Raw genomic sequence first — 57,671 nt, forward strand, 5'->3', positions numbered from 1 at the left:
TCTCGATGGCGGAAAGCGCCTTGCCGCCCTTCGCGTTCGAAACGACGGCTCCCCTGACGATGCGGGCTTTGCCGGTGTAGCTGAGATTACCCTGCTCACGGCTGTCGATAATGGTGGACAGAGTAACGCCCTGCGCCTCCAGATCGCGGGCGAGCGCGTAACCGCTGTCATTGGTGGTGAATATCGCCGTCGCCTTGCCGGGGCTTATGGCGTAGCGGTTGAGATAGCTGCGCATGGCGCTCGCCATCATCACACCGGGAATATCGTTGCCGCCGAAGACCAGCGGCCGCTCTTCCGCGCCCGTGGCAAGCAGCGCCCGCTTGGCAACGATGCGCCACAGACGCTCCACCGGTACATGGGCTTTCGGGTGGGCCAAGTGTTTCTGCACCCGTTCCACCGCGCCAAAGACATTGCCGTCATACCAGCCGAACGCCGTGGTGCGCGTCAGCACTGTCACATTCGGCAGGGCTTCAAGTTCGGCGATGCATTGCGCGGCGAAATCCGGAGCACTCTTGCCGTCGATGGTTGCGGTTTCGGACAAAAGCCCACCACCCGCGACGGAATGTTCATCGAGAATGATGACGCGCGCGCCGCCACGTCCTGCGGCAAGTGCTGCGGCGAGGCCTGCCGCTCCGGAACCGATCACCAGCAGATCGCAATGCGCCCAGCATTTGTCGTAGGCGTCCGGGTCTGCCTCGTAGCTTGCCTTGCCAAGGCCGGCCGCCTTGCGGATGAAGGGTTCGTAGATCTTTTCCCAGAAGGCGGCGGGCCACATGAAGGTCTTGTAGTAAAACCCTGCGCCAAGGAAGGGCGAGAGGAGACCTGTCAACGAGCCGATATCGAAATCGAGGGAGGGCCAGCGGTTCTGGCTTTTCGCTTCCAGCCCGGCATAAAGCTCCTGCATGGTGGCGCGCGTGTTCGGCTCCGTACGCCCGCCGCTGCCGATCGTCATCAGCGCGTTCGGCTCGGCGGCGCCCGCCGTCAATATGCCGCGCGGGCGGTGATACTTGAAACTGCGGCCGACGAGTTGCTGGCCGTTGGCGAGCAGGGCGGAGGCAAGGCTGTCGCCTTCGAAACCCTGCATCCCTTTGCCGTCGAAGGTGAAGGAAAGCGGTTGGGAGCGGTCGATCAGACCGCCGGTCTTCAGGCGGTGAGAGGTCATGCGCTTGTCACTTTCTTCTCGTCGGCGGCATCGCGGCAGACGGATATATCATGGGTGACGGTATCGCGTGTCACCACCAGCCAGCGCCGGCAGCCAGAGGTGTGGTGCCAATATTCATGGTAGGCTCCACGGGGATTGTCGCGCAGATAGACATAGTCGAACCATTCCTCAGCGCCGGCATCCGCCGCCGGCCGGGCAAGGGCAGCACCTTTGATGGTGAATTCTTCCTTGGGTCTTGGCCCGCAATGCGGGCAGGGCACGAGACTTGCCATTTCAGATGTCCTTGATCCACCAGATAGCGGGATGGCGAAAAGTGTGAGCGGTTTTCGCCTGAAATCCCGCTACAAATTTTAATGAAGGTTGGGCTGGGCGCCCTGGCCTTTTTCATCGATGAGGTAACCGCGCTGGAAGCGATCCAGCCGGAAGGCCGTTGCCGTTTCCTGCGGTGCGCCGCGCGCCAGAAGATGGGCGAAGCAGAAACCGGAAGCGGGCGTCGCCTTGAAGCCGCCGTAACACCAGCCGGCATTCAGGTAGAGATTGTCGATCGGCGTGCGGTCGATGATCGGTGAGCCGTCCATCGACATATCCATGATGCCGCCCCAAGAGCGCAGAACCCGGACGCGGGAGAGCGCCGGTATCATCGCCTTGCCGGCTTCGGCGACATGTTCGACCGTCGCCAGATTGCCGCGCTGGGCATAGGAATTGTAACCATCGATATCGCCGCCGAAGACGAGGCCGCCCTTGTCCGATTGCGAAACGTAAAAATGCCCCGCCCCGAAGGTGACGACGCCATCGATGAAGGGTTTCAACCCTTCTGACACAAAAGCCTGCAATACGTGGCTTTCGATCGGCAGTTTCAGCCCGGCCATGCCGGCCACCTGCGAGGAGTTACCCGCCGCCGCCAGTGCCAGCTTGCCGCAACCGATAAAGCCCTTGCTGGTCTCGACGCCCACGACCCTGCCGTTTTCCCGACGAATGCCGGTTACCTCGCAGCCCTGTATAATGTCGACGCCTCGGCTGTCCGCGCCGCGCGCATAACCCCAGGCCACTGCATCATGCCGCACGGTGCCGCCGCGCTTTTGCAGCAGGCCGCCGTGAATGGGAAAGCGGGCATTGTCGAAATCGAGAAACGGCAACATCGCCTTCACTGACGCCTTATCCAGCAATTCGGCATCGACGCCGTGCAGCCGCATGGCATTGCCGCGCCGCGTATAAGAGTCACGCTGCGCATCCGAATGGAAGAGGTTCAGCACGCCACGCTGCGAGACCATGGCGTTAAAGTTGAAATCCTGCTCCAACCCTTCCCACAGCTTCATAGAAAGCTCGTAGAAGGGGTTGTTGCCGGGCAGCAAATAGTTGGAGCGGATGATGGTGGTGTTGCGTCCGACATTGCCGGAGCCGACATAGTTCTTTTCCAGCACCGCGACATTGGTGATGCCGAATTCCTTGGCGAGATAATAGGCCGTCGCCAACCCGTGCCCGCCGCCGCCAACGATGATGACATCATAATGCGGTTTGGGCGCAACATCACGCCATGCGGGCTTCCACGCTTTGTTGCCGAGAAGGCCGTTCATGAAAATGGAAAAAGCGGAATAGCGCATCTGGCGTACCTCGAACGATATTTCACGAGTGTAGCCGGTGGGTCGAAAAGAGAATTGCAGATAAAGGACATTATAATCTAGAATAAAGACATGACGACAATTGAACAGAAGAACCTCCAGCGGATCGGTTTTGTCCTCGTTTCGAATTTCGCGCTGATGTCTTACGCGTCGGCGGCGGAGCCGCTGCGGGCCGCCAATCTGATTGCCGGAACCGATCTCTATGAGATCGTGCCTCTCTCCTTCGATGGTGAGGCTGTCAGAAGCTCGTCCGGCATCAATATCGATTGCGAAGCGCTCGCCGCCGCTGGCGAGCGATGCCACACCATTTTCGTCTGTGCTGGCGGCGGGCCGCAGGACTGGGCAATTGCGGAAAATTCGTTTGGCACATTGCGGCGGCTGGCGCGTCAGGGTGTCCGGATAGGCGGCATTTCCAGCGGTGCTTATGTGCTGGCAGCGGCGGGGCTGCTGGATAATCGCGATTTCACCATCCATTGGGAACATGCGCCGGTGCTGCGGGAGGCTTTCGGCCACCTCTCGCCCCGACAGGCGCGGTTTGTTTTCGATGGTGACCGCATCACCTGCGCGGGTGGTGTTGCGCCACTTGATATGATGCATGCGATGATTTCGCAGAGAATGGGTGCGCATTTCGCACGGCGTGTCAGCGACTGGTATCTGCACACGGCTGTGGCCGAACCCGGCGCGCCGCAACGCGGCTCCTCGGCGGAGCGCTACGGCACCAACCACCCGGCCTTGCTGACCGTGCTGGAAAAAATGGAAACGGCCATCGAAAGCCCGCTTGACCGGCGGAACATGGCGAAACTGGCGGGAACGAGCGCGCGGCACCTGGACCGGCTTTTCGCGACCCATCTTAAGACGAGTTTTCTCGATACCTATCGGGCGATCCGCCTTGATCATGCCCGGCGGCTTCTGGAACAAAGCCCGCTCTCCATCGCGGAAGTTGCCTTCGCCACCGGCTTCTCCAGTGCGGGTCATTTTTCGGGAAGCTTCAAGGCCCATTTTGGCCACACTCCGAATGCGCTAAGGACAAAGATTTCCTCCGAATTAAAATAGTTTTCCTGTAAAGAAGGAAAAACACGATATTGCCGGAGGATCCCATGGCAAAGGAAACCACCAAGGTCGAGCAAGCGCAGGTTCTGTCGCAAGACCCGCATGCCGTTCGCGAGCCGAGGGTCAACAATCTGGAAATGGCGATTGGCCACGAGGTACGGACCTATCGCAAGAAGCTCGGCATCACCGTCACTGATCTTGCATCGGCCACGGGCGTATCGGTGGGCATGCTTTCCAAGATCGAAAACGGCAATATTTCCCCGTCGCTCACCACGCTGCAGACGCTGTCAAAGGCGCTGGGTGTGCCGATCACGGCTTTTTTTCGTGGTTTCGAGGAGCCGCGCAGCGCCACCTTCGTCAAGGCTGGTCAAGGAGTGAATATCGATCGCCGAGGCACCCGCGCCGGCCATCAATACAGCCTGCTTGGCCATATCGACAACAATACCAGCGGTGTCACCGTCGAACCCTATCTCATCACGCTGACGACTGATTCTGATGTGTTTCCGACCTTCCAGCACGAGGGCATGGAGTTTTTGTACATGCTGGAAGGCGAGGTGGTTTACCGCCACGGCGAGCAGCTTTTCACCATGGAGACGGGGGACAGCCTGTTTTTCGACGCCGATGCGCCGCATGGGCCAGAGGAACTGATGAAGCTTCCCGCCCGCTATTTGTCGATCATTTCCTATCCGCAAAGGCGGGTGGCCAATGATTGAAAAGTTGCCTTAGAAGAAAAAAATATTCCTGGTAGTTGACTTGGTGGAATTCCATATGTTAGCCCTTCATTCAGAAACGAATGGAGGCGCCTGTCGATGTGCGGCATTGTTGGACTATTCCTGAAGGACAAAAGCCTTGAACCGCAGCTGGGTGAGCTGCTTTCGGACATGCTCATCACCATGACCGATCGCGGGCCGGATTCGGCCGGCATCGCGATCTACGGAAGTACTGCGGCAGGCCGTGCAAAAGTCACGATCCAGTCGCCTAATCCTGCCGCTGATTTTTCCGGCCTTGCCGAGGCGCTGAACGAAAACGGTGTCGAAGCCTTGGTCACGGTGAAAAGCACCCATGCGGTGCTGGATATCCCTGCCGATAAGCTCGATGGCATTCGTGCGGCTCTTGCCGCCATCCGCCCGGATGTCCGGGTCATGGGTTCCGGCGACAGCGTGGAAATCTACAAGGAAACCGGCCTGCCGAAGGATGTCGTCGCCCGTTTTAACGTGCGCTCCATGGCCGGCAGTCACGGCATCGGCCACACCCGCATGGCGACGGAATCAGCTGTGACGACGCTTGGCGCGCATCCATTCTCCACCGGTGCCGATCAGTGCCTGGTGCATAATGGTTCGCTCTCCAACCACAATAATCTGCGCCGCGAGCTGGTGCGCGAAGGCATGAGCTTCGAAACCCAGAACGACTCGGAAGTGGCCGCCGCCTATCTCACGGCGGAAATGGCCAAAGGCAAGGATCTCGGCGAGGCGTTGACCGGTGCACTTGACGACCTAGACGGCTTCTTCACCTTCGTCGTCGGCACCAAATCCGGTTTCGGCGTGGTGCGCGATCCCATCGCCTGCAAGCCGGCTGTGATGGCCGAGACCGATCAATATGTCGCTTTCGGCTCCGAATATCGCGCGCTGGTCAATCTGCCCGGCATCGAAAATGCCCGTGTCTGGGAGCCGGAACCGGCGACCGTCTATTTCTGGGACCATGAAAAGGCCGCCTGAGACCTGTCCATTGGCGCATATTGCGAAAGTCATAATCCATGCCAGTTTTCGATCTCTCCCACACACCGTTGCGTGAACTGAATAGCGCCCTCCACGGCCTTTCCTCCGGCGTCAACGATACCGAATTCGAAGTGGTCAATCCGCGCGGCCACCATGCCGTCGCCGTCGGCATCGACAGCCCCGTGACCGTCGATGTGCGCGGCTCGGTCGGTTATTATTGCGCCGGCATGAATGATGGCGGCACCGTCACCGTGCACGGTTCGGCCGGGCCGGGCGTTGCGGAAAACATGATGTCCGGCACTGTCGTTATAGAGGGCGACGCCTCGCAATATGCCGGGGCCACCGGTCGCGGCGGGCTGCTGATCATCAAAGGCAATGCCGCCTCCCGCTGCGGCATTTCCATGAAAGGCATCGATATCGTCGTGAAGGGCAATATCGGCCACATGTCCGCCTTCATGGGCCAGTCCGGCCACCTCGTCGTCTGCGGCGATGCGGGCGATGCGCTGGGCGATTCCCTTTATGAAGCGAAGCTTTTCGTGCGCGGTTCGGTCAAGAGCCTCGGTGCCGATTGCATCGAGAAGGAAATGCGGCCCGAACATCTGGAGAAGCTTGCCGAACTTCTCGACAAAGCGGGTGTCACCGATGTCAGCCCAAGCGAGTTCAAGCGCTACGGTTCGGCCCGCACGCTCTACAATTTCAACATCGACAACGCCGACGCGTATTGAGGCTAGGGATATTTAGATGAGCTATCACAACCCCTTCACCCCGCCGCGCAAATCCGCGACATTCGACGATCACACGCTGGCGGAAATCCGCCGGGCGGCTGCGACCGGTATTTACGACATTCGCGGCGCGGGCACCAAGCGCAAGGTTCCGCATTTCGATGACCTGTTGTTTCTCGGTGCGTCCATCTCGCGTTATCCGCTCGAGGGTTACCGCGAGAAATGCGATACGACAGTTACGCTCGGCACGCGTTTTGCCAAAAAGCCGATCACGTTGAAAACGCCTATCACCATTGCCGGCATGAGCTTCGGCGCTCTCTCCGGCAACGCCAAGGAAGCGCTCGGCCGTGGCGCGACGATTGCCGGCACCTCCACCACGACGGGTGATGGCGGCATGACGGATGAGGAGCGCGGCCACAGCCAGACGCTGGTTTATCAGTATCTGCCGTCGCGTTACGGCATGAACCCCAAAGATTTGCGCCGCGCGGATGCCATCGAGATCGTTGTCGGCCAGGGCGCGAAGCCGGGCGGCGGGGGCATGTTGCTCGGCCAGAAGATTTCCGATCGCGTCGCCAATATGCGCAATCTTCCCAAGGGCATCGACCAGCGTTCCGCCTGCCGTCATCCTGACTGGACCGGCCCTGACGATCTGGAAATCAAGATCCTCGAATTGCGCGAAATCACCGACTGGGAAAAACCGATCTACATCAAGGTCGGCGGCGCACGCCCCTATTACGACACGGCTTTGGCGGTGAAAGCCGGTGCCGATGTGGTGGTGCTTGACGGTATGCAGGGCGGCACGGCGGCAACGCAGGATGTCTTCATCGAGAATGTTGGCATGCCCACGCTTGCCTGCATTCGCCCCGCCGTGCAGGCGCTTCAGGATCTCGGCATGCATCGCAAGGTGCAACTAATCGTGTCTGGCGGCATTCGCTCAGGTGCCGACGTTGCCAAGGCGCTGGCGCTCGGTGCGGATGCGGTCGCCATCGGCACGGCTGCATTGGTGGCGCTGGGGGACAATGATCCGCACTGGGAAGAGGAATATCAGAAACTCGGCACCACCGCCGGCGCTTATGATGACTGGCACGAAGGCAAAGACCCGGCCGGCATCACCACGCAGGACCCGGAGCTTGCCGCACGCCTCGATCCGATCGCGGCCGGCCGTCGCCTTGCCAATTATCTGAAGGTCATGACGCTCGAAGCGCAGACCATCGCGCGCGCCTGCGGCAAGAACCATCTCCACAATCTGGAGCCGGAAGATCTGGTGGCGCTGACCATGGAGGCCGCCGCCATGGCGCAGGTTCCTCTGGCGGGAACCAACTGGTTTCCGGGGAAAGGCAGTTTTTAAACAACATAATGGACGGACGCATTTGGGAGGATGCGTCCGTCTTTTGTCAATGAAGTGTCTGATACCAAAAAAAGGGGAATGACGTGACACTGGACCTCTCCACATTTGCTGCCGAAAAGGGCATCAAATATTTCATGATCAGCTATACCGATCTCTTCGGCGGCCAGCGCGCCAAGCTGGTTCCCGCCGAAGCCATCGCCGATATGCAGAAGGGTGGCGCGGGTTTTGCCGGTTTCGCCACATGGTTCGATCTGACGCCGGCCCATCCCGATCTTTTCGCCGTGCCTGACGCTTCGTCGGTCATCCAGCTTCCGTGGAAAAAGGATGTCGCCTGGGTTGCGGCCGATTGTGTGATGGAAGACCAGCCGGTGGAACAGGCGCCGCGTGTGGTGTTGAAAAAACTCATCGCCGAAGCCGCCGAAAAAGGCTTGCGGGTCAAAACCGGCGTGGAGCCGGAGTTTTTTCTGATCTCGCCGGATGGCGCGAAAATTTCCGACGAATACGACACGGCGGAAAAGCCGTGTTACGACCAGCAGGCGGTGATGCGCCGTTACGATGTGATCGCTGAGATTTGCGATTACATGCTGGAGCTTGGCTGGAAGCCTTACCAGAACGACCATGAAGATGCGAACGGCCAGTTCGAGATGAACTGGGAATATGACGATGCGCTCCAGACCGCCGATAAACATTCCTTCTTCAAATTCATGGTCAAGTCCGTTGCCGAAAAGCATGGGTTGCGCGCCACCTTCATGCCGAAACCCTTTAAGGGGCTGACCGGTAACGGTTGCCATGCCCATATTTCGGTCTGGGACCTCGACGGCAAGGTCAACGCCTTCGCCGACAAGGCAATGCCTTTTGGGCTTTCCGCCCAGGGCAAGACCTTTCTCGGCGGCATCATGAAACATGCCTCCGCTCTTGCCGCTGTCACCAATCCGACGGTCAATTCCTACAAACGCATCAACGCGCCGCGCACTATTTCGGGCGCGACCTGGGCGCCGAACACCGTGACCTGGACCGGCAACAACCGCACCCATATGGTGCGTGTGCCGGGGCCGGGGCGGTTTGAACTGCGCCTGCCGGATGGTGCCGTGAACCCCTATCTGCTGCAGGCCATCATCATCGCCGCCGGTCTCTCCGGTGTCCGTTCAAAGGCCGATCCCGGTCCGCACTACGATATCGACATGTATCGTGAGGGCCACACGGTTACGGATGCGCCGAAGCTGCCGCTCAATCTTCTCGATGCGTTGCGCGAATACGAGAAGGATGCGGAGTTGCAGCAGGCGTTGGGGATCGAATTCTCAAAGGCATATCTGAAGCTCAAGCAGGGCGAGTGGAACAGCTATTGCGCGCAGTTCACCGCCTGGGAGCATCAGACCACGCTCGACGTTTGACCTCGGTTTTCCCCGCCGCCCTTGCGGCTTTTCCCGCGCGCATCAAACCGCGCGGTTTTTTCCCATATCGATGACAGAAAGAGCGCCAGATGACGAACTTCGTCCTGACCGTCACATGCAAATCCACCCGCGGCATCGTCGCCGCCCTTTCTGGCTTCCTGGCTGATAAGGGCTGCAACATCGTCGATAGTTCGCAGTTCGACGATCTTGGTACGGGCCGCTTCTTCATGCGGGTGGGGTTCATTTCCGAGGAGGGCACCAGGCGAGAGGACCTTGTGGCCGGGCTTGCGCCGATCTCGGAAAAGTTCGGCATGGAGGTGGCTTTGCATGACCAGTCCGAAAGGATGAAGGTCATGCTGATGGTCTCGCGTTTCGGCCATTGCCTGAACGACTTGCTGTACCGATGGCGCATCGGCGCCCTGCCGATCGATATCGTCGGCGTCGTCTCCAATCACTTCGACTACCAGAAGGTCGTCGTCAATCACGATATTCCCTTCCACCACATTCCGGTGACGAAGGAAAACAAGCCGCAGGCCGAAGCCCGGATCATGGATATCGCTCAAAGCACCGGAACGGAGCTGATCGTGCTGGCCCGCTACATGCAGGTGCTTTCCGACAGAATGTGCGAGACGATGTCGGGTAAGATCATCAACATCCACCATTCCTTCCTGCCGTCGTTCAAAGGCGCCAACCCTTACAAGCAGGCCTATCAGCGCGGCGTGAAGCTGATCGGCGCGACGGCGCATTATGTGACAGCCGATCTGGATGAAGGCCCGATCATCGAGCAGGATATCGTGCGTATCACCCATGCACAGAGCGCTGAGGATTATGTGTCGCTCGGCCGCGATGTGGAGGCGCAGGTACTGGCCCGCGCCATCCACGCTCACATCCACCACCGCACCTTCATCAACGGTAACCGCACAGTTGTCTTCCCACCCGGTCCCGGCTCCTACGCCTCGGAAAGAATGGGATAAGGTTTCCGTCTGCTGTGACCATCCGTCCTGCCGCAGCTCTGCTGTTGCCATAAAGATGATGCGCGGCTAAATAAGTTGGTACGCCATAATATCAAGAGCCAGAACCCGATTCTGCTTGCGGCGAGCCGAAGCGGGATGTGCCAAACGAGGTGATACCATGACCGGTGCTTTGCAGGGAACTGCCATTCGCGTTGAGCGTCCAACGAAGACGTTGAGGGAACTTGCGCTCGACAAGGTGCGGGATGCCATCGTGAACGGTTACTTCCGCCCCGGCGACCGTCTGGTCGAGCGCGATCTCTGCGCCCAGCTCGGCGTGTCCCGCACCATCGTGCGCGAGGTTTTGCGGCATCTGGAATCCGAAGGGCTGGTCGCGAATTTGCCGAACAAGGGTCCGATGGTTGCGCTGCTCGATCTCAATGAAGCCAAGCAGATTTACGAAATTCGCGGTGCACTGGAGGGAATGGCGGCCCGGCTCTGTGCCGAACGCCGCGATCCCGCCATCGTCGAGGCGCTTGAGGTTTCGCTGAAACATATTCGAGAGAGCTATGTTGCCAAGGATATGCCGGGCGTGTTGGCGCATACCTCGTCCTTTTACCATACGCTGTTCAGCAAGATCGACCGGCAGGTCGCCTGGGGTGTCGTCAATCTGTTGACGGTGCGGATCAACCATCTGCGCTCCATGACGATCAAGACAAAAAGCCGCGATACCGAAGGCCCGGCGCAGATGGAAAAGATTGTCGAGGCGATCCGCCAGGGAGATGGTGACGCCGCCTACAAAGCCGCACTCGACCATGTGACGAGCGCTTGCGCCATCGCTGAAGCCGTCCTCACGGCGCAAAAAACCGCCGACTGAAAGTCTTCGGCGCTCTCGTTGCCCCGCCCTTGCGGCTTCCCTGCCGGGAGCCGCAAGGTTGCGTTATTTTTATTTTACCATTGTTTTTCAATAATTTAGAAAAATACTTGTCCGCTTCTTGACAGGGTAAACTGTTTGGTGTGATGGTATGCCATAATCAATAATATAAAGAGCGGAGCTAAATATGAACTGGAATCCGATTTCCCGGAAACGCACAGCCGTGCGCGCCAAAACCTTTCTGGCGGGCGTTGCCATCACTCTTTTTGCCGGTGCCGCCGTTGCACAGGACTGCACGCCGAAAATATCCGACAATCATCTCATCAAGCCCGGCCATCTGGTCATGGCCACCAGCCCGACCCTGCCGCCCATGGCCTATGCCGATCAGCAAGGTGTCCTGAAAGGCCTGCGCATCGAGCTGGGTTATGAGATCGCCAAGCGTCTCTGCCTGAAGCCTGAATATATCAGCACCGAATATGCGACGATGGTGCCGGGCCTGCAGGGCGGCCGCTGGGACCTGATCAATGCCGGTCTGTTCGTGACGGCAGAGCGTCGCAAGATCCTGTTCATGATCCCCTATGAAAACCTTGCCATCAGCATTTCCACGGCGGTCGGCGCGTCCGATCCCATTACCAAGGTTGATGATCTGGCCGGCAAGGCCGTCAGCACCGATATTGGCGGTTATGCAGAGCGCAAGATCAAGGAACTGAACGAGGACTTCAAGAAACGCGGTCTCGCGCCAATGACCATCAACCTGTTCGACAATTATGCGACGGTCTATCAGGCATTGCGCGCAGGCCAGGTGCAGGCGGCTGTATCCATCGATCCGGTTGCCAAGCAGTATCAGGACCGTGGCGAATTCACCCATGCGCTTTCCGGCATGTATCCCACCCCCGGCTCGCTGTCCTTCGGCAACAAGGACGTCGCTGATGCCGTCTCCCTCGCTCTGAAGGAGATGAAAGCCGATGGCTCGCTTGAGAAGCTGATGAGTGGTTATGGCGTCAGCATTGCCCCCGGCGATCTCGCCGTTCTCGGCCCGGAAGGTTGAATTCCAGCCATCTGAACTGTCATCGCGGCGGGAAAGCTCTCGCCGCGACTGTTCCCGCATGAATTGGAGCCCGCATGAACTGGAGAGAGACGTGAAGGGTTGGAACTGGGAAGGTTTCTTCGAATACCTGACGAATTATTATCTGTTCGAGGGCGCGCTGGTGACGCTCGGCCTCACGGTTTTCGCCATGACGGCGGGTCTGGCGCTCGGCTTCGTCATTGCTGTGATGCGCATGTCGAAATACCGGTTCCTGTCCGGGCCGGCCTATTTCTACACCTGGATCTTTCGCGGCACGCCGCTTCTGGTGCAGCTCATCATCATTTACACCGGCCTGCCGCAGATGGGCATCAAACTGACGGTTCTGCAATCCACCCTGATCGGCCTGTCGCTCTGCGAAGCGGCCTATCTGTCGGAAATCGTCCGGGCCGGCATCGCCGCCGTTCCGAAGGGCCAGATCAACGCGGCGCGGGCCATCGGCATGACGGAGGCGCAGGTGATGCGTTACATCGTTGCACCGCAGGCCTTCCGCATCATCATTCCGCCACTTGGCAACTCAGTCAATGGCGTTCTGAAGACGACGTCGATTGCCTCGATCATCTCCATGGAGGAGCTTCTGCGCCGCACGCAGGTGCTCATCCAGGAAAAGTTCCTCGTGCTGGAGCTTTTCACGGTTGCGGCCCTTTATTACCTCGCCATGACGACCGCCTGGGAACTCATCCAGCGCCGGATCGAGAAACGCTTCGGCAAGGCCTATGGGCCCATGTCGACTGACATACATTGAGGAGCGGTCCGATGTCGCAAACAACCAGCATGATCGAACTCCAATCCATCAATAAATGGTACGGTCCGCATTTTCAGGTTCTGACCAATTGCAGCCTGAATGTCGCCAAGGGCGAAGTCGTCGTCATCTGCGGCCCATCCGGCTCCGGCAAATCGACGCTGATCAAATGTGTGAACGCGCTTGAGACGATCGGCAACGGCGTCATCACCGTCAACGGGGTGGAAGTGACCAACCCGAAGACCGACATGCCGAAGCTGCGCTCCAAAGTGGGCATGGTGTTCCAGCATTTTGAGCTTTTTCCGCATATGACGATCCTCGAAAACCTCAGCATCGGGCAGGAGAAGGTTCTCGGCCGCTCACCGGCGGAAGCGCTTGCCAAGGCCAACGCCCTGCTTGAGCGGGTGGGGCTAACGGCGCATGCGAAGAAATATCCCGGCCAATTGTCGGGCGGCCAGCAGCAACGTGTCGCCATTGCCCGCGCGCTGGCGATGGACCCGGTTGCCATGCTTTTCGACGAGCCGACATCGGCGCTCGATCCGGAAATGATCAACGAGGTCCTCGATGTCATGGTCTCGCTGGCGCAGGAGGGCATGACGATGATGGTGGTAACCCATGAGATGGGTTTTGCCCGCAAGGTGGCGGACCGCATCGTCTTCATGGATGGCGGCGAAATCGTTGAGATCGGCGAGGGCGACAGCTTCTTCACCCATCCGAAGACGGAGCGCGCCCGCTCGTTCCTCTCGAAAATCCTGGCGCATTAGGCTCATCTCGGCCTGAGCGGGATAACGATATTCCGCTTCAGGTCATAGGGCCTTTAGCCGTTCCGAACAACGCAGAATGAGAGTGGCGGAGAACCGCAATGATAAACCGTGTCCTGATGCCCCGTGAAATGCTGATCGGCGGCGGCAGCCGTTTCCAATTGCCGGCTGTGCTGAAATCACTGGGGGTTTCTCGCCCCTTGCTGGTCTGCGACCCGGTCATGCAAAAGCTCGGCCATGCCGATACACTTTTGCAGGCGCTTGGCGGCGAAGGCATCGAAGCCGCCATTTTCGCCGATGTCGTGGAAGACCCGACGGACATTTCGATCGCCGCTTTGGTGAAACGCATTTCCGATGGCGGCCATGATGGTCTCGTGGCACTCGGCGGCGGCAGCGCCATCGATACCGCAAAAGCGGCTGCCATCGTCGCGACCAGCGGCGAAGAGCTGCGTGCCCTGAAGGTGCCACGGATCGTGGATTTCGCCGTCATGCCGGTGATTGCCATCCCCACGACCGCCGGAACCGGATCGGAAGTGACCCGCGCCGCCGTTGTGACGGATACGGTGGCAAGCGAAAAAATGCTGATCCTTGGCACCGCCGCTTTGCCTGTCGCCGCCATCATCGATTACGAGCTGACGCTGACCTGCCCTTACCGCGTCACCGTCGATACGGGTATCGATGCGCTGACCCACGCGCTGGAAGCGCTCGTCAACCGCAACGGCAACGCCCATTCCGAGGCACTGGCGCTTTCCGCGCTAAAACTGATCGGGGCAAATCTCGAAAAAGTGGCTGATAACCCTGATGACCGGGATGCGCGCGAAGCGATGATGCTGGGCGCAACCCATGCCGGTCTTGCGGTCTCGAATACATCGACAGCGCTGATCCATGGCCTTAGCCGGCCGGTCGGGGCTTTTTTCCACGTGCCGCACGGCATGTCGAATGCGATGGTGTTGCCGCTGGTCACGCAGTTTTCGCTGAATTCCGCTTTGCCGCAGTATGCCGCCGCCGCCCGTGCGCTGGGCTGTGCTGCCTCCACGGACAGCGACCGGGTCGCCGGCACCAAGCTGGTGGAGGCCTTCATCGGCCTGAACAAACGGCTGAAGGTGCCGACCCCGCAGGAGTTCGGCATCGATAAGAGCCGTTATCTCGAACTTGTACCGGAAATGGTGCGTCAGGGTCTTGCTTCCGGCACGCCCGCCAACAACCCGCGCGTCCCAACGCCACCCGAAATGACACGTCTCTATGAACTGGCCTATGACGGCAGCATCGACGATTTCTAAAGCGTAAGCCACTGTAAAAGCTGCCTAATGTGCCATTTTCTAATGGCGCGTATCCGGTACTTGACAGTTATGTATTATGGCATACCATAAGATATCATATTTACGGAGAAAGCACCCATGTCCATCCAGATCCGCAAGACCCTGCTACAGGTCGAAACGACGTTGATTGAGGGAGGCAAGGCTGCCGCGACGCCTTTGAAGTTGTTCACCGCCATTGCGGTCGTGAAAAATCCATGGGCAGGCAAAGGCTTCGTGGAAAATCTGAAGCCGGAAATCCATGCGGGCGCGCCGGTGCTGGGTGAATTGCTGACAAAGATGATCCTCGATGCCGTCGGTTCCGGAGAGGCGGTGGAGGCCTATGGCAAGGCGGCGGTTGTCGGGCTGGATGGTGAGATCGAACACGCTTCCGCGCTCATCCACACGCTGCGTTTCGGCAATCATTATCGTCACGCGGTTGGCGCCAAGTCCTATCTCGCCTTCTGCAACACCCGTGGTCCGGGCAACGCGCCGATCATGATCCCGTTGATGGACAAGAACGATGAAGGCCGTCGTTCGCATTATCTGACCATCCAGACCTCCGTTCCGGACGCTCCGGCTGCGGACGAGATCGTGGTTGCACTCGGCGCTTCCGTCGGCGGCCGGCCCCACCACCGCATCGGCGACCGGTATCAGGATCTGAAGGATCTTGGTCAGGATGTCACCAATCCGGCCGGCGTTTGAGGGCTATGCAAATGCAGGAGGGGGCAACCACATCATCGGTCAATGTTGCAAAGGCAGGTGCTGCCGCGCTCCCCCGCAAGACGACCGAGCGCGGGGCGGCCTATTTCGAGGCCGGTGCCGGTGAGGATCTGATCCTCATCCACGGTGTGGGAATGCGGCTCGAAGCGTGGGAACCGCAGATCGAGGTGTTTTCCAGAACGCACCGCGTCATCGCCGTCGATATGCCGGGGCATGGCGGAAGCGAGCGTCTGCCCGCCGGTAGCACGCTTACGGATTTCGTCGGCTGGTTCGGCCGGTTTCTTGACGATATGCGGATTACGCGTGCCAATGTTGCCGGGCATTCCATGGGTGCGCTGATTTCCGGCGGGGCCGCTGCGACCTTCGGCGATCGCATTGCACGCGTCGGTTATCTGAACGGTGTTTATCGCCGTGATCCGGTGGCGAAGGCTGCGGTTCTTGCACGCGCGGCATCGATCCGCACCACCGGCGTGGATAAGGAAGGCCCGTTGCTGCGCTGGTTCGGCGACGATCCCAAAAGCCTGCACGCGCGGGAATTGACGCGGGGCTGGCTGGATATGGTCGATCCGGAAGGTTATGCGGTCGCCTATACGGCCTTTGCGGGTGGGGACGAAACCTATGCGGATCGCTGGCCGTCTGTGACCTGCCCGGCGCTTTTTCTGACCGGCTCGGATGACCCTAACTCGACGCCTTTGATGGCTGAGCAGATGGCGGCGATCACGCCGCGCGGATACGCTCGCATCGTCGATGCCCACCGGCATATGGTCAATCTGACCGCACCTGAAACTGTCAATGCACTGATGGCCGAATGGCTGGCTGAAGAGGAGGAGCCGCAATGACTGTTGCAACACTTGACCCGCGCTCTTTGCGCGACGCGTTCGGCGCTTTCGTGACGGGCGTCACGATCGTGACCACGCGGGATGATGCGGGAAAGCCCGTCGGCTTCACCGCCAATTCCTTCACCTCCGTGTCGCTCGACCCGCCGCTGCTGTTGATCTGCCTTGCCCGTACCTCGCGCAATTTCGCGACGATGACCGGCGCGAAAAACTTTGCCGTCAATATTTTGTCCGAAAGCCAGAAAGACCTGTCCAACACCTTCGCCCGGCCGGTGGAAGACCGCTTTGCCGCCGCTGTGTGGTCGGATGCGCCGCAGGGTTCGCCGGTCTTTGCCGATGTCGCGGCCTGGTTTGAATGCACGATGCAGGAGGTTATCCAGGCGGGTGACCATGTCATCCTGCTCGGCCGTATCGGCGCCTTCGAGAATAGCGGCCTGAACGGCCTCGGTTATGCGCGGGGCGGTTATTTCACACAGATGCTGGCCGCCAAGGCGGTGTCGGCAGCGGCTGAGGGTGAAATCGCTGTTGGCGCGGTTCTTGAAAGGCGCGGTGAAATCTACCTCGTTGGGGATGATGTGCTGTCGCTGCCCGGCTGCCTCGTTGCAGGCGGCGATCCGGTCGCAGCGCTGACATCGCGGCTGGAAGAATTGACCGGGCTCTCCGTCAAAACGGGCTTTCTCTATTCGGTTTATGAAAACAAGGCGGATGGACGTCAGCACATTGTCTATCACGCGCTGGCCGATGGTGATGATGCGCCGCGTCAGGGGCGGTTCCTGTCGCCCGGTGCGCTCGGCTCCGCAAAATTCGATTCCGCCGCCACGGCGGATATCGTCAATCGTTTCGTGCTGGAAAGTTCGATCGGCAATTTCGGCGTTTATGTCGGCAACGAGACCGTCGGCAAGGTCCATCCCATCTCCATGAAGGCGGCAAACCCATGAAATTTTCCCTCTTCGTTCATATGGAACGGTTGGACGCCTCGCAGGACCACAAGACGCTCTACGAGGAGTTCGTGACGCTCTGCGAAATCGCTGACCGTGGCGGCATGCATGCCATCTGGACCGGTGAACATCACGGCATGGATTTCACCATTGCTCCCAATCCCTTTGTGACCATCGCCGATCTGGCGCGACGCACGAAAACGGCGCGTCTTGGTACCGGTACGGTGATCGCGCCTTTCTGGCATCCGATCAAACTTGCCGGCGAAGCGGCGATGACGGACCTCATTTGCGATGGCCGTCTCGATATCGGCATCGCACGCGGCGCTTATTCATTCGAGTACGAGCGGCTGCTTCCCGGCCTCGATGCCTGGGGTGCGGGCCAGCGGATGCGTGAATTGATCCCTGCCGTCAAAGGTGTCTGGGCGGGCGACTATGCCCATGATGGCGAGTTCTTCAAATTTCCGGCCACGACCTCCGCCCCTAAACCGTTGCAGCAGCCCTTCCCGCCGATCTGGGTGGCGGCGCGTGATCCGAATTCGCACGAATTCGCGGTCGCCAATGATTGCAATGTGCAGGTGACGCCGCTCTGGCAGGGCGACGACGAGGTGGAAACCCTGATGGGTCGCTTCAATGATGCCTGCGCCAAAAACCCGGAAAAACAGCGGCCGAAAATCATGCTGCTGCGCCACACCTATGTCGGTTCCGATGAAGCCGATATCGCTCAGGCGGCCCATGAGATGAGCGTCTATTACAATTATTTCTTCGCGTGGTTCAAAAACGAAAAGCCGGTTCATCAGGGTCTGATCGAGCGCATTGCACCGGAGGATATTGCCGGGAACGCCATGCTGTCCGGTAATGTCATGCGCAAGAACAATGTCGTCGGTGGTGCCGATGAGGTCATTACCCGGCTCAAAGCCTATGAGGCCATGGGTTATGACGAATATTCTTTCTGGATCGATACCGGCATGAGCTTCGAGCGGAAGAAGGCCTCGCTGGAGCGCTTTCTTTCCGATGTCATGCCGGCTTTCAAGGAGTAAACGATGCGCCGTTTTCAATGCTATATCGACGGACGTTTCGAGAATGGTGAGGCGAGCTTTTCCAGCCTCGACCCGGCAACCGGCGCGCCCTGGGCCGAAATGCCTGAAAGCCGCGAGGCGGATGTCAGCTGCGCGGTCGAGGCCGCGCATCGGGCGCTCTACGAGGATGCCGCCTGGTCGAAACTGACGGCGACCCAGCGCGGCAAGCTGCTTTACCGGCTGGCTGATCTGGTTGCCGAAAATGCCAAGACGCTTGCCGAACTTGAAACCCGCGATACCGGCAAGATCATTCGCGAGACGTCGGCACAGATCGCCTATGTCGCGGACTACTACCGTTATTATGCCGGGCTGGCAGACAAGATCGAGGGCGCTTATCTGCCCATCGACAAGCCGGATATGGATGTCTGGCTGCGGCGTGAACCCGTTGGCGTGGTGGCGGCCATCGTGCCGTGGAACAGTCAGTTGTTTCTCGCCGCCGTCAAGATCGGCCCGGCGCTGGCCGCCGGCTGCACCCTCGTCGTCAAGGCTTCGGAAGATGGGCCGGCACCGCTGCTGGAATTTGCGCGTCTTGTGCACGAGGCCGGTTTTCCTGCCGGCGTCGTCAATATCGTCACCGGTTTTGGCGCGTCCTGCGGTAATGCGCTCACCACCCATCCGAAGGTGGCCCATATCGCCTTTACCGGCGGCCCGGAAACGGCGCGTCACATCGTTCGCAATTCGGCTGAAAACCTTGCCTCCACCTCGCTGGAACTCGGCGGCAAGTCGCCGATCCTCGTTTTCGCCGATGCTGATCTCGAAAGCGCCGCCAATGCGCAGGTGGCGGGCATTTTTGCCGCGACCGGCCAGAGCTGCGTTGCCGGATCGCGCCTGATTATCGAAAAAAGCGTCAAGGACCGTTTCCTCGAGATTTTGGCGGCGAAGGCTGAGGCAATCCGCATTGGCTCGCCGCTGGATATGGCGACGGAAGTGGGGCCGTTGGCGACGGAGCGCCAGCGCCAGCACATCGTCTCGCTGGTTTCCGCCTCCGTGGATGCCGGTGCGAAAGTGGTGACGGGCGGCGCGTCTGTCGATGGCGACGGCTATTTCTATCGGCCGACCATTCTCGATTGCGACGGCATCCGTTCACCCTCCATGGAAAAGGAATTTTTCGGTCCCGTTCTTTCGGTTGTTTCGTTTGAAACCGAGGCGGAAGCCATCGCGCTCGCCAATGACACGGTTTATGGCCTCGCCTCCGGCGTCTTCACGCAGAACCTGACGCGTGCCCACCGGCTGATGAAGGCGATCCGCGCCGGCATCGTCTGGGTAAACACCTATCGCGCCGTCTCGCCGATCGCGCCTTTCGGCGGCTTTGGCCTCTCAGGTGATGGACGCGAAGGCGGGATTGCGGCGGCGCTCGATTATACGCGTACCAAGACCATATGGCTGCGCACCTCCGACGACCCGATCCCCGATCCTTTCGTGATGCGGTGAGCCGATGTTTTACGAGATACGCACCTACAGGCTGAAGAACGGCGCCATCCCGGCCTATCTCAAGGTCGTGGAAGAAGAGGGTATCGAAATCCAGAAAAGCCATCTCGGCGAATTGGTGGGTTACTTCTTTTCCGAGATCGGCCCGATCAACGAAATTGTTCATATCTGGGCTTTTGCGAGCCTTGATGACCGCGAGGAGCGACGCGCGAAGCTGATGGCTGATCCGCGCTGGTTGTCGTTTCTGCCGAAAATCCGCGACCTCATCGAAGTCGCCGAAAACAAGATCATGAAGCCGGCGCGTTTTTCACCGCTCAACTGAAAGCCGCCGGTCGCGACGTGCATGCCAACGACAAGCTCTAAAACGGAGTAAGGGAACATGAGATCGAAACTGGTATTGACGACATGCGCAGCACTTTTCGCCCTCGGTGCAGCTGCACAGGCGAATGATCTGGTTTTTTCCAGCTGGGGAGGAACCACGCAGGACGCCCAGAAGGCGGCCTGGGCCGAAAAATTCATGGTGTCGAGCGGCATCAACGTGCTTCAGGACGGCCCGACCGACTATGGCAAGCTGAAGGCCATGGTCGAGGCAAACGGCGTGACATGGGATGTGGTCGATGTCGAAGGCGACTATGCCGCGCAGGCCGGGCCGACGGGCCTGCTGGAGAAGCTCGATTTCGCCGTCATCGACAAGACGAAGCTCGATCCGCGTTTCGTGACGGATTATTCCGTCGGCAGCTTCTATTATTCCTTCGTCATCGGCTGCAATGTCGACGCCGTGGCCGCCTGCCCGAAAAGCTGGGCTGATCTGTTCGATACGGCTAAATTTCCCGGCAAGCGCACCTTCTACAAGTGGTCCGCACCGGGCGTGATAGAAGCTGCGCTTCTGGCCGACGGTGTGGCCGCCGAAAAGCTTTATCCGCTTGATCTCGACCGCGCTTTCAAGAAGCTGGATACCATCAAATTCGATATCATCTGGTGGTCTGGTGGGGCGCAGTCGCAGCAGCTGATCGCATCGGCGGAAGCGCCCTTCGGCAGCGTCTGGAACGGCCGCATGACGGCGCTCGAGAAGAGCGGCGTGAAGGTGGAGACCTCCTGGGAACAGAACATCACCGCAGCGGATTCCCTCGTCGTGCCCAAGGGAACGAAGAACAAGGATGCGGCGATGAAGTTCATCGCACTCGCCACCTCCGCGCAGGCGCAGGCGGATATGGCGACCGCGACGGGCTACGCTCCTGTTAACATCGAATCCGCCAAGCTGATGGATCCGGAAACGGCGAAAACCCTGCCGGACCAGCAGACCGCAAGCCAGGTCGATGCCGATATGGGCTACTGGGCGCAGCACCGCGATGAAATCGGCGAGCGTTGGTACGCCTGGCAGGCGAAATAAGATAACGGCGCGGGCAGCGAAACGCCCGCGCGATTTTCCACGTCCGGGGAGGTTTGGACATGGTCTCGCTAACCGATGAAACAGTCAGCACGAAGGCGACGGCGCGAATGCCCGTCCGGCCCGGCAATTTTGCCGCCACCCTGCCGGCGCTGGTTCTGCTTGTCCTGTTCTTTGTCGTTCCGGTTCTGATCCTGCTGTCGCGCAGCGTCACCGAACCCGTCTTCGGCTTTGGCAACTATGCGGCACTGCTGGGCAGCTCCACCTATCTGAAGATTTTCTTCAACACTTTCGCTGTATCGGCGCTGGTAACAGTGGTGTCGCTGGTGATCGGCTTTCCCGTCGCCTGGGCGCTTGCCATCATGCCGGCGCGGCTTGCCTCCATTGTTTTCGCTATTCTGTTGCTGTCGATGTGGACCAACCTGCTGGCGCGCACCTATGCCTGGATGGTGCTGTTGCAGCGTACCGGCGTGGTCAACAAGACACTGATGGGCCTCGGCATCATCGATCAGCCGCTGGCGCTGGTCAACAATCTCACCGGGGTTACCATCGGCATGACCTATATCATGCTGCCCTTCATCATCATTCCGCTCTACGGCGTCATCCGCAAGATCGACCCGGCCATTCTGCAGGCGGCGTCGCTCTGCGGGGCGACGCGCTTTCAGGCGCTGACCCGGGTTCTCATCCCGCTTGCCGCACCTGGTATGATCTCCGGCGCGCTGATGGTCTTCGTCATGTCGCTCGGTTATTTCGTCACCCCGGCGCTGCTCGGCGGCACGGCGAACATGATGCTGGCCGAACTCATTGCGCAATTCGTGCAGTCGCTCGTCAACTGGGGCATGGGCGGGGCAGCGGCGCTGGTGCTGCTGGTGGTGACACTTACTCTCTACGCCGTGCAGCTGAAATTCTTCGGCGCGGCCGGGGCAGGGGGGCGCTGACATGCTTTTGAACTATAACAGCCTCGGCCTCTGGAAATGGCTGCTCCTGCTCATCACCGTGCTGACCTCGGCATTTCTGATCCTCCCGATCGTCTTCATCGCTGCGCTGTCCTTCGGCTCGTCGCAATGGCTGATTTTTCCACCGCCCGGCTGGACACTGAAATGGTACGCCGATTTCTTCGCTGACCCGAGATGGTTGGATGCCGCCTGGACGAGCCTGCGCATCGCTCTCATGGTCACGGTGCTATCGGTGCTGATCGGTCTCGTCGCTTCCTTCGGGCTGGTGCGTGGTCGTTTCATCGGGCGCGGCACGCTGCGAGCGCTGTTCATGACACCGATGATCCTACCGGTCGTCGTGCTTGCCGTGGCGCTCTACGCCTTTTTCCTGAAACTCGGCCTTGCGGGCACCACCACCGGCTTCGTCATCGCCCATCTCGTCGTGGCGCTGCCCTTTTCCATTCTGGCGCTGACCGGTGCGCTCGAAGGTTTCGACAAGTCGATAGAGGATGCGGCAGTGCTGTGCGGTGCAAGCCCGTTACAGGCGAAAATCCGCATCACGTTGCCCGCCATCAGCCACGGCCTGTTTTCGGCGGCGATCTTCTCCTTCCTCACCTCCTGGGATGAGGTGGTGCTGGCGATCTTCATGGCAAGCCCGACATTGCAGACGCTGCCGGTGAAAATCTGGGCGACGCTGCGTCAGGATCTGACGCCTGTCATCGCTGCCGCCTCAACGCTTCTCATCGCGGTGACCATCATTCTCATGCTGCTTGTCGCGGCTGTGCGAAAAGGACTGAAAACATGACCAAACCGCTCCTGCAAATTCGCGGTATCGCTAAGCAATACGGACCGGTCGTCGCCGTTCAGGACGTCAATCTCGACGTGCAGCCGGGCGAGTTCATGACGTTTCTCGGGCCGTCCGGCTCGGGAAAGAGCACGACGCTTTATATTCTGGCCGGCTTCGAGCAGCCGACGGCGGGCGATATATTGCTGAACGGCGAGAGCCTGCTCTCCACGCCGTCGCACAAGCGCAATATCGGCATGGTCTTCCAGCGTTACACCCTGTTTCCGCATCTTTCGGTCGGCGAGAACATCGCCTTTCCGCTGAAGGTCCGCCGCAAGAGCAAGGCGGAGATCGATGCCAAGGTGAAGGAGATGCTGCGGCTCGTTCGTCTCGAAGGTTTCGAGGACCGGAAGCCCGCGCAGATGTCCGGTGGTCAGCAGCAGCGCGTGGCGCTGGCGCGCGCCCTTGCCTATGATCCGCCGGTTCTTCTGATGGATGAGCCGCTCTCGGCGCTCGACAAGAAGCTGCGCGAGGAAATCCAGTTCGAAATCCGCCGCATCCACCAGCAGACGGAGGTGACGATCCTTTACGTCACCCACGATCAGGAAGAGGCGTTGCGCCTTTCCGACCGGATCGCCGTGTTTTCGAAAGGTGTGATCGACCAGATCGGTACGGGGCCGGAGCTTTATGCCCACCCCACCACCCGTTTCGTGGCCGAATTCATCGGCGACAGCGATTTTATCGCCTGCGATCTGCTCTCGGCATCGGGTGGAAAGGCGACGGTTTCGCTCGGCCGGGATATCGTCTTCGATCATATTCCGGTGCATGGCGAAGCCGCGCTCGGAACGAAGGCGGCGCTGATGCTGCGTCCGGAACGTCTGCAGCTCAGCCGGAGCAAGCTGGCTTCCGCCGCCGGTTTTCAGGCCACGGTCAGCGACATCACCTTCCTTGGCAACAACGTCCATGTTGTTGCCTATACCGGTTCAGGTGAACCACTTGCCGTGCGGCTGCCCTTCGGCCACGACGCGATTTCCGGACTGAGCCGTGGCGATCTCGTGCATCTTGCCTTCGACCCGGCGTCGGCGCAGGTTTTCTGTTGAGGGATTTGCCCATGCATCTGAGTGATCCAACACTCCTCAATGAAAAAGTCCCCGTGGCAGGCCGATGGATCGGCTGCGATGGTCGTGAAACGGCGAGGATCCGCAACCCCGCAACAGGGGAGAGCGTCGGACAGGTTCCCGAACTCGGCGCAGCGGAAACGCAGGAAGCAATCGCTGCCGCCGTGATTGCTCAGAAGGCATGGGCGCGCCGCACTGCCGGTGAGCGTGCGGCTATCCTGAAGGCGTGGCACCGGCTCGTCATGGAAAACCGCGACGATCTCGGTATGATCCTGACGCTGGAACAGGGAAAGCCGCTCGCGGAAGCAAAGGGTGAGATCGCCTATGGTGCAAGCTTCATCGAGTGGTTTGCCGAAGAGGCGCGCCGTATCAACGGCGAGACGGTGCCCGGCCACCAGGCTGACAAGCGCATTCTGATTCTTCGCCAACCGGTCGGCGTCGTTGCGGCCATCACGCCGTGGAATTTCCCCAATGCCATGATCACCCGCAAAGTCGGTCCAGCGCTTGCGGCGGGTTGCGCCGTGGTGCTGAAACCCGCGCCGCAGACGCCATTTTCGGCCATAGCACTTGCCATTCTCGCCGAGCGCGCGGGCCTGCCGCTTGAACTTTTCAGCATCATCACTGGCCCTGCCGCAGAAATCGGCGGCGTGCTGACGGCGAGCCCCGATATCCGTCTTCTGACCTTCACCGGCTCGACCCGCACGGGCGAACATCTCTATCGGCAATGTGCGCCGACCATCAAGAAACTGGGGCTGGAGCTTGGCGGCAATGCTCCCTTCATCGTTTTCGACGATGCCGATCTCGATGCCGCCGTGGAAGGGGCGCTGATCGCCAAGTTCCGCAACAATGGCCAGACCTGCGTCTGCGCCAACCGTCTTTATGTGCAGAGCAGCGTCTATGACGCCTTCGCTGAAAAATTCGCACTCGCCGTCTCACAGTTGAAAGTCGGAAACGGGCTGGAGGAGGCAAGTATTCTCGGTCCTCTCATCGATGGTAACGCCGTCGCCAAGGTGGAAGCGCATATATCCGATGCGCTTTCGAAAGGCGCCGAGATTGCCACAGGCGGCAGAAGACACGCCCTTGGCGGTAATTTTTTCGAGCCGACGATCCTTCGCAATGTCGATGCCGGCATGCAGGTGGTGCGCGAGGAAACCTTCGGGCCGCTCGCCCCGCTTTTCCGTTTCGAGGATGAAGCGGATGTGATCGCGCAGGCCAACAATACCGATTTCGGCCTTGCATCCTATTTTTATGCCCGTGATCTTTCCCGCGTGTTCCGGGTTGCCGAGGCGCTTGAATATGGCATGGTCGGCGTCAATACGGGGGCGATTTCCACTGCTGAAGCGCCGTTCGGCGGGGTCAAGATGTCGGGCCTCGGGCGGGAGGGGTCACGCCATGGGATCGAGGAATATACTGAACTCAAATATGTCTGCATTGGCGGCGTCGGTTGAGAGAGGGGCTTTGAAAATGCTCATGGAGTCAGCAATCCGCGCATGATGAGGTCGAGATGGACCTTCAGCACGGCCTGCTTGTCCAGGATGCGTCTGTCGTCGAAAATCAGCCGGAAAACCAATGTCCCGACCATGGGTGACATCACCACCTTGGCAAGTTCGGGAGGATTGGCCCTGAACCTTTTTTTCGCCACGCCCTCCTCGAGGATCGCATCGATGCGTGCGAAGACGGGGACCATCATCGTGTCATGGTGCTGGTCGATGAGTTCGGGGAATTTTGCGCCTTCGGCGACGATCAGACGAAACAGTTCCCGCATTTTTCGGTTGTCGACGAGTGCGTCGAACAGGAATTCGAGCAGCAGGCGAAGCTCCTCGACGGGATCGTCCGACTTGTGCGTATAGGCGCCGAACGTCTCCCGGAACGGCATGGAGGCATGCTTCACCATAGCCTCGAAAAGCGCCTCCTTGGTTTCGAAATAGACATAGACCGTCCCTTTCGTCACCCCCACCCGGTCGGCAATGTCTTCGACCCGCGTTGCCGTAAATCCCCTTTTGGTGAATTCCTCAAATGCGGCATCGAGAATTTGCAACGGACGTTGTATCTTCTGTTCTGCACGTGTCAGTTTTGTTTTCGTCATGACCCCGGCTCCTCAGGTATTTTCGGCGCGTGCCCTTCTATCCGTCGTGAGCGGCGGACGTCATTGATGGCCTGCCTATCGCACCGGCACAAAAACCGGAATCGATTTTTGCAGGTGGTGCGTGGTTCATTCTTCAGCCTATTCCCGGTGTCTCCCAAGAACGCCCGGCGGCACATCTTCGATAATCATCCGGGAGCTCGGCGTTAAGCCCGAACGGTTCCCGGATCGGCGGCATAAGAATTTCATTGACTATTCAGTCAGTCAAATATTATAGGATGGGGCGAAGATCAAGAGGTCACCATGAAAACCATTCTTATCGCGCTGGCGGTCGGCGGTGTTTTTGCCCTGTCGTCCTGCAGCAATGAAGGGCCGCCGGCCGAAAAGCCGCTGCGGACCGTCGATGTGGTCACGGCGGTGAAAAAGCCGGTCGATCGCGGCAGCGTCATCACCGGCGAAGTGAGGGCAAGGGTTCAGACGGACCTGTCCTTCCGGGTCAGTGGCAAGATTACCGAGCGGCTGGTGGATGTGGGTGCGCGGGTGACGAAGGGGCAACTGCTCGCCCGCATCGATCCCGAAGAGCAGAAGGCCGACATCGATGTCGCGCTCGCCAACCTGCAATCGGCCGAAGCGCAGCAAACGCAGGCGCAACTGACGTTCGACCGCCAGCAGAGCCTGTTCAAGACACAGGTGACCTCGCGCTCGGCGCTCGACAAGGCCCAGGAAACCCTGCTCACCACGCAGGGCGCGGTGAGATCGGCGCAGGCGCAGCTCGATACGGCCCGCGATGCGCTTTCCTATACCGAACTCAGGGCCGATGCGGATGGTGTGATCACGGCGCGTAATGTCGAGGTCGGCCAGGTGGCGCAGGCTGCGCAGCTTGTTTTCACGCTGGCGCATGACGGGCCGCGCGATGCGGTTTTCGATGTCTACGAATCGCTGTTCCTCGAGCGTGATATCGACAATCTCGTCAATGTCAGCCTCCTGTCGGATCCGTCCCGTACGGTTGCGGCGCCGGTGCGGGAGATTTCCCCGACGATCGATCCGGACAATGGGACGATCAGGGTCAAGGTTGGCCTCAACGGCGATTTGACCATGCCGCTCGGCGCGCCCGTATCCGGCCATTTCCGCTTCAAACAGGTCGATGCCATCGAGCTTCCATGGTCGGCGATGACATCGCAGAACGGTCTTCCTGCCGTCTGGATTGTCGATCCGCAATCTTCGGAAATCGCCATGCGCCAGATCGAGGTCGCCGACTACGAGACCGGCCAATTTGTCGTCGCGGACGGGCTCAACCCCGGCGATATCGTCGTCACCGTCGGGACAAAATTTCTGCGGGCCGGTGAAAAGGTCGCCTATGAAAAGGGGCAGGCACAATAATGTTCAGGATAAACAGAAGCTTGTTTTTGCTCGTTGCGGCAATCGCCGTCTCGTCCTGCCAGGAAAAGCAGGAAGCCGCCGCGGAGGCACCGCGTCCGGTACTCTCCGTTGTGGTGGAAGAGAAATCGCCCGATGCGCTGCGGCTCACCGGCACGGTGGAATCGCGCATCCAGACCGATCTCGGTTTTCGCGTTCTCGGCCGGATCATCGCCCGCAATGTCGATGTGGCCGATCTGGTCAAGAAAGGTGATGTGGTTGCTTCGATCGATCCGCTGGCACTCGAACTGTCGGTGAAGAGCGCGCAGTCCGATCTTTCCAATGCGGAAGCGCAACTCGCCAATGCGGTGACGACCGAACAACGCCAGCGCGTGCTGGCCGAGGCCCGCAGCGGCACTGAAGCCGCGCTGGAAGAGGCCGAACAGGCCACGCGCACCGCCAATGCCGCCGTTGCCAAGGCGCGGGCAAATCTGGACAAGGCCGAAGAGCAGCTTGGCTATGCGCAATTGCGTGCAGAATTTGACGGCGTGGTAACCGCCACATCGGGCGAAATCGGCCAGGTCGTTTCGGCCGGTCAGACGGTCGTGACCATCGCCCGCCCGGAAGTGCGCGATGTGGTGGTGGATGTTCCGCAATTTGCGGCGCAGCGGCTGGAGATCGGTTCGACCTTCGAGATCGCCCTGCAGCTCGATCCGAAAATCCGCACCACCGGCGTGGTGCGCGAAATCGCCCCTGAGGCCGAAACAGCGACGCGCACGCGTCGCACGAAGATCAGCCTGCAGGATGCGCCCGCGGCCTTCCGGCTGGGCTCCGTCGTCACGGCCTCGGTGCTTGCCGCATCCGAACCGCAGATTGCGCTTCCCGCATCAGCCTTGCTGAAAACCGATAATGGATGGGGCGTCTGGATCGTCAACGCCGATACGGCAACGGTGGCGCTGCGTCCGGTTACGATAGCGGGCGAGCCGGTTGACGGCGGCAGCGTGCGCATTACCGGCGGCGTCAAACCCGGCGAGCGGGTTGCCAGTGCCGGCGTTCACAAGCTTAAGGATGGGCAAGCCATCAGGATCGATCAGGAGGTCCGTCAGTGAAGAAATTCAATCTTTCCGACTGGGCGCTCGAACACCGTTCGCTCGTCTGGTACTTCATGCTGGTGTTCGTTCTTGCCGGCGTTTTCTCCTATCTCAATCTCGGCCGTGAGGAAGATCCGAACTTCACCATCAAGACGATGGTAATCAGTGCGCAATGGCCCGGCGCTTCGGCCGAGGACGTGGCCCGGCAGGTGACCGACAGGATCGAGAAGAAACTCGAGGAACTCGATAATCTCGACCATCTGCGCAGCCAGACGGTGGCCGGCCGCACGACGATCTTCGTGGAGCTGGTGCCGGAAACCAAGGCCAGGAACGTTGAACCGACATGGGTGCGGGTGCGCAACATGATCGGTGATATCAAGGGCGAGTTCCCCTCGGGCGTCGTCGGTCCGTTCTTCAACGACCGCTTCGGCGATGTCTATGGCAATATCTACGCCTTCACCAGCGATGGCCTCAGCCAGCGGCAATTGCGCGATCTGGTGGAAGATGCCCGCGCAAAAGTTCTTACCGTCGACAATATCGGCAAGGTGGATGTTATCGGCGCGCAGGACGAGGCGATCTATCTGGAATTTTCCACGCGGCAGATCGCGGCGCTCGGCATCGATCAGCAGTCGATCATCAAGACGCTGCAATCCCAGAACGCCGTTACCCAGTCCGGTTTCGTCAATGCCGGCCCTGAGCGTGTGGCGCTGCGCGTCAGCGGTCAGTTCACCTCGGAAGACAGCCTGCGGTCCATCAACCTGCGCGTCAACAACCGGTTCTTTCCGCTGACGGAAGTGGCGACGATCCGGCGCGGTTATGTCGATCCGCCATCGTCGCTGTTCCGCTTTAACGGCCAACCGGCCATCGGTCTTGCCATAGGCATGAAAACCGGTGCGAACCTCGTGCATTTCGGCGAGGCGCTGGATGCGCAGATGAAGCGCATCGTCGCGGACCTGCCAATCGGCGTCGATCTGCACCGGGTATCCGATCAGCCCGCCGTGGTTGATGAGGCGGTATCGGGCTTTACTTCGGCGCTCTTCGAAGCGATCGCCATCGTTCTCGTCATCAGCTTCATCAGCCTTGGCCTCAGGGCCGGCATGGTGGTTGCCGTCTCCATCCCGCTCGTGCTGGCGATCACCTTTGTTTATATGGAATATACCGGCATTTCGCTGCAGCGCATCTCTCTCGGAGCCCTCATCATTGCGCTCGGGCTTCTCGTCGATGATGCGATGATTGCCGTCGAGATGATGGTCGCGCGTCTTGAACTCGGAGACGATCTCAGAAAGGCGGCGACCTATGTTTATACCTCGACCGCCTTCCCGATGCTGACGGGCACGCTGGTCACCGTCGCCGGCTTCATTCCCGTCGGCCTCAACAACAGCGCGGCGGGTGAATTCACATTTACCCTCTTCGTGGTGATCGCCGTCTCATTGGTCGTGTCGTGGATCGTTGCAGTCCTGTTCACGCCGCTGCTCGGCGTGACGATATTGCCGAAGACGATGAAATCGCACCACGAGAAGAAGGGGCGTTTTGCCTCCGCCTTCTCGTGGCTTCTCGGCCGGGCTTTGCGCTGGCGCTGGGTCACGATCATCCTCACCATCGCGCTGTTCGGTCTTTCCGTTGGCGGCATGAGCCTCGTGCAGCAGCAGTTCTTCCCGTCATCCGACCGCGTGGAGCTTATCGTTGACTGGAACCTGCCGCAGAACAGCTCGATTGCCGAAACCAACCGGCAGATGGCGCAGTTCGAGCAGGAGGCGCTGGCGAAGAACCCGGACATCGACCACTGGACAACCTATGTCGGTGAAGGCGCACCGCGTTTCATCCTGTCCTTCGACGTGCAGACGCCTGACGTCACCTTCGGCCAGACGGTGATCGTGACCAAAGGGCTGGATGTGCGCGACAAGGTGCGCGCCGAGTTGCAGGATTACCTGAACCGGACCTTCACCGGCACCGACGCCTTCGTGAAATTGCTCGATATTGGCCCGCCGGTCGGGAAACCGGTGCAATATCGCCTGAGCGGTCCTGATATCCAGAAGGTTCGTGAGCTTGGACAACAATTGTCGGGCATCGTCGGCGAACACCAGCTGCTGTCCAACATGGTCATGGACTGGAACGAGCCGACGCGTGTGGTCAAGGTTGACGTTTTGCAGGACAAGGCCCGCCAGCTTGGTGTTTCGTCCGAAGACATTGCCAATGCCATGAACAGCATTGTCGAAGGTTCCACAGTTACCCAGGTCAGGGACGACATCTATCTCGTCAATGTGGTAGCGCGGGCGCAGATGTCGGAGCGCGGCTCCATCGAAACATTGCAGAACCTGCAATTGCCGGCGACCAACGGCAAGGCCGTGCCGCTGTCGGCGATCGCCAACTTCCGCTACGAACTGGAACAGCCGACCATCTGGCGTCGTGACAGGATCCCGACGATCACGGTCAAGGCCGCCATTATCGGACCAACACAGCCCGCCACAATCGTGGAGCAGCTGAAGCCGAAGATCGAGGCGTTCCAGAAAACGCTTCCCGTCGGCTACAAGCTGGAAACGGGTGGTTCGGTGGAATCCAGCGCGGATTCGCAAGCGCCGATCGTTGCCGTGGTGCCGCTGATGCTGTTTGCGATGGCGACCATCCTGATGCTGCAGCTGCAAAGCTTCAGCAGGCTGTTCCTGGTCTTCGCAGTGGCGCCGACCGCATTGATCGGCGTGGTGGTGGCGCTGCTTCTCTCCAATGCGCCGATGGGCTTCGTCGCCATTCTTGGCGTGCTGGCGCTGATCGGCATCCTGATCCGCAATTCGGTCATTCTTGTCGTGCAGATCGAGCATCTGAGAAGCGAGGGCGTCTCGGCCTGGCACGCGGTGGTCGAGGCGACAGAACACCGCATGCGGCCGATCATGCTGACGGCGGCAGCGGCCACACTTGCCCTCATCCCCATTTCGCGGGAGATTTTCTGGGGGCCGATGGCCTATGCGATGATGGGCGGTATCGTGGTCGGCACGGCACTGACGCTGCTTTTCCTGCCGGCGCTTTATGTCGCGTGGTTCCGCATTCCGCGTGAGGATGACGAGCCGGAGGGACAGGAAGTGAAGGCGTGATATTGGAAGGAAGCGGTCGCCGCTTCCTTCCTCCGATAAAAATATACGCCGTCGTTGTTCCATCTGGCCGGATAGTGTTAGGAAGGTCGGCTTAGCCGCGTGAGCGGCGGCCATCCCTTCATTGCTGGATGGCAGGCATATTGAGGGTGCGGAGGGTTTAAAGATGGGCGGGTTGTCGGATTGGCTTGCGGATGCACAGCCGATCAATCGCAAGAACGCCGCGGAAGCGGTGTTTGAAGATATCCGCTCAGCGATTACCTCGGGGCAGATTGCGGTCGGTACACGGCTCCCTTCCGAGGCGCATCTGGCGCAAAGATATGGCGTCAGCCGACCGATCATTCGCGAGGCTTTGCGATCTCTCCAGACTTTAGGGCTGACGCAGACCCGCACCGGAAGCGGCACCTATGTGATGACGCCGACGCCGCCTTCCGAGTTGAATTACGGCGCTTATTCCGCCCGCGATCTGATCGAGGCGCGTCCCTTCATCGAGGTGCCGGCGGCCGGATGGGCGGCGCTCCGGCGCACCGATGCCCAGTTGGAGATATTACTGCACCTCTGCGACAGGATGGAAGTCGAAGAGAGGCCGCACCCCTGGGTGCTGCTGGATGGGCAATTCCACTGCGCCATCGCGGAAGCCTCGGCCAATGGCCTGTTCGCCAAAGTGGTGGCCGATGCCCGCGAAGCTGTGTCCCAGCAATCCGAGATGGTCAATCTGATGGCGGGCCGCCGCGTTGCGTCGAATTACGAGCACCGCCGGATCGTCGAAGCGATCCGGCGGGGTTCAGCACCCGAGGCGCGCGAGGCGATGGAGCTTCACCTTGGGCAGGTGAAGCAGGTGGTGACCACGATCATTGGAGAAGATCGGGCTCGTCAACCGTGAGCGCCGGCAGGTTGGCGAGGTGCCGCGGGCTCAGCGCCTGCTGCAATTGCGCTTCCGTCAGATATCCACGTTCCAGAACCACCTGCGGCACGGTGCGGCCGCTGGCCAGCGCCTCTTTCGCGACCTCCGTTGCCGCATAATAACCGATCAGCGGATTGAGCGCGGTGGCAAGACCGATCGATTCCTCCACACGTTGCGCCATGATGGTGGGGTTGGCGACGATGCCGTCAACGCAGCGTTCCGCCAGTGTCCGGCAGGCGGCACTGAGCTGGCTGATGCTCTGGGACAGCGCGCGCACCATGATCGGCTCGAAGGCGTTCAGCTGCAGCTGCCCGGCTTCGGCGGCCATGGTGATGGTGATATCGTTGCCGATGACGGCATAGGCGACCTGATTGACGACTTCGGGAATGACGGGATTGATCTTGCCGGGCATGATGCTGGAACCCGCCTGAACCGACGGCAGGGTGATTTCACCGATGCCGGCGCGCGGGCCGGAGGAGAGCAGGCGAAGATCGTTGCAGGTTTTCGACAGCTTGACGGCCACCCGCTTCAGCACGCCGGACAGATGCACGAATGCGCCGGGATCCTGCGTCGCTTCAATGAGGTCTACTGCCGTTACCAGCGGTCGGCCGGTTAGCGCTGCCAGATGCTGGCAGGCAAGCGCCGCATAACCGCGCGGCGCATTAAGGCCGGTACCGATGGCGGTGGCGCCAAGATTGATCTCGTGCAGCAGGGCGGCGGATTCGATCAGGCGGGCCTGATCTTCACCCAGCATCACCACAAACGTGCGGAGTTCCTGGCCGAGCGTCATCGGCACGGCGTCCTGCAATTGCGTGCGCCCGATCTTGATGAAGCCGGCAAATTCCTGTGCCTTGCGGTCGAAAGCATCTTTCAGCACGCCCATGGAGGCCGCCAGATCGTCGATTGATTCGATCAGGCCGACATTGACCGCCGTCGGATAGGCGTCATTGGTCGACTGGCTGAGATTGACATGGTCGTTGGGGTGAAGGCGGGCATAGTCGCCTTTTTCGTGGCCAAGCAGTTCAAGCGCACGGTTGGCGATGACCTCATTGGCATTCATGTTGGTGGAGGTGCCGGCTCCGCCCTGGATTTCATCCACCACGAATTGCTCATGCAGCGCGCCTGCGCGAATTTCGCGGCAGGCCGCAGCGATCGCTTCCATTCGTTCCGTGTCGAGCAGGCCGAGTTCGTGATTTGCGCGTGCGGCCGCCTCCTTCACATAGGCTAATCCCCGGACGAGATAAGGGTTGTGGCCGATGGTCACCCCGGTGATCTGAAAGTTTTCTACCGCGCGTGCGGTGTGCACACCCCAATAGACATCCGCCGGAATTTCCTTCGTTCCGAGCAAATCATGCTCCCTGCGCGTCACACTCACTTTTTCCTCCACTGGCTTTTAAGTGTTGCTATATCTGTAAGGCTGTCTTACAGATTTTTCGACCTTAATCTGGGCTGAGGAGAAGGTCAATCATGTCGAATACCCTTGACGAACGGCATTATCTGCCATTATGAGGGGCGAAAATCTGTCATGCAGCTTTACAGCACACCTGTGCATGCTGGCCATATTTCCAGCCTTGGGGACTGCGCCAGTTCCACTTTGATTTCCGGCTTATTGCCGATTAAAAGCGTTTTATCGGGAGGATAAATCCATGCATTCTGGGAAAACGGCATCTGCCGAGCGTGAGGTCTTCGTCGAAGAAGAACTCGGTTACCACAAGGCCCTGAAGCCGCGGCAGATCCAGATGATCGCCATCGGCGGCGCGATCGGCACGGGCTTGTTTCTCGGCGCTGGCGGCCGGCTGGCGCAGGCGGGTCCGGCACTGGTGTTTGTGTACGCGCTTTGCGGCTTCTTCGCGTTTCTGGTGCTGCGCGCGCTTGGCGAGCTGATCATGCACCGCCCAAGCTCCGGCTCCTTCGTCTCCTATGCCCGTGAGTTCTACGGCGAGAAAATGGCCTTTGCCGCCGGCTGGATGTATTGGCTGAACTGGGCGATGACTTCGGTGGCGGATGTGACCGCCGTTGCCCTCTACATGAATTTCTTCAAGCAATATGTTCCGTGGCTCGCGGGCATCGACCAGTGGGTCTTCGCGATGACGGCGCTTCTGGTCGTGCTGGCGATGAACATGCTGTCGGTGAAGGTCTTTGGCGAACTGGAATTCTGGTTCAGCCTGATCAAGGTGGTGGCACTCGCCATTTTCCTCGTCGTCGGCGTTTATTTCGTCATCTTCGGCACGCCCATCGAGGGCCATGTCACCGGTTTCAGCCTCATTACCGATAATGGCGGCTTTTTCCCCAACGGCATTCTTCCGGCCTTCGTCATCATTCAGGGCGTCGTCTTCGCTTATGCCTCGATCGAGCTGATCGGTACGGCGGCGGGAGAAACCGAAGACCCGCGCAAGGTCATGCCCCGCGCCATCCGCGCCGTCGTTCTGCGCCTCGTCGTGTTTTATGTCGGTTCGGTGCTGCTGTTCACGCTGCTCCTGCCCTATACCGCCTACAAGGCGGGCGAGAGCCCGTTCGTCACCTTCTTCGGCTCCATCGGCGTAGAGGGCGCTGACGTGATCATGAACCTCGTGGTTCTGACTGCCGTGCTCTCCTCGCTCAACGCCGGTCTTTATTCCACCGGGCGCATTCTGCATTCCATGGCGGTTTCCGGCTCGGCTCCGGCCGCACTTGCGAAGATGAACAAGGCCGGCGTGCCCTATGGCGGCATTGCGGTTACCGCCGTCGTTACCGTTCTCGGCGTCGCCTTGAACGCAGTCGTTCCCGCTTCGGCCTTTGAAATCGCCCTTAACCTCTCGGCGCTTGGCATCATCTGCGCATGGGCCGTCATCGTACTCTGCCAGTTGAAGCTCTGGCAGCTTTCGCAGCGCGGCGAAATCGCGCGTCCGGATTTCCGCATGTTCGGCGCGCCTTATACCGGCATTCTCACGCTGATTTTCCTGTTCGGCGTGCTGGTGCTGATGGCGTTCGATTATCCCGTCGGCTCCTGGACCATCGCTTCGCTGCTGGTCATCATCCCGGCGCTGGTCATCGGCTGGTATCTGCTGCGCGATCGTATCCACCGTCTGGCGGCTGAACGTGCGGCCGGCGCGGGGCCGTCGCATTGAGCGGGCAGGGTGAAACTCCACTGGTGGCGGTCATCGCCACCGGTGGCACAATCGCCAGCCGGCGTGGTGCCGATGGCGCCAGTACGCCCAGCCTTTCCGGCGAAGACCTGCTGGCGCTGGTGCCGCAGATCAGCGCCCGGCTGAAGCCGATCGATCTGATGGCGAAGGATTCCTCCAGCCTGACATTGGCAGACATGCAGCGCATCAGCGATGCGGTAGGCGTGGAACTCAATGACCCCGCGGTGGCGGGCGTCGTTGTTCTCCATGGTACCGACGCGATGGAAGAATCGTCGCTGGTCGTCAATCTGCAGCACGTTCTCACCAAGCCGGTGGTTTTCACCGGTGCGCAGTTTACGGCAGACCACCCGGATGCAGACGGCCCCGCCAATCTGGCGCAGGCCATAAAAACCGCGCTCGATCCGCAGAATGCCGCAAAGGGCGTACTTCTCTCCTTTGGCGGTCGCTGTCTGCCTGCCTGGGGGCTTTACAAGCTGAGTGCGGATGCGGCGGACGCCTTCCGCTCGGCGCGACCACTGGTTCAGGCCGCAGCGCCGAACCTTGCTGCTCCCGTCACCGATATCAGGGTTGATATCGTCGCCATCCATCCCGGCTGTGACGCCGCCCATATCGACGCGAGCCTGCAGGCGGGCGCTAGAGGTATCGTGCTCGCCGCGCTCGGTTCGGGTAACGCCAATCCTGATATTGCCGAGGCGGTAAAACGCTGCGCGGAACGCGGCGTCCCTGTCGTCGTTTCCAGTCGTGTGCCGGAAGGCCGTCTCGTCGCAAGTTATGGCGGCGGCGGTGGCGGACATGACCTTGTCGCGGCCGGTGCCGTGCATTCTTCCACGCTTCGCCCGGGACAGGCCCGCATTCTGCTGGCGGCGCTGCTGGCCGGCAACAGCCCGGTGGGAACCATTGTTTCCGCTTTCGGCGAGCCGCTCTCGCACTAAGAGACGGCAGCGGTGCCCGTGTTGGCGGGCATCGAAATTCCTATAGGATTCCTATTTTATTCCCTCTGAGGCCGTCTCGAACCTTTATGCGGTTCGGGTGCATTCTTCTGCTCGGGAAGGGATGGTGTTCCCTTCCTGAGCCAGAAAGAATGAAAAGCGACGTCCCACATGACGGCGCTTTTCTTCCTGTCCGGCTCCTTGTGGAAAAAAGGAGTCCCATCATGATGGACCTTGTTCTGATCGGCGCAGCGACGGTGTTCTTCGCCCTCTGCTTTGCCTATACGCGCGCCTGCGGCCGGCTTTAGACGGAGGCTGCGATGATATTCGACTATGTCCTGAGCGGTGCCGTCACCGTCTTTATCGCCGCCTATCTCACCTATGCTCTCATTCGCCCCGAACGCTTCTGATCGGGAGGCGGCGGCTATTGAAAGTTAAAATACCATGACCCTCATTGGATGGTTTCAGATTCTGCTTTTCTGCGGGATCGTCGTCGCGCTGGTGAAGCCGCTCGGCTTCTATATGGCGCGTGTCTTTAGTGGCGAACGCACCCTGCTTTCGCCGGTTCTCGCACCCGTCGAGCGCGGCCTCTATGCCCTTGCCGGAACAAGCGAGCGCGAGGAGCAGCACTGGACGACCTATGCGTTTTCCATGCTGCTCTTCAATCTCCTCGGTTTTGCTCTGCTTTATACGCTGATGCGTTTTCAGGCCGTGCTGCCCTATAATCCGCAGGCAATGCCGGCCGTCGGGCCGGAGCTGTCCTTCAACACGGCAATCAGCTTCGTCACCAACACCAACTGGCAGAACTATGGTGGCGAAAGCACCATGTCCTATCTGACCCAGATGACCGGCCTTACTGTGCAGAACTTCGTTTCTGCCGCGACGGGCATGGCAATCGCCATCGGTCTCATCCGCGCCTTTTCGCGCGCTTCGGGCAAGGCCATCGGCAATTTCTGGGTGGATATGATCCGCGCGACGCTCTACGTGCTTTTGCCCCTCTGCATCGTGCTGACCCTTGTTTATGTGTGGCTCGGCGTGCCGCAGACACTCGGCGCCTATGTCATGGCACAAACGCTCGAGGGTGCGCAGCAGACGATTGCGGTCGGCCCGGTGGCATCACAGCTGGCGATCAAGATGCTTGGCACCAATGGCGGCGGCTTTTTCAACGCCAATTCCGCGCATCCGTTTGAAAACCCTGATGCCTTTTCCAACATGATCCAGATGGTGTCGATCTTTACGATCGGCGCGGCCTTCACCAATGTCTTCGGGCGCATGGTGGGCAACCAGCGCCAGGGCTGGGCGATCCTTGCCGCCATGGGCGTGCTGTTCATCGCCGGCGTTGCGGTCACCTATTGGGCGGAAGCGGCCGGAAATCCGCTGATGCACAGCTTTGGCCTTGCCGGCGGCAACATGGAAGGCAAGGAGGTTCGCTTCGGCGTGGCGCTTTCGTCGCTGTTTGCGGTCATCACGACAGCCGCATCCTGCGGTGCAGTCAATGCCATGCATGGCAGTTTCACAGCGCTTGGCGGTCTCGTCCCGCTCATCAACATGCAATTGGGCGAAGTGATCGTCGGCGGTGTCGGCGCGGGTTTTTACGGCATATTGCTGTTCATCATCATCGCCATCTTCGTGGCGGGTCTGATGGTTGGGCGCACGCCGGAATATCTCGGCAAGAAGATCGAGGCCAAGGAAATGAAGATGGCGGTTCTGGCCATTCTCTGCCTGCCACTCGCCATGCTGGCTTTCACCGCCACGGCGACGGTCCTGCCCTCGGCGGTAGCGTCGATCGGCACGGCCGGGCCGCACGGTTTTTCCGAAATCCTCTATGCCTATACCTCGGCAGCCGCCAATAACGGCTCGGCCTTCGGCGGCCTGACCGGCAATACCACCTGGTACAACATCACCCTTGGTTTCGGCATGCTGATGGGGCGTTTTCTGGTGATCATTCCAGCACTCGCCATTGCCGGCTCGCTGGTTACCAAAAAGACCGTTCCGGCCTCGGCCGGCACCTTCCCCACGGATGGGCCGCTGTTCGTTGGCCTGCTCGTCGGCACGATCCTGATTGTTGGCGGCCTGACCTTCCTGCCAGCCTTGGCGCTGGGTCCGGTTGCGGAACATCTGGTGATGGCTGCGGGCCAGGTCTTTTGAGGTGGCGCCATGACCAATGACACACCCCGACACCGACGTAACCTTCCTGTCCGCACTGGTGCTCCCGTCAAAAGGAGCGCCGGTCCCGGCGGCTGGTGCGCCTCCAATCTCATTCTTGCGATGATGGCGGCTCTGTTCGCCGCCGTCGTCGCTCTCGAAGTTCTTAACGGCTGATCGACCGGTATCGGTCGCCCTGTTTCAAACGCTGGAGCCTCTTCATGAGCCAGTCCAAACAAGCGAGCATCCTCGATTCTCGCATCCTCATCCCGGCCATTGCCGGCGCTTTCAAAAAGCTCAATCCGCGCACGCTGGCGCGCAACCCGGTCATGTTCGTCGTGGCGACAGTATCGGTGCTGACAACGGTGCTGTTCATCCGTGATCTCATCATCGGCAGCGAAAATCTCGGCTTTTCCTTCCAGATCAACCTCTGGCTCTGGTTCACTGTGTTGTTTGCCAACTTCGCCGAAGCCGTTGCCGAAGGGCGCGGCAAGGCGCAGGCGGATTCGCTGCGCCGGACCCGCACCGAAACCCAGGCGAAACTGCTGACCGGCGATGACCGCAGCCAGTATAAGATGGTGGCGGGCACCAGTCTGAAGGTCAACGATGTCGTGCTCGTCGAAGCCGGCGATATCATCCCCTCCGATGGCGAAGTCGTCGAAGGTGTGGCTTCCGTCAACGAGGCAGCGATAACAGGCGAATCCGCCCCTGTTATCCGCGAATCCGGCGGCGACCGTTCGGCCGTCACCGGCGGCACGCAGGTTCTGTCGGACTGGATCCGCGTTCGCATCACCGCTGCTGCCGGCTCCACCTTCCTCGACCGGATGATTTCACTGGTCGAAGGTGCAGAGCGGCAGAAGACACCGAACGAGATCGCGCTCAACATCCTGCTTGCCGGCATGACGCTGATATTCGTTCTCGCCACCGCGACCATTCCAAGCTTTGCGACCTATGCCGGTGGTTCGATCCCCATCATCGTGCTGGTGGCGCTGTTCGTGACGCTTATCCCAACGACGATCGGCGCGCTTCTGTCGGCCATCGGTATCGCCGGCATGGATCGGCTGGTGCGTTTCAACGTGCTCGCCATGTCCGGCCGCGCCGTCGAGGCTGCCGGTGACGTCGACACGCTGCTGCTTGACAAGACCGGCACGATTACGCTGGGCAACCGTCAGGCGACCGAATTCCGCCCCGTCACCGGTGTTTCCGAACAGGATCTGGCCGATGCCGCACAACTTGCCTCGCTTGCCGACGAAACGCCGGAGGGCCGCTCCATCGTCGTTCTCGCCAAGGAAAAATACGGCATCCGCGCCCGTGACATGCAGAAGCTGCACGCCACCTTCGTGCCCTTCACCGCCCAGACCCGCATGAGCGGGGTGGATTTCGAAGGCTCCACCATTCGCAAGGGTGCGGTCGATGCTGTTCTGGCTTATGTCGATGGCGGCGTTTTGCAACACGGTAATGCGGCGCTTGCGCTGAAGACCGAAACGGACGCCACACGTGATATCCGCACCATTGCGGAAGACATCGCCAAGACCGGTGGCACGCCGCTCGCCGTCGTGCGGGATGGAAAGCTGCTCGGCGTCGTGCAGCTGAAGGATATCGTCAAGGGCGGCATTCGCGAGCGTTTCGCCGAGCTTCGCCGCATGGGCATCCGCACGGTAATGATCACCGGCGACAATCCGATGACCGCTGCCGCGATTGCGGCCGAGGCCGGGGTGGATGATTTCCTCGCCCAGGCGACGCCGGAAAACAAGCTTGAGCTGATCCGCGAGGAACAGGCCAAGGGCAAGCTCGTCGCCATGTGCGGCGATGGCACCAATGATGCGCCGGCGCTGGCGCAGGCCGATGTCGGCGTCGCCATGAATACCGGCACGGTGGCAGCGCGCGAGGCGGGCAATATGGTCGATCTCGACAGCGACCCGACCAAGCTCATCGAGATCGTCGAAATCGGCAAGCAATTGCTGATGACGCGCGGCGCGTTGACAACATTCTCCATCGCCAACGATATCGCCAAATATTTCGCCATCATCCCGGCGATGTTCCTGGTGCTCTATCCGCAGCTTGGCGTTCTCAACGTCATGGGGCTTTCGACGCCGCAGAGCGCAATCCTGTCGGCCATCATCTTCAATGCGCTGATCATCATCGCGCTGATCCCGCTGTCGCTCAAGGGCGTGAAATACCGCCCGATCGGCGCCGGCGCGCTGCTGTCGCGCAATCTGGTCATTTATGGCCTCGGCGGCATCATCGTTCCCTTCATCGGCATCAAGACCATCGACCTCGCCATCACGGCGCTTGGTCTGGTTTGAGGAGTAAAGACAATGTTTAGACAGCTTCGTCCCGCACTGGTGCTGATCCTTGCCACCACCGCCATCACCGGCCTTGCCTATCCGCTGGGCATGACGGGTCTGGCGCAGGCGCTCTTTCCCTTTCAGGCGAATGGCAGCCTGATCGAGAAAAACGGCAACGTGGTGGGTTCGCAATTGATCGGACAGGCCTTCACCGGCGAGAAATATTTCCACGGCCGACCCTCCGCCGCCGGTGACGGATATAATGCCGCCTCATCTTCCGGCTCCAATCTCGGCCCGACCAGCGCCAAGCTCATCGACCGGGTGAAACAGGATTACGAGACGGCAAAAGCCGAAAATCCGGCAGCCGAGGTGCCGGCCGATCTGGTGACGGCATCGGGCAGCGGTCTCGACCCGCATGTTTCGCCGGAGGCAGCCTATTTTCAGGTTGCGCGCGTGGCCAAGGCAAGGGGCATGGATGAAGCTTCGTTGCGCGCCATCGTCGGGCGTCATGTCGAAGGGCCGGAACTGGGCTTCATGGGCGAGCCCGTCGTAAATGTGCTGGCGCTCAACATGGCTCTTGACGCGGCCGGCTCATGAACTGAAAAGGCTATGGCTTCTTCGGAAGCCATAGCCTCTACCACTGGTGGGTTAAATGCCTGACGATATCAGCAATATGCCGAGCCGACCGTCGCCCGATGCGCTGCTGGAAAACGCCCGGCGCGAGGCGCGGGGCCGGCTGAAGATTTTTCTCGGCGCAGCCCCCGGCGTCGGCAAGACCTATGAAATGCTGATGTCCGGCCGGGCGAAGCTTGCGGATGGTATCGACACCATCATCGGCGTTGTGGAAACCCATGGCCGCCGCGAAACCGAGGCGCTGGTCGAAGGGCTGGACGTGATCCCCCGCAAGCGCATCGATTATCGCGGTCAGATGCTGGAGGAGATGGATCTCGATACGATAGTCGCCCGCCGCCCCGCTCTGGTTCTGGTCGATGAGCTGGCCCACACCAATGCTGCCGGCAGCCGCCATCCCAAGCGCTATATGGATGTTCAGGAAATCCTCGCGCAGGGCATCGATGTCTATACGACGCTGAACATCCAGCATGTCGAAAGCCTGAATGATGTGGTGGCGCAGATCACCCGCATCCGCGTGCGCGAAACGGTGCCGGACAGCATCATCGACCGCGCCGACGATGTCGAAATCATCGATATCACTCCCGACGATCTGATAAAGCGTCTGGAAGACGGCAAGGTCTATATGCCCCGCACCGCGCGGCGTGCCATCGAGAATTATTTTTCGCGCGGCAACCTGACGGCCTTGCGTGAACTGGCGCTAAGGCGCACGGCGCAGCGGGTGGATGAGCAATTGCTCAACCACATGCAGTCACACGCCATTTCCGGCCCCTGGGCGGCGGGAGACCGGGTTCTGGTCTGTCTCGACCATGGCGGCAACGGCTCCGGTCTGGTGCGTTATGCCCGAAGGCAGGCAGACCGGCTGCGCGCGCCATGGACGGCGCTGCATCTTGATACGCCGCGTTCACAGCAATTGTCGGAGGCGGAGAAGGACCGGCTGGCCGGCACGATGCGGCTCGCTCAGCAGCTCGGCGGCGAGACGGTGACCTTGCCGGCGCTCGATCTCACGCGGGAGATCATTTCCTACGCGAACGCCAATAATTTCACCCATATCATCATCGGCCGGCCCAGAAAGTCCTGGTGGCAGAGAATCCTCCAACGCTCGCTGACGCATGATCTGATCGACCATGCCGGCGATATCAGCGTACATGTCATTTCCGGCGACAAGAGCGAGGAAAAGCCGGCGCAGAGTACGAAGCTTGCGTCGCCGCCATCGCGCCGGTCGCTGCGGGCCTATTTCAACAGCACCCTGTTTGTCGGACTGGCGATCGTGGTCGGCGTCGTGCTCGACCAGACGCTCGACGTGCAAAATCTGGCGCTCGTCTTCCTGATGGCGGTTCTGGCAGCCGCCGTGCGCGGCGGCCTCGGACCCGCGCTTTATGCCTCGGTGCTCGGTGCTGTTGCGTTCAACTTCTTCTTTCTGGAACCGCGTTATACGCTGACGGTGAGTGCACCGGACAGCGTCGTCGCCCTGTTGTTTTATTTCGGCGTGGCGCTGGTGGCGTCCAACCTGACGGTCGCCGTGCAACGGCAGGCGGCTTCGGCACGGGCGAGGGCGCGAACCACCGAGGACCTGTATCTGTTTTCCAAAAAACTGGCAGGCACCGGCACGCTGGACGACGTTTTGTGGGCAACCGCTTTCCAGATGGCGTCCATGCTGAATGTCCGGGTCGTCCTGCTGCTGCCGGAAAACAATACGATTGCCGTCAAGGCGGGGTATCCTCCTGACGATACGTTGATGGATGCGGATATTGCCGCCGCCCAATGGGCGTGGGAGCACAACAAGGCCGCCGGCCGAGGTGCCGACACGCTGCCCGGCGCCAAACGGCTTTATCTGCCATTGCGCACCGGCAGCGGCGCAGTCGGCGTGGTGGGGCTGGACGACGACCGGCTCGGTCCGTTGTTGACGCCCGAGCAGCAACGGATGTTCGACGCGCTTTCCGATCAGGCCGCACTCGCCATCGAGCGCATCCAGCTGGTGTCGGATGTGGACCGGGCGAGGCTTGCGGCGGAAACCGACCGGCTGCGCACGGCGCTTCTGACCTCCATTTCCCATGATCTGAAGACGCCGCTCGCCGCTATTCTGGGGTCTGCCGGAACCCTGAAAGATTTCGCCGAGGACATCCCGCCGGATGCGCGTGCCGAGCTGCTTTCGACGATCGTTGAGGAGTCCGAACGGCTGAACCGTTTCATCTCCAATCTGCTCGACATGACGCGGATCGGCTCAGGCGCGATGGAGCCGAATTACGGGCTGCATTTCCTTGGCGATATGGTCGGCACGGCACTTTCGCGTGCGGCGAAAATTGTCGTCAGGCACGAGATCGTTCTCGATATTCCCTCCGATCTGCCGATGCTGAAGGTCGATCCCGTGCTTTTCGAACAGGTTCTGTTCAATCTCATCGACAACGCAGCCAAATACGCGCCCGAACAAACAACAATCGAGATTCGCGGGCGGCGGCAGGGCAGGCATGTCTTCCTGTCCGTTGCCGATGAAGGTCCGGGTATTCCCCCCGATGACACGGAGCGGGTGTTCGACAGTTTCTACCGGGTGCGCAAAGCGGACCATGTGCAGGCCGGAACAGGCCTTGGACTGTCCATATGCAAGGGGTTCATCGAGGCCATGGGCGGGTCGATCCGCGCGGAAAACCGGTTGGGTCGTTCAGGCGCGCAATTCACGATAAGCCTGCCGGTTCCCGCTGAAGCGCCTGTGCTAGATCATGATTAGGGCGCGATTTCAGGGGAGAATCATTAAAGTGCTTCGCCATACCCCCAAAGGAGATCGGGAGTGACCAATTCCGCCGTCCGCATTCTCATCGTCGATGATGAACCGCCGATCCGTAAGCTTTTGCGGGTGGGGCTGTCGTCTCAAGACTACGCGGTCAGCGAAGCGATGAATGCCCGCGTTGCGATGGAACTGGTGAATGAGGACAAGCCAGATCTCGTGGTGCTCGATCTCGGCCTGCCGGATATGTCCGGGCATGATCTTCTGGCGAAATGGCGTGGTGACGGGCTGGCGCTGCCCGTCATCATCCTTTCAAGTCGCACGGATGAGGCGGGTATCGTCAAGGCGCTGGAACTCGGGGCTGACGACTATATCACCAAGCCCTTCGGCATGAACGAACTTGTCGCCCGCATCCGCGTCGCGCTGCGCCATCGTTTGCAGAGCCAGGGGGAGAGGCCGGTGTTTCAGACCGGCGACCTGTCGGTCGATCTCGTCCGGCGCATCGTCAAGGTGGAGGACCGGGAGGTGAAACTCTCGCCCAAGGAATATGATATTCTGCGGGTTCTGGTGCAGCATGCGGGCAAGGTGCTGACGCATCGTTTCCTGCTGGAACATGCGTGGGACGAACTGACCGACGTGCAATATTTGCGGGTTTACGTGCGCCAGCTTCGCCAGAAGATCGAAAAAATCCCGGACCAGCCACGCTATATCCTGACGGAAACCGGTGTCGGTTACCGGCTTCAGGAGGTTTGAGGGCGCCGTTATGGGACGCCCTCAAATGTTGTGTCAGACAGAGGCGCAGATCGACAGGAATTCGTCCACGTCGGCCTCGGTGGTCGCAAAGCTGGTGACCATGCGGATCAGCACTTCGTCCTTGCCGACCTTTTCCGGCATGTCGCGCGGTTCCAGCCAATCATAGAATTTAGCACCCTTGGCTGTTGCGGCTTCGGCGGCGGCCTTCGGTAGAATGGCGAAAACTTCGTTGGCCTGTGTCGGCCAGGCGAGGCGGGCGCTGTTGAGCGAGCCAAAGCCGGCGCGCAGCCGATTTGCCATGGCATTGGCGTGGCCGGCGAGGCCCAGCCAGAGATCGTCCTGCAGATAGGCTTCGAATTGCGCGGCAATGAAGCGTGACTTCGAAAAAAGCTGGGCGGTGCGCTTGCGCAGGAAGGCGAAATCCTTTGCGAGTGCGGGATCGAAAAACACGATCGCTTCCGCGCACCAGCAACCGTTTTTGGTGCCGCCGAAAGACAGGACGTCGACGCCACGTTTCCAGGTCATTTCGGCAGGCGTGGTGCCGAGTGCGGCAAGCGCATTGGCAAAACGCGCGCCGTCCATATGCAGCGGCAGGCCGTTGTCTTTGGCGATTTTGGCGATGGCGTCGATTTCATCGAGCGTATAGACGGTGCCGGCCTCGGTTGCCTGCGTCATGGTGACGGCGGCGGCGCGGCCATGGTGAACGGCGTCCTGCGGATAACGCGCAATGCGTTCGATCAGGTTTTCCGGCAACATCTTGCCATCTGGCCCTTCGACGGCGACCATGCGCATGCCGCTGAAGAAATCAGGTGCGCCGCATTCGTCCTCGATCACATGCGCTTCCGAATGACAGAATGTCAGGCCGCCCGGGCGGGCGATGCTGGCCAGCGAAAGCGAATTGGCCGCCGTGCCGGTCGCGACGAAAAACACCGCGACGTCGCGCTCGAATATCTCGTTGAAGCGTTTTTCAATGGAGAGATCGAGTTCGCTGGTGCCGTAAGCGGCGGCAAACCGGGTGGATTCCCGCGAAAGCCGTTCGTTGACGGCCGGATGGGCGCCAGCCCAATTGTCTGAAGCAAAAAACATCTCTTAAGGCTTTCCGATAGCTGAGGTTCTGTTTTGGGGCTGCGTGAGGCGATGATTGCAAAACTTCTAGGACCTAACATCGCGATTGGCAAATCCGGTAATGAAAGCAATAGCTCGGCCTGTTTTATGACAATAAAGTTTCGCGCAATAGGTCAGTATCGAAACTTCGCGGCAAATGGCGGTTCGACTAATTGGATTCGAACCCTTGCTAAATTCGCCCGTTTCTGCCAAAATCCTCATGAATTGAGACAGCTTTGCTGTCCTAAATTTGATCGAGCCGGGTTGAATGCGATTTTTGCGGGAAGCGAGAATTCGTGGTCGAGCCGGATCTTCGCATGAAACCATGCAAGTAATTTTGCAGGAGGGACACAAATGACGCACAAGCCGCAGGCAGAGATCGCCGCCGCAACCCTGACCACAGACTGTCCCACCGCGGCTGCGGCCGCACCCGTTTCTGCGAAAGGGCGTTTCGCGGGCGGCTTGCCGGAAAAGCAGGGTCTTTACGATCCGCGCAACGAGCACGACGCCTGCGGCGTCGGCTTCGTTGCGCATATGAAGGGCCAGAAGTCGCACCAGATCGTCAAGGATGGTCTGTTCATCCTCGAAAACCTGACGCATCGTGGTGCTGTCGGTGCAGACCCACTGATGGGCGATGGTGCTGGCATTCTCGTACAGATTCCCGACCGTTTCTTCCGTGAAGAAATGGCGGGCCAAGGCGTGACGCTGCCGAAGGCCGGTGAATATGCAGTCGGCCATATCTTCATGCCGCGTGATCCGTCGCGCATCGAGCACTACAAGAAGGTCATCGTCGATGTGATCGGCGAGGAGGGGCAGCAGTTCCTCGGCTTCCGTGACGTGCCTGTTGATAATGACTCGCTCTCCAAGGCGCCGGATATTGCCGGAACCGAGCCGCACCACGTTCAGGTCTTCATCGGCGCGGGGCGCGATGCCGCGACCAATGCCGATTTCGAGCGCAAGCTGTTCCTGATCCGCAAGGTGCTGTCCAACCGCATCTATGATGAGGGCGGTGGCAAGGAGACGCAGGATTTCTATCCCGTGTCGCTCTCCTCCTCCACCATCGTCTACAAGGGCATGTTCCTCGCCTATCAGGTGGGTGCCTACTACAAGGATCTGGCTGACCCGCGTTTCGAATCCGCCGTTGCGCTGGTGCACCAGCGTTTCTCCACCAACACCTTCCCGTCCTGGAAGCTGGCGCATCCCTACCGCATGGTTGCCCATAACGGCGAAATCAACACGCTGCGCGGCAACGTCAACTGGATGGCGGCGCGGCAGGCGTCGGTGTCGTCGGCGCTGTTCGGCGACGATATTTCCAAGCTCTGGCCGATTTCCTATGAAGGCCAGTCGGACACTGCCTGTTTCGACAACGCGCTCGAATTCCTCGTGCGCGGCGGTTATTCCATGGCCCATGCCGTGATGATGCTGATCCCGGAAGCCTGGTCGGGCAACCTGTCGATGTCGGCTGAGCGCAAGGCATTCTACGAATATCACGCAGCGCTGATGGAGCCGTGGGACGGCCCTGCCGCCGTTGCCTTCACCGATGGCAAGCAGATCGGCGCAACGCTCGACCGTAACGGCCTGCGCCCCGCACGTTATCTCGTCACCGACGATGACCGTGTCATCATGGCGTCGGAAGCCGGCACCCTGCCGGTGCCGGAAGAACGTATCATCAAGAAGTGGCGTTTGCAGCCGGGCAAGATGCTGCTGATCGACATGGAAAAGGGCGCGATCATTTCCGACGAGGATGTGAAGCACGAGCTTGCAGCCAAGCACCCTTACCGCACCTGGCTCGATCGCACCCAGCTTATTCTTGAGGATCTGAAGCCCGTTGAGCCGCGTGCTCTGCGCCGCGACGTGTCGCTGCTCGACCGCCAGCAGGCATTTGGCTACACCAGTGAAGATACCAAGCTTCTGATGTCGCCGATGGCGACGACCGGTCAGGAAGCCATCGGCTCGATGGGCACCGATACGCCGATTTCGGCCATGTCGGACAAGTCGAAGCTGCTTTACACCTATTTCAAGCAGAATTTCGCGCAGGTCACCAACCCGCCGATCGACCCGATCCGCGAAGAGCTTGTCATGAGCCTCGTGTCCTTCATCGGCCCGCGCCCGAACCTTCTCGATCACGAGGGGGCGGCCCGCGCCAAGCGCCTCGAAGTGCGCCAGCCGATCCTGACCAATGGCGATCTGGAAAAGATCCGCTCCATCGGCCACACGGAAGACCGGTTCGACACCAAGACGCTCGACTTCACCTATGATGTGGAGCGTGGCGCGGAAGGCATGCCTGACATGCTGGAGCGCCTGTGCGAGCGGGCGGAATCCGCCGTTCGCGGCGGCTACAACATCATCGTTCTGTCCGACCGCCAGCTCGGCCCGGATCGCATCGCGATCCCGGCTCTTCTCGCGACAGCGGCTGTGCATCACCACCTGATCCGCAAAGGCCTGCGCACCTCGGTCGGTCTCGTCGTGGAAACCGGCGAACCGCGCGAAATCCACCACTTCTGTCTGCTCGCCGGTTATGGCGCAGAGGCGATCAACCCCTATCTCGCCTTCGACACGCTGCTCGATATGCACAAGCATGGCGCTTTCCCGAAGGAAGTGTCCGACGACGAAGTCGTGTATCGCTACATCAAGGCTGTCGGCAAGGGCATCCTCAAGGTCATGTCCAAGATGGGCATTTCCACCTACCAGTCCTATTGCGGCGCGCAGATTTTCGACGCCATCGGCCTGTCTTCGCAATTCGTCGAGCAATATTTCTTTGGCACCGCCACCTCCATCGAAGGCGTCGGCCTCACCGAAATCGCCGAGGAAACCGTAACGCGCCACACTGCGGCCTTCGGCAAAGATCCGATTCTTGCCAACACGCTCGATATCGGCGGCGAATATGCCTATCGCATGCGCGGCGAAAGCCACGCCTGGACACCGGATGCCGTCGCCTCGCTGCAACATGCGGTGCGTGGCAACAGCCAAGATCGCTACCGTGAATTCGCCGGCATGGTGAATGAGACGGCGCTGCGGATGAACACCATTCGCGGCCTGTTCAACATCAAGTCTGCGGAAAAGCTCGGCCGCAAGCCGGTCTCCATCGATGAGGTGGAGTCGGCAGCCGATATCGTCAAGCGCTTCTCGACCGGCGCCATGTCCTTCGGCTCGATCAGCCGTGAGGCGCATACGACGCTCGCCATCGCCATGAACCAGATCGGCGGCAAGTCCAACACCGGCGAGGGCGGCGAAGAATCCGACCGTTACCTGCCGCTGCTGAATGGCAAGCCGAACCCGGAACGCTCGGCCATCAAGCAGATCGCGTCCGGTCGCTTCGGCGTGACGACGGAATATCTCGTCAATGCCGACATGTTGCAGATCAAGGTGGCGCAGGGTGCCAAGCCCGGCGAGGGCGGACAATTGCCCGGCCACAAGGTGGATGCGACGGTTGCCAAGACCCGTCACTCCACGCCGGGCGTCGGCCTCATCTCGCCGCCGCCGCATCATGATATTTATTCCATCGAAGATCTGGCGCAGCTGATCTACGATCTGAAGAACGTCAATCCGGAAGCCGATGTTTCGGTGAAGCTGGTGTCTGAAGTCGGCGTCGGAACGGTTGCGGCGGGTGTCGCCAAGGCGCGCGCCGACCATATCACCGTTTCCGGCTTCGATGGCGGCACGGGCGCTTCGCCGCTCACCTCGCTGAAGCATGCGGGCAGCCCCTGGGAAATCGGCCTTGCCGAAACCCAGCAGACGCTGGTGCTGAACGGCCTTCGTTCACGCGTTGCACTGCAGGTGGATGGCGGTTTGAAGACCGGCCGAGACGTCATCATCGGCGCGCTTCTGGGCGCGGATGAATTCGGCTTTGCGACTGCGCCGCTGATTGCGGCGGGCTGCATCATGATGCGCAAGTGCCACCTCAACACCTGCCCTGTGGGTGTGGCGACGCAGGATCCGGTTCTGCGCAAGCGCTTCAAGGGTACGCCGGAACACGTCATCAACTATTTCTTCTTCGTTGCCGAAGAAGTGCGCGAAATCCTTGCCTCGCTGGGCGTTACCCGGCTGGACGAGATCATCGGCGCTTCCGAACTGCTCGAAAAGGATGAGATGCTGGCCCACTGGAAGGCCAAGGGGCTGGATTTCAGCCGCATCTTCCACAAGGTCGAAGCACCCAAGGAAGCAACGTTCTGGACCGAGCGCCAGAAGCACCCGATCGACGATATTCTCGACCGCAAGCTGATCGAGAAGTCGCTGCCGTCGCTGGAAAACCGCGAGCCCGTGGTTTTCGAGGTGCCGATCAAGAACGTCGACCGTTCCGCCGGCGCCATGCTGTCAGGCGCCCTCGCCAAGCGTTGGGGCCATAAGGGCCTGAAGGACGATACGATCCACGTCACCCTCAAGGGAACGGCCGGTCAGTCCTTCGGTGCGTTCCTGGCGCGCGGCATCACCTTCGATCTGGTGGGTGACGGTAACGACTATGTCGGCAAGGGTCTGTCAGGTGGCCGCATCATCGTGCGCCCGCCGGAAAACGCCCGCATCATTGCGGAAAACTCGATTATCGTCGGCAATACCGTTCTCTACGGTGCGATCACCGGCGAGTGCTATTTCCGCGGTGTCGCGGGCGAGCGCTTCGGGGTGCGTAACTCCGGTGCTGTCGCGGTTGTCGAGGGCGTGGGCGACCACGGTTGCGAATATATGACCGGCGGCATCGTGGTGGTTCTCGGTGAAACCGGCCGCAACTTCGCAGCCGGCATGTCCGGCGGCGTGGCTTATGTTCTTGACGAGAAGGGTGATTTCGCCACCCGCTGCAACATGGCGATGGTCGAGCTGGAGCCAGTTCCGGAAGAAGACGACATGCTGGAAAAGCTGCACCATCACGGCGGCGACCTCATGCACAAGGGACGTGTGGACGTTTCCGAGGACATGACACGTCACGACGAGGAGCGCCTTTACCAGCTGATCTCCAACCACTTCCACTACACGAACTCGGCGCGCGCCAAGGACATACTCGACCGCTGGAGCGAGTTCCGTCCGAAATTCCGCAAGGTTATGCCGGTGGAATACCGTCGTGCGCTGGAGGATATGGAGCGGATGAAAATGGGCGTTGCGGCGGAATAATCAGCCGCGTGAGGACACTACACCAACTGGTCTCGCTGATGATCGCGGTCGCCGTTCCCACGGCGATCTATTGGACAAGCGGCGAGACCGGATTTGAATTCATCGTGCTGGGGGCGGCTTTCGGTTTCGCTTACTGGTACTGGGGCCCGACAGGCGCTCCGCTTTGATGTGAGGACATAAACGTGGGCAAGGTAACAGGTTTTCTGGAAATCGACCGGCAGGTGGGCAAGTATCAGCCCGCATCGGATCGTATCCGCCATTTCCGCGAATTCACCATTCCGATGTCGGATGCCGAAGTGCAGAAGCAGTCGGCACGCTGCATGGATTGCGGCATTCCCTATTGTCACGGCCCGACCGGCTGTCCCGTACACAACCAGATCCCCGACTGGAACGATCTGGTCTATAACAACAATTGGGAAGAGGCGATCCGCAACCTGCACTCGACCAACAACTTCCCGGAGTTCACCGGCCGCGTCTGTCCCGCCCCTTGCGAGGAGGCGTGCACGCTGAACCTCGAGGACGCGCCGGTCGCCATCAAGACCGTCGAGCAGGCAATTGCCGACAAGGCCTATGAACTGGGCTTCATCGTGCCGAAGCCGGCGACGATCCACACCGGCAAAAAAGTCGCCATCATTGGCTCCGGCCCATCTGGCATGGCGGCCGCGCAGCAGCTTGGCCGCGCCGGCCACGAGGTTCACGTCTATGAGCGTGAATCGAAGGCTGGCGGCCTGCTGCGTTACGGCATTCCTGACTTCAAGATGGAGAAGAACTTCATCGATCGCCGTGTCGAACAGATCAAGGGCGAAGGCGTCACCTTCCATTGCGGCGTTAATGTCGGCGTCGATGTAACGGTCGAAGCGCTTCTGGCCGACCACGATGCTGTTCTTTATTGCGGTGGTTCGGAAACCCCGCGCCCGGCCGGCATAGGCGGCGCGGACCTGCAGGGTGTGCATGATGCCATGCCTTATCTCGTACAGCAGAACCGTCGCGTTGGCCGTGAAAACATCGATAGCATTGGCTGGCCGGCCGATCCGATCCTCGCAGGCGGCAAGCATATCGTGGTCGTCGGCGGTGGTGATACCGCGTCAGACTGCGTCGGCACGGCGTTCCGCCAGGGTGCGGTGAAAGTCACCCAACTCGACATCCGCCCGATGCCGCCCGAAAAGGAAGACAAGCTTGCTGTCTGGCCCTTCTGGGCAACCAAGATGCGCACCTCTTCCTCTCAGGCGGAAGGCGCTATCCGCGAGTTCCAGGTCGCCACACTCGAATTCGTAGGTGAAGACGGCGTCTTGACCGGTGTGAAATGCTGTCAGGTTGATGATCGGCGCAAGCCGATTGCCGGTACGGAATTCATCATCAAGGCTGATCTCGCTTTCATCGCCATCGGCTTCTCCGGTCCTTTCACCGATAGCGTGCTGAAGGAAATGAACGGCAAGCTGGCGCTCAACACCGACCGTCGCGGTTCCACAAATGTGATCGCCGACGAGACGGACTACCGGACCTCGGTCGACAAGCTGTGGGCGGCGGGCGACGTTCGCCGCGGCCAGTCGCTGGTGGTCTGGGCGATCCGCGAAGGCCGTCAGGCAGCGCGTGCGATCGACGAAGCTTTGATGGGCGCAACCCTGTTGCCACGCTGAGCGGATTGATGCGGCGCAAGCCGCACGAAGCAAAACAAAAGGCCTGTTGTGAGAGACACAACAGGCCTTTCGTTTGACTGGACGACCAAAAATGCGATTGGGGGCGTCGCATTCATGGGGACAGGCAAAATATCGCGCCTGTGAATTGCACCGGCATTACGAGTTTCCCGAAAAGCAGTTTTTTCGCAAAAAATGGCATGTGTCAGCAATAGGGCAGGCTGATACGGAAGCAGGCCCCCCCGGTAGATGAATCACTGATGTTGATCTCCCCGCCATGGTAGCGGATGATTTCCTGAACGAGGTTGAGACCGAGCCCGGTGCCACGATCTTGCGGCCTCAGGCGATGGAACGCATCGAACACCAGTTCCCTGTCCTCTTCGGGAATCCCACTGCCTTCGTCGCATATGTCGATAACGCGGTTGGCGGCGACCTTAATGGTGATCGTTCCGCGATTGCCGCCATGTTCGATGGCATTTTGCACGATATTCATAAGCGCGCGTTGAAGTGAGGCGTCATCGGCCAAAGCGAGGATCGGTTCTTCTTCCGGTTCGAAGGAAAGCTCATAGCCTTGCGAGATGGCAAGCGGCGCCATATCCGCCACAACCGATCTGCACAGGCTGACGAGATCAAGCGGAATAAGCGGCGCTTTCTGTCCGCCGAGACGCTGCAGATCGAGCAATTGTTCGGCCAGCACGGCGATGCGGCTGGCATCGGCCAATATCCTGTTTCGAGATGGGCCATCCAGCAGCGTTTCGACGCGAGTCTGGAGAATGGCGACGGGGGTGCGCAATTCATGGGCGGCGTCGAGAATGAAGCGCTTGTGTCGCTCGTTACCATCGTCCAGCCGTTTCAGCGCACCGTTGACGGCGTGCACCAGAGGCTGCACCTCTCGTGGAATATCGCCATCCGGCAATCGATATCCGCGTTTGTCGATGTCGATGGTCTCCGCTGCCCGCGCAATGGAGGAAAGGGCGAGAAATTCCCTGCGGATGATCCAGGGAATGGTCACGATCGTCACGAGGGACATGATGAAGAGGATCGGCATGATCAATATGTTGGAGAACAGCAGCACGGGGAATGTCATGCTGAATGGCCCACCTTTGCCGATCATGGCGAATTCGCCCAACGGCCCGGAAACGCGGCGGACGACGGCGATACGCACGACAGCGAGATAGGAATAGGATAGCGCCGCCTCGCGTATATCGGAGAGCTTGATATCGCTGAGTTGCTGATCCATGTTGCTGAATGCTTCGGGCACCTGCCCGCCCTGCACAATCTCCCCTGTTTCACTGACGGCTACGAACCAGAAATCGGGTGTGTTGCTGCGTAACTCGACAAACTCACTCGTCTCTTTCAGGGCCAACCGGCCGTTCTTGTCCCGCACCAGCGCATTGGCGGTAATCTGGGCTGCCTGCGGGCTGAGCAATGCGCTGCCTCCACCGCCGGTCGACAGATAGGCGACGAAGCCGGCGCTGACGATGAAAAGGCTGCCGATCTGGAACAGCAGCAATTGAATCGTCAGGCGGCGCTTGAGCGATTTCCTTTTGGCCGGCTTCATGATGTCGCCCTCAGAAGATAGCCGACGCCGCGAATACCATGGACCTCGACGCCGGCATCGGTGGCCAGCAATTTGCGGCGCAAACGGGAAATATGGGAATCGAGGGCGTTGGACTGGATTTCATCGTCGAAATTATAGACGGCTTCCTCCAGCAGCGAACGCAGCACCGTTCGGCCCTGTCGCCGCAACAGGGCCTCGAGGATGAGCAGTTCCCGTCTGGTCAGGGCAAGAAATTCGCCCGCAATGCGTACTTCACGGGTCTCGAAGCAAAATTCCAGCTTGCCCAGCTTCGCCGTCATCGTCACTGCGCTGGCGGGTCGTCGCATCAGGGCGCGGATGCGGGCGAGAAGCTCTTCGACGGCGAAGGGCTTTGCAAGATAATCATCGGCACCGAGGTTCAGGCCCTTAACCCGATCTGCAAGTGTGCCTTGCGCCGTCAATACGATCACCGGCGGGGTAACGGGCAAGAGGCGCAGATCCTCTATAAGCTGGATGCCGTCGCCATCGGGCAATTGCCGGTCAAGCACGACAAGGTCATGGACACCATCCATGATGGCATGTCGGGCAAGATCGAGCGTGCCGACATTATCCACGATGATATCAAACCGGTGGAGCGCGGCGGACAGGGCTGCTGCCATTTCGCGTTCGTCTTCAACAAGCAGCAGGCGCATGAATTGGTCTCGGCAAAATCCTGGCGCGGCTCCCGTGGGCCGTGCATGACTGGTAACGAAGAAATATCGCCATACAAAAATGCGGTTACAGGCCGCATCCGTGCAGAACTTCAGTTATCTTGCCATTTTCGCATTGCCTAAACATTACGCCCGTCCGCGTATGCCGGTGCAGAAGCGCCTATTGCCGGGCTTGTACGGTATCCGGGACGACGCGATAGTCATCGATGCGGCCCGCCGGCGCATCGGCCATTTCGCCACGCTTGGTCAGCCGTTCACGTGGGGACTCCACCACCGATGCGCGTGTCGGCCCGGCTGTCAAAGGGGTATCGCCCAGCAGCTTGTCGCCGCCATCGAGATTGGGATCGGTGAGGCTGATCGGCTGCGTGCGGACCTGCCCCGCATCAATGCCGAGCGCCGGCAGCGAGGTGAGTGCAGGCAGATTGCTGCCGTCCAGTTTCACGAGATCGGGACCGGCACTGTCGAGGTGCCTGCGTACGAATTTTTCGACGTAAAAGGCGAGCTTGCGTTTGCCGGCCTGCGTCATGCCGACACCATCGGCCTCGCGAAGGCGGGCCTGCTGGCCGTTCATGTCGTAACCGGTGATAACGAATTTTCCGCCTTCATCGACGAAACCGTCCCACACGTCGACGAATTCGCCGCCATATTTTTCGACGTGGCTGCGATAAAGCCGGTTGAAACCGACGAGATCGGCCGTGAGCGATGGTGACTGGAACGCGGGCAAACCGACCCAGAGCAGCGGCACTTTCGGGCGGCCAGCAAGGGTCAGAAGCTCATCGATCCGTCGTTCATATTCCTTGAACCAGACATCGGTGCCGAATTTTTCCCTGATATCGCCGATCTGCATTTGCTGGCGATCGTTCGAGCCCATCATGATGACGATGGTGGCCGGATTGGTCTCGCTTATGAATTGCGGTAGATTGGAAAACCAGTCGTAATAATCGGTTCGGACAAGACCGGAAGAACCGTTTGCCCGCACATCGACGGCGATCGCCGGTGAACTAGCGAAGGCATTGACCAGCTCTTCCCCCATGCCGCCGGCCAGAAAATCGCCGATGACCAGAACGCGCCTTGCATTTTCAAGCTTGGCGGCCGGCTCCGGTTTTGCGGTTCGCATCTGAACCACCGAAGGTGCTTTTCGGGCGGGTTGCGGACGTGTAATTGATCTTTCGCGTGGGGCGGAGGGGAAATCCCGCCGGTTGCGGGGCTGATAATCACGCCCGGATCCGCCATCGCGGCCAACCGGTCTGCCGAACAGCATTTCGAACAGGGTGCGCCGCTGTTCCTGGGCAAAGGTCTGGGATGGAACGAGTGGCACGCAAAGGGCGGCAGCAAGAATGACGGCGCAGATGCGCCATCCGGTCTTTCCGCTATTCACCGCTGGTTTCCTGTTCATAACATCGACCTTTCCGGATGCTTCGGCGGTGGTGACCCCCCCCGCCGAATTCGCCGGCATATTATCAATTGCGCAGGGCTCTCAGCAACCTCTGCGACGGCTGGCCGTCATTTTCCATGCCCATGCGCGACTGGATGGCGCTAATGGCGGCTTTCGAACCGGAGCCGAAATTGCCATCGACCTCGCCATCGTAGTAGCCTAGTTCTTTCATGCGGGTCTGGAGTTCGAATTTTTCACGAATATCCAGCGTACCGTCCGGACGCGGCCATTTCTGCTGCATGCCGCCATAACCGGCGATTTCATCCGCAAGCAGGCCGACGGCCAGCGCATAGCTGTCCGATGCGTTGTATTTCTTGATGGTGAAGAAGTTTTTCATCATCAGGAAACCGGGTCCGTTCGCGCCACCCTGCAGTTTCAGCATGGCGCGATCGGAACCGCGGGTGAAATTTTTGCCGTTCGGGCGGGCAAAGCCGAGCTTTGTCCATTCCGAAATCGTTTTCGTCTGGCCTTCGTAACGCGCGCCGCCACGCGGAACGGCGGTTTCGTAACCCCAGGTCCGGCCGGGCTCCCAGCCGTTTTTGGCAAGAAGATTGGCGGCCGTTGCCAGCGCGTCGGGAACCGAGTGCCAGATATCGCGCTTGCCATTGCCATCGGCATCCACTGCATAAGCCAGGTAGCTCGTCGGAATGAACTGGGTGTGACCCATCGCGCCGGCCCATGAACCCGTCAACTGCTTCGGCGTCACATCGCCCGACTGAAGAATTTTCAGCGCGGCGATCAACTGCGTGCGCGCGAATTTACCGCGCTTGGGATCGGAATAGGCCAGCGTCGCAAGAGCCTGCGGAATATTGTGCAGCCGCTCCGGCTTTTCAAGAACCGCGCCGTAATTCGATTCCATCGACCAGATGGCGAGAATGATGTGTTTGTCGACGTTGAAGTTGCGCTCGATCCAGTTCAGGGTCGTCGCGTGCTTCATCTTCATCTCGCGGCCGATCCGCACCGTATACGGGTTAACGCGGGAATCGAGATAATCCCATACCTGGGTGGTGAATTCCGGCTGAAAGGTTGCCTTGCGCAGCGCATCCGGGTCCGGTTCGCTAACGCCGGCGAAGGCTTTCTGATAGGTCGCCTTGCTGATGC

Annotated in this window: 49 protein-coding genes (2 of these 49 running past the window's edge); 39 read left to right on the forward strand and 10 right to left on the reverse strand. The window is 60.0% G+C overall.

Going from position 1 to position 57,671, the window contains the following annotated elements; all coding sequences use genetic code 11:
• The 3 genes from DXT96_RS08955 to DXT96_RS08965 all read right to left on the reverse strand — a co-directional run.
• Positions 1-1,162 carry the 5' end (the start) of a sarcosine oxidase subunit alpha gene (locus DXT96_RS08955; RefSeq protein ID WP_153514362.1) on the reverse strand. It extends 1,802 nt beyond the left edge of the window, so 1,162 of the gene's 2,964 nt are visible here — the first part of the coding sequence; its start codon is at positions 1,160-1,162; its stop codon lies off the left edge, out of view.
• Positions 1,159-1,434, reverse strand: coding sequence for a sarcosine oxidase subunit delta (locus DXT96_RS08960; protein ID WP_153514363.1), 276 nt, complete (start codon positions 1,432-1,434; stop codon positions 1,159-1,161). Before DXT96_RS08960 ends, DXT96_RS08955 begins: the two co-directional genes overlap by 4 nt.
• A gap of 78 nt (positions 1,435-1,512) precedes the next feature.
• Entirely contained in the window at positions 1,513-2,763 is a 1,251-nt protein-coding gene (locus tag DXT96_RS08965) for a sarcosine oxidase subunit beta family protein (protein ID WP_153514364.1), read from the reverse strand.
• A 90-nt stretch (positions 2,764-2,853) separates the two neighbouring features.
• Between DXT96_RS08965 and DXT96_RS08970 the strand changes: the two genes are divergently transcribed.
• The 23 genes from DXT96_RS08970 to DXT96_RS09080 all read left to right on the forward strand — a co-directional run bounded on the left by DXT96_RS08970 (position 2,854) and on the right by DXT96_RS09080 (position 25,386).
• Complete coding sequence (locus tag DXT96_RS08970; protein WP_153514365.1) at positions 2,854-3,834, forward strand: GlxA family transcriptional regulator; 981 nt, start codon at positions 2,854-2,856, stop codon at positions 3,832-3,834.
• A gap of 44 nt (positions 3,835-3,878) precedes the next feature.
• Entirely contained in the window at positions 3,879-4,544 is a 666-nt protein-coding gene (locus DXT96_RS08975) for a helix-turn-helix domain-containing protein (protein ID WP_371418818.1), read from the forward strand.
• A gap of 96 nt (positions 4,545-4,640) precedes the next feature.
• On the forward strand, positions 4,641-5,546 hold the full coding sequence (locus DXT96_RS08980; protein ID WP_153514366.1) for a glutamine amidotransferase family protein: 906 nt from the start codon (positions 4,641-4,643) through the stop codon (positions 5,544-5,546).
• Positions 5,547-5,584: 38 nt separating this feature from the next.
• A complete protein-coding gene (locus tag DXT96_RS08985; protein WP_153514367.1) occupies positions 5,585-6,271 on the forward strand; it encodes a GXGXG domain-containing protein in 687 nt (228 codons plus the stop codon).
• A gap of 16 nt (positions 6,272-6,287) precedes the next feature.
• Positions 6,288-7,616 (forward strand): FMN-binding glutamate synthase family protein, encoded by a 1,329-nt coding sequence (locus tag DXT96_RS08990; RefSeq protein ID WP_153514368.1) that lies wholly within the window; start codon positions 6,288-6,290, stop codon positions 7,614-7,616.
• A gap of 83 nt (positions 7,617-7,699) precedes the next feature.
• On the forward strand, positions 7,700-9,007 hold the full coding sequence (glnT, locus tag DXT96_RS08995; protein ID WP_371418819.1) for a type III glutamate--ammonia ligase: 1,308 nt from the start codon (positions 7,700-7,702) through the stop codon (positions 9,005-9,007).
• An 89-nt stretch (positions 9,008-9,096) separates the two neighbouring features.
• On the forward strand, positions 9,097-9,981 hold the full coding sequence (purU, locus tag DXT96_RS09000) for a formyltetrahydrofolate deformylase (RefSeq protein ID WP_153514369.1): 885 nt from the start codon (positions 9,097-9,099) through the stop codon (positions 9,979-9,981).
• A 157-nt stretch (positions 9,982-10,138) separates the two neighbouring features.
• Entirely contained in the window at positions 10,139-10,834 is a 696-nt protein-coding gene (locus tag DXT96_RS09005; protein WP_149899579.1) for a GntR family transcriptional regulator, read from the forward strand.
• A gap of 184 nt (positions 10,835-11,018) precedes the next feature.
• Positions 11,019-11,879 (forward strand): transporter substrate-binding domain-containing protein, encoded by an 861-nt coding sequence (locus DXT96_RS09010; protein ID WP_153514370.1) that lies wholly within the window; start codon positions 11,019-11,021, stop codon positions 11,877-11,879.
• Positions 11,880-11,970: 91 nt separating this feature from the next.
• Positions 11,971-12,660 carry an amino acid ABC transporter permease gene (locus DXT96_RS09015; RefSeq protein WP_006316017.1) on the forward strand — a complete coding sequence of 230 codons (690 nt, stop codon included), beginning with the start codon at positions 11,971-11,973 and terminating at the stop codon, positions 12,658-12,660.
• A 29-nt stretch (positions 12,661-12,689) separates the two neighbouring features.
• Positions 12,690-13,421: an amino acid ABC transporter ATP-binding protein gene (locus DXT96_RS09020; RefSeq protein WP_153514800.1), complete on the forward strand. Its 732-nt coding sequence runs from the start codon at positions 12,690-12,692 to the stop codon at positions 13,419-13,421.
• A gap of 98 nt (positions 13,422-13,519) precedes the next feature.
• The gene (locus DXT96_RS09025) at positions 13,520-14,698 is read left to right on the forward strand and encodes an iron-containing alcohol dehydrogenase (protein ID WP_153514372.1); all 1,179 of its coding nucleotides are present in this window, start codon (positions 13,520-13,522) and stop codon (positions 14,696-14,698) included.
• Positions 14,699-14,815: 117 nt separating this feature from the next.
• Complete coding sequence (locus DXT96_RS09030) at positions 14,816-15,418, forward strand: amino acid synthesis family protein (protein WP_153514373.1); 603 nt, start codon at positions 14,816-14,818, stop codon at positions 15,416-15,418.
• An 11-nt stretch (positions 15,419-15,429) separates the two neighbouring features.
• The gene (locus DXT96_RS09035; protein ID WP_153514374.1) at positions 15,430-16,275 is read left to right on the forward strand and encodes an alpha/beta fold hydrolase; all 846 of its coding nucleotides are present in this window, start codon (positions 15,430-15,432) and stop codon (positions 16,273-16,275) included.
• The gene (locus tag DXT96_RS09040) at positions 16,272-17,210 is read left to right on the forward strand and encodes a flavin reductase (RefSeq protein WP_153514375.1); all 939 of its coding nucleotides are present in this window, start codon (positions 16,272-16,274) and stop codon (positions 17,208-17,210) included. The genes DXT96_RS09035 and DXT96_RS09040 overlap by 4 nt, the downstream gene beginning before the upstream one ends.
• Complete coding sequence (locus DXT96_RS09045; RefSeq protein ID WP_153514376.1) at positions 17,207-18,247, forward strand: LLM class flavin-dependent oxidoreductase; 1,041 nt, start codon at positions 17,207-17,209, stop codon at positions 18,245-18,247. Before DXT96_RS09040 ends, DXT96_RS09045 begins: the two co-directional genes overlap by 4 nt.
• Positions 18,248-18,250: 3 nt before the next feature.
• Complete coding sequence (locus DXT96_RS09050; protein ID WP_153514377.1) at positions 18,251-19,717, forward strand: aldehyde dehydrogenase; 1,467 nt, start codon at positions 18,251-18,253, stop codon at positions 19,715-19,717.
• 4 nt (positions 19,718-19,721) lie between these two features.
• Positions 19,722-20,036, forward strand: coding sequence for an NIPSNAP family protein (locus tag DXT96_RS09055; RefSeq protein ID WP_149899570.1), 315 nt, complete (start codon positions 19,722-19,724; stop codon positions 20,034-20,036).
• Between the two features lie 57 nt (positions 20,037-20,093).
• Complete coding sequence (locus tag DXT96_RS09060) at positions 20,094-21,104, forward strand: polyamine ABC transporter substrate-binding protein (RefSeq protein ID WP_153514378.1); 1,011 nt, start codon at positions 20,094-20,096, stop codon at positions 21,102-21,104.
• A 59-nt stretch (positions 21,105-21,163) separates the two neighbouring features.
• Positions 21,164-22,039 (forward strand): ABC transporter permease, encoded by an 876-nt coding sequence (locus tag DXT96_RS09065; protein WP_153514379.1) that lies wholly within the window; start codon positions 21,164-21,166, stop codon positions 22,037-22,039.
• A 1-nt stretch (position 22,040) separates the two neighbouring features.
• The gene (locus DXT96_RS09070; protein ID WP_153514380.1) at positions 22,041-22,841 is read left to right on the forward strand and encodes an ABC transporter permease; all 801 of its coding nucleotides are present in this window, start codon (positions 22,041-22,043) and stop codon (positions 22,839-22,841) included.
• Complete coding sequence (locus DXT96_RS09075; protein WP_153514381.1) at positions 22,838-23,920, forward strand: ABC transporter ATP-binding protein; 1,083 nt, start codon at positions 22,838-22,840, stop codon at positions 23,918-23,920. The genes DXT96_RS09070 and DXT96_RS09075 overlap by 4 nt, the downstream gene beginning before the upstream one ends.
• Positions 23,921-23,931: 11 nt before the next feature.
• Entirely contained in the window at positions 23,932-25,386 is a 1,455-nt protein-coding gene (locus DXT96_RS09080; RefSeq protein WP_153514382.1) for an NAD-dependent succinate-semialdehyde dehydrogenase, read from the forward strand.
• Between the two features lie 20 nt (positions 25,387-25,406).
• Here DXT96_RS09080 and DXT96_RS09085 read toward each other — a convergent pair whose 3' ends face one another.
• Positions 25,407-26,024 carry a TetR/AcrR family transcriptional regulator gene (locus DXT96_RS09085; RefSeq protein ID WP_153514383.1) on the reverse strand — a complete coding sequence of 206 codons (618 nt, stop codon included), beginning with the start codon at positions 26,022-26,024 and terminating at the stop codon, positions 25,407-25,409.
• A gap of 300 nt (positions 26,025-26,324) precedes the next feature.
• Here DXT96_RS09085 and DXT96_RS09090 point away from each other — a divergent pair, with 300 nt between their 5' ends.
• From DXT96_RS09090 to DXT96_RS09105, 4 genes are all read left to right on the forward strand, one after another.
• Entirely contained in the window at positions 26,325-27,401 is a 1,077-nt protein-coding gene (locus DXT96_RS09090; protein WP_153514384.1) for an efflux RND transporter periplasmic adaptor subunit, read from the forward strand.
• Complete coding sequence (locus tag DXT96_RS09095) at positions 27,401-28,486, forward strand: efflux RND transporter periplasmic adaptor subunit (RefSeq protein WP_153514385.1); 1,086 nt, start codon at positions 27,401-27,403, stop codon at positions 28,484-28,486. The genes DXT96_RS09090 and DXT96_RS09095 overlap by 1 nt, the downstream gene beginning before the upstream one ends.
• Positions 28,483-31,554: an efflux RND transporter permease subunit gene (locus DXT96_RS09100; protein WP_371418820.1), complete on the forward strand. Its 3,072-nt coding sequence runs from the start codon at positions 28,483-28,485 to the stop codon at positions 31,552-31,554. Before DXT96_RS09095 ends, DXT96_RS09100 begins: the two co-directional genes overlap by 4 nt.
• Before the next feature lie 163 nt (positions 31,555-31,717).
• Entirely contained in the window at positions 31,718-32,434 is a 717-nt protein-coding gene (locus tag DXT96_RS09105) for a FadR/GntR family transcriptional regulator (protein ID WP_153514386.1), read from the forward strand.
• Here DXT96_RS09105 and DXT96_RS09110 read toward each other — a convergent pair.
• A complete protein-coding gene (locus tag DXT96_RS09110) occupies positions 32,403-33,830 on the reverse strand; it encodes an aspartate ammonia-lyase (RefSeq protein WP_371418821.1) in 1,428 nt (475 codons plus the stop codon). The two genes, DXT96_RS09105 and DXT96_RS09110, sit on opposite strands and share 32 nt — an antisense overlap.
• 271 nt (positions 33,831-34,101) lie before the next feature.
• Here DXT96_RS09110 and DXT96_RS09115 point away from each other — a divergent pair, with 271 nt between their 5' ends.
• The 9 genes from DXT96_RS09115 (at position 34,102) to DXT96_RS09150 (ending at position 45,047) form a co-directional block, all read left to right on the forward strand.
• Complete coding sequence (locus tag DXT96_RS09115) at positions 34,102-35,562, forward strand: amino acid permease (protein ID WP_153514387.1); 1,461 nt, start codon at positions 34,102-34,104, stop codon at positions 35,560-35,562.
• Positions 35,559-36,512: an asparaginase gene (locus tag DXT96_RS09120; protein WP_153514388.1), complete on the forward strand. Its 954-nt coding sequence runs from the start codon at positions 35,559-35,561 to the stop codon at positions 36,510-36,512. The genes DXT96_RS09115 and DXT96_RS09120 overlap by 4 nt, the downstream gene beginning before the upstream one ends.
• Positions 36,513-36,829: 317 nt before the next feature.
• Positions 36,830-36,919 (forward strand): K(+)-transporting ATPase subunit F, encoded by a 90-nt coding sequence (gene kdpF / locus DXT96_RS09125; protein ID WP_035226808.1) that lies wholly within the window; start codon positions 36,830-36,832, stop codon positions 36,917-36,919.
• A gap of 34 nt (positions 36,920-36,953) precedes the next feature.
• Positions 36,954-38,657, forward strand: coding sequence for a potassium-transporting ATPase subunit KdpA (gene kdpA / locus DXT96_RS09130; protein WP_153514389.1), 1,704 nt, complete (start codon positions 36,954-36,956; stop codon positions 38,655-38,657).
• Between the two features lie 9 nt (positions 38,658-38,666).
• Positions 38,667-38,831, forward strand: coding sequence for a hypothetical protein (locus DXT96_RS26930; RefSeq protein ID WP_194287612.1), 165 nt, complete (start codon positions 38,667-38,669; stop codon positions 38,829-38,831).
• Positions 38,832-38,875: 44 nt separating this feature from the next.
• Complete coding sequence (gene kdpB / locus DXT96_RS09135; protein ID WP_153514390.1) at positions 38,876-40,960, forward strand: potassium-transporting ATPase subunit KdpB; 2,085 nt, start codon at positions 38,876-38,878, stop codon at positions 40,958-40,960.
• Between the two features lie 12 nt (positions 40,961-40,972).
• Positions 40,973-41,539: a potassium-transporting ATPase subunit KdpC gene (gene kdpC, locus DXT96_RS09140; RefSeq protein ID WP_153514391.1), complete on the forward strand. Its 567-nt coding sequence runs from the start codon at positions 40,973-40,975 to the stop codon at positions 41,537-41,539.
• A gap of 55 nt (positions 41,540-41,594) precedes the next feature.
• Positions 41,595-44,297, forward strand: coding sequence for a sensor histidine kinase KdpD (locus tag DXT96_RS09145; RefSeq protein ID WP_153514392.1), 2,703 nt, complete (start codon positions 41,595-41,597; stop codon positions 44,295-44,297).
• 60 nt (positions 44,298-44,357) lie between these two features.
• Positions 44,358-45,047 carry a response regulator transcription factor gene (locus DXT96_RS09150; RefSeq protein ID WP_371418822.1) on the forward strand — a complete coding sequence of 230 codons (690 nt, stop codon included), beginning with the start codon at positions 44,358-44,360 and terminating at the stop codon, positions 45,045-45,047.
• 33 nt (positions 45,048-45,080) lie between these two features.
• Here the strand turns inward: DXT96_RS09150 and DXT96_RS09155 are convergent, their stop codons facing one another.
• Complete coding sequence (locus DXT96_RS09155) at positions 45,081-46,133, reverse strand: low specificity L-threonine aldolase (protein ID WP_153514393.1); 1,053 nt, start codon at positions 46,131-46,133, stop codon at positions 45,081-45,083.
• Between the two features lie 372 nt (positions 46,134-46,505).
• On the opposite strand from DXT96_RS09155, the gene gltB reads away from it, so the two are divergent.
• From gltB to DXT96_RS09170, 3 genes are read left to right on the forward strand one after another with little or no spacing between them, the layout of a single operon-like run.
• Complete coding sequence (gene gltB, locus DXT96_RS09160; RefSeq protein WP_153514394.1) at positions 46,506-51,251, forward strand: glutamate synthase large subunit; 4,746 nt, start codon at positions 46,506-46,508, stop codon at positions 51,249-51,251.
• 8 nt (positions 51,252-51,259) lie between these two features.
• Positions 51,260-51,418, forward strand: coding sequence for a hypothetical protein (locus tag DXT96_RS09165; protein WP_153514395.1), 159 nt, complete (start codon positions 51,260-51,262; stop codon positions 51,416-51,418).
• A gap of 15 nt (positions 51,419-51,433) precedes the next feature.
• Complete coding sequence (locus tag DXT96_RS09170; protein WP_149899549.1) at positions 51,434-52,888, forward strand: glutamate synthase subunit beta; 1,455 nt, start codon at positions 51,434-51,436, stop codon at positions 52,886-52,888.
• A gap of 202 nt (positions 52,889-53,090) precedes the next feature.
• On the opposite strand, the gene DXT96_RS09175 is transcribed toward DXT96_RS09170, so the two are convergent.
• The 4 genes from DXT96_RS09175 to DXT96_RS09190 form a co-directional block, all read right to left on the reverse strand.
• A complete protein-coding gene (locus DXT96_RS09175) occupies positions 53,091-54,446 on the reverse strand; it encodes a HAMP domain-containing sensor histidine kinase (RefSeq protein ID WP_153514396.1) in 1,356 nt (451 codons plus the stop codon).
• Entirely contained in the window at positions 54,443-55,117 is a 675-nt protein-coding gene (locus DXT96_RS09180; RefSeq protein WP_149899547.1) for a response regulator transcription factor, read from the reverse strand. Before DXT96_RS09180 ends, DXT96_RS09175 begins: the two co-directional genes overlap by 4 nt.
• 178 nt (positions 55,118-55,295) lie before the next feature.
• Complete coding sequence (locus DXT96_RS09185) at positions 55,296-56,531, reverse strand: SGNH family hydrolase (RefSeq protein WP_153514397.1); 1,236 nt, start codon at positions 56,529-56,531, stop codon at positions 55,296-55,298.
• Between the two features lie 64 nt (positions 56,532-56,595).
• On the reverse strand, positions 56,596-57,671 hold the 3' portion of the coding sequence (locus DXT96_RS09190) for a lytic murein transglycosylase (RefSeq protein ID WP_153514809.1). Its footprint extends 148 nt past the window's final position; the window shows 1,076 of its 1,224 coding nt (coding positions 149-1,224); its start codon lies off the right edge, out of view; its stop codon occupies positions 56,596-56,598.

The organism is Agrobacterium sp. ICMP 6402, assembly GCF_009498615.1.
Lineage (GTDB): Bacteria > Pseudomonadota > Alphaproteobacteria > Rhizobiales > Rhizobiaceae > Agrobacterium > Agrobacterium burrii.

What these genes read in the sequence shown, in the direction of transcription:
- DXT96_RS08960 (WP_153514363.1), bottom strand. Translation starts at nt 1,434, where the DNA reads ATGGCAAGTCTCGTGCCCTGCCCGCATTGCGGGCCAAGACCCAAGGAA.
- DXT96_RS08965 (WP_153514364.1), bottom strand. Translation starts at nt 2,763, where the DNA reads ATGCGCTATTCCGCTTTTTCCATTTTCATGAACGGCCTTCTCGGCAAC.
- DXT96_RS08970 (WP_153514365.1), top strand. Translation starts at nt 2,854, where the DNA reads ATGACGACAATTGAACAGAAGAACCTCCAGCGGATCGGTTTTGTCCTC.
- DXT96_RS08975 (WP_371418818.1), top strand. Translation starts at nt 3,879, where the DNA reads ATGGCAAAGGAAACCACCAAGGTCGAGCAAGCGCAGGTTCTGTCGCAA.
- DXT96_RS08980 (WP_153514366.1), top strand. Translation starts at nt 4,641, where the DNA reads ATGTGCGGCATTGTTGGACTATTCCTGAAGGACAAAAGCCTTGAACCG.
- DXT96_RS08985 (WP_153514367.1), top strand. Translation starts at nt 5,585, where the DNA reads ATGCCAGTTTTCGATCTCTCCCACACACCGTTGCGTGAACTGAATAGC.
- DXT96_RS08990 (WP_153514368.1), top strand. Translation starts at nt 6,288, where the DNA reads ATGAGCTATCACAACCCCTTCACCCCGCCGCGCAAATCCGCGACATTC.
- purU (WP_153514369.1), top strand. Translation starts at nt 9,097, where the DNA reads ATGACGAACTTCGTCCTGACCGTCACATGCAAATCCACCCGCGGCATC.
- DXT96_RS09005 (WP_149899579.1), top strand. Translation starts at nt 10,139, where the DNA reads ATGACCGGTGCTTTGCAGGGAACTGCCATTCGCGTTGAGCGTCCAACG.
- DXT96_RS09010 (WP_153514370.1), top strand. Translation starts at nt 11,019, where the DNA reads ATGAACTGGAATCCGATTTCCCGGAAACGCACAGCCGTGCGCGCCAAA.
- DXT96_RS09020 (WP_153514800.1), top strand. Translation starts at nt 12,690, where the DNA reads ATGATCGAACTCCAATCCATCAATAAATGGTACGGTCCGCATTTTCAG.
- DXT96_RS09025 (WP_153514372.1), top strand. Translation starts at nt 13,520, where the DNA reads ATGATAAACCGTGTCCTGATGCCCCGTGAAATGCTGATCGGCGGCGGC.
- DXT96_RS09030 (WP_153514373.1), top strand. Translation starts at nt 14,816, where the DNA reads ATGTCCATCCAGATCCGCAAGACCCTGCTACAGGTCGAAACGACGTTG.
- DXT96_RS09035 (WP_153514374.1), top strand. Translation starts at nt 15,430, where the DNA reads ATGCAGGAGGGGGCAACCACATCATCGGTCAATGTTGCAAAGGCAGGT.
- DXT96_RS09040 (WP_153514375.1), top strand. Translation starts at nt 16,272, where the DNA reads ATGACTGTTGCAACACTTGACCCGCGCTCTTTGCGCGACGCGTTCGGC.
- DXT96_RS09045 (WP_153514376.1), top strand. Translation starts at nt 17,207, where the DNA reads ATGAAATTTTCCCTCTTCGTTCATATGGAACGGTTGGACGCCTCGCAG.
- DXT96_RS09050 (WP_153514377.1), top strand. Translation starts at nt 18,251, where the DNA reads ATGCGCCGTTTTCAATGCTATATCGACGGACGTTTCGAGAATGGTGAG.
- DXT96_RS09055 (WP_149899570.1), top strand. Translation starts at nt 19,722, where the DNA reads ATGTTTTACGAGATACGCACCTACAGGCTGAAGAACGGCGCCATCCCG.
- DXT96_RS09060 (WP_153514378.1), top strand. Translation starts at nt 20,094, where the DNA reads ATGAGATCGAAACTGGTATTGACGACATGCGCAGCACTTTTCGCCCTC.
- DXT96_RS09065 (WP_153514379.1), top strand. Translation starts at nt 21,164, where the DNA reads ATGGTCTCGCTAACCGATGAAACAGTCAGCACGAAGGCGACGGCGCGA.
- DXT96_RS09070 (WP_153514380.1), top strand. Translation starts at nt 22,041, where the DNA reads ATGCTTTTGAACTATAACAGCCTCGGCCTCTGGAAATGGCTGCTCCTG.
- DXT96_RS09075 (WP_153514381.1), top strand. Translation starts at nt 22,838, where the DNA reads ATGACCAAACCGCTCCTGCAAATTCGCGGTATCGCTAAGCAATACGGA.
- DXT96_RS09080 (WP_153514382.1), top strand. Translation starts at nt 23,932, where the DNA reads ATGCATCTGAGTGATCCAACACTCCTCAATGAAAAAGTCCCCGTGGCA.
- DXT96_RS09085 (WP_153514383.1), bottom strand. Translation starts at nt 26,024, where the DNA reads ATGACGAAAACAAAACTGACACGTGCAGAACAGAAGATACAACGTCCG.
- DXT96_RS09090 (WP_153514384.1), top strand. Translation starts at nt 26,325, where the DNA reads ATGAAAACCATTCTTATCGCGCTGGCGGTCGGCGGTGTTTTTGCCCTG.
- DXT96_RS09095 (WP_153514385.1), top strand. Translation starts at nt 27,401, where the DNA reads ATGTTCAGGATAAACAGAAGCTTGTTTTTGCTCGTTGCGGCAATCGCC.
- DXT96_RS09105 (WP_153514386.1), top strand. Translation starts at nt 31,718, where the DNA reads ATGGGCGGGTTGTCGGATTGGCTTGCGGATGCACAGCCGATCAATCGC.
- DXT96_RS09115 (WP_153514387.1), top strand. Translation starts at nt 34,102, where the DNA reads ATGCATTCTGGGAAAACGGCATCTGCCGAGCGTGAGGTCTTCGTCGAA.
- kdpF (WP_035226808.1), top strand. Translation starts at nt 36,830, where the DNA reads ATGATATTCGACTATGTCCTGAGCGGTGCCGTCACCGTCTTTATCGCC.
- kdpA (WP_153514389.1), top strand. Translation starts at nt 36,954, where the DNA reads ATGACCCTCATTGGATGGTTTCAGATTCTGCTTTTCTGCGGGATCGTC.
- DXT96_RS26930 (WP_194287612.1), top strand. Translation starts at nt 38,667, where the DNA reads ATGACCAATGACACACCCCGACACCGACGTAACCTTCCTGTCCGCACT.
- kdpB (WP_153514390.1), top strand. Translation starts at nt 38,876, where the DNA reads ATGAGCCAGTCCAAACAAGCGAGCATCCTCGATTCTCGCATCCTCATC.
- kdpC (WP_153514391.1), top strand. Translation starts at nt 40,973, where the DNA reads ATGTTTAGACAGCTTCGTCCCGCACTGGTGCTGATCCTTGCCACCACC.
- DXT96_RS09145 (WP_153514392.1), top strand. Translation starts at nt 41,595, where the DNA reads ATGCCTGACGATATCAGCAATATGCCGAGCCGACCGTCGCCCGATGCG.
- DXT96_RS09155 (WP_153514393.1), bottom strand. Translation starts at nt 46,133, where the DNA reads ATGTTTTTTGCTTCAGACAATTGGGCTGGCGCCCATCCGGCCGTCAAC.
- gltB (WP_153514394.1), top strand. Translation starts at nt 46,506, where the DNA reads ATGACGCACAAGCCGCAGGCAGAGATCGCCGCCGCAACCCTGACCACA.
- DXT96_RS09175 (WP_153514396.1), bottom strand. Translation starts at nt 54,446, where the DNA reads ATGAAGCCGGCCAAAAGGAAATCGCTCAAGCGCCGCCTGACGATTCAA.
- DXT96_RS09180 (WP_149899547.1), bottom strand. Translation starts at nt 55,117, where the DNA reads ATGCGCCTGCTGCTTGTTGAAGACGAACGCGAAATGGCAGCAGCCCTG.
- DXT96_RS09185 (WP_153514397.1), bottom strand. Translation starts at nt 56,531, where the DNA reads ATGAACAGGAAACCAGCGGTGAATAGCGGAAAGACCGGATGGCGCATC.